General features: G+C 51.3%; 58 protein-coding genes, 1 tRNA gene and 1 other annotated feature (2 of these 60 only partly in view). Of the genes, 49 read left to right on the forward strand and 10 right to left on the reverse strand.

Annotation, left to right across the window (positions count from 1 at the left end; translation table 11 throughout):
- Positions 1-167: the beginning of a phosphatidylglycerophosphatase A family protein gene (locus BMY11_RS02140; protein ID WP_090572818.1), read on the reverse strand. 373 nt of this gene lie to the left of the window's left edge; only the first 167 of its 540 coding nucleotides appear in the window; it begins with the start codon at positions 165-167; its stop codon lies beyond the left edge, outside the window.
- A gap of 137 nt (positions 168-304) precedes the next feature.
- Between BMY11_RS02140 and BMY11_RS02145 the strand changes: the two genes are divergently transcribed.
- The 3 genes from BMY11_RS02145 (at position 305) to rdgB (ending at position 2,925) form a co-directional block, all read left to right on the forward strand.
- Positions 305-1,369: a GerMN domain-containing protein gene (locus tag BMY11_RS02145; RefSeq protein ID WP_090572819.1), complete on the forward strand. Its 1,065-nt coding sequence runs from the start codon at positions 305-307 to the stop codon at positions 1,367-1,369.
- 165 nt (positions 1,370-1,534) lie between these two features.
- On the forward strand, positions 1,535-2,281 hold the full coding sequence (rph, locus tag BMY11_RS02150; RefSeq protein ID WP_090572820.1) for a ribonuclease PH: 747 nt from the start codon (positions 1,535-1,537) through the stop codon (positions 2,279-2,281).
- Positions 2,278-2,925, forward strand: a complete 648-nt coding sequence (gene rdgB, locus BMY11_RS02155) for an RdgB/HAM1 family non-canonical purine NTP pyrophosphatase (protein WP_090572821.1) — start codon at positions 2,278-2,280, stop codon at positions 2,923-2,925. The genes rph and rdgB overlap by 4 nt, the downstream gene beginning before the upstream one ends.
- 319 nt (positions 2,926-3,244) lie before the next feature.
- On the opposite strand, the gene asnB is transcribed toward rdgB, so the two are convergent.
- Positions 3,245-5,089: an asparagine synthase (glutamine-hydrolyzing) gene (gene asnB / locus BMY11_RS02160; protein WP_090572822.1), complete on the reverse strand. Its 1,845-nt coding sequence runs from the start codon at positions 5,087-5,089 to the stop codon at positions 3,245-3,247.
- Between the two features lie 124 nt (positions 5,090-5,213).
- On the opposite strand from asnB, the gene BMY11_RS02165 reads away from it, so the two are divergent.
- The 3 genes from BMY11_RS02165 to BMY11_RS02175 all read left to right on the forward strand — a co-directional run bounded on the left by BMY11_RS02165 (position 5,214) and on the right by BMY11_RS02175 (position 7,344).
- Complete coding sequence (locus tag BMY11_RS02165; protein WP_090572823.1) at positions 5,214-5,567, forward strand: hypothetical protein; 354 nt, start codon at positions 5,214-5,216, stop codon at positions 5,565-5,567.
- Positions 5,564-5,911 carry a hypothetical protein gene (locus BMY11_RS02170; protein WP_090572824.1) on the forward strand — a complete coding sequence of 116 codons (348 nt, stop codon included), beginning with the start codon at positions 5,564-5,566 and terminating at the stop codon, positions 5,909-5,911. Before BMY11_RS02165 ends, BMY11_RS02170 begins: the two co-directional genes overlap by 4 nt.
- Before the next feature lie 101 nt (positions 5,912-6,012).
- Entirely contained in the window at positions 6,013-7,344 is a 1,332-nt protein-coding gene (locus BMY11_RS02175; protein ID WP_090572825.1) for a 5'-deoxyadenosine deaminase, read from the forward strand.
- Positions 7,345-7,435: 91 nt separating this feature from the next.
- Here the strand turns inward: BMY11_RS02175 and BMY11_RS02180 are convergent, their stop codons facing one another.
- Positions 7,436-8,314, reverse strand: coding sequence for an SDR family oxidoreductase (locus BMY11_RS02180; RefSeq protein WP_090572826.1), 879 nt, complete (start codon positions 8,312-8,314; stop codon positions 7,436-7,438).
- 382 nt (positions 8,315-8,696) lie between these two features.
- Here BMY11_RS02180 and BMY11_RS02185 point away from each other — a divergent pair, with 382 nt between their 5' ends.
- Genes BMY11_RS02185 through BMY11_RS29640 form a run of 4 tightly spaced genes read left to right on the forward strand, consistent with a single transcriptional unit; the run spans position 8,697 to position 10,403 of the window.
- Positions 8,697-9,323, forward strand: coding sequence for a hypothetical protein (locus BMY11_RS02185; protein WP_090572827.1), 627 nt, complete (start codon positions 8,697-8,699; stop codon positions 9,321-9,323).
- On the forward strand, positions 9,323-9,844 hold the full coding sequence (locus BMY11_RS29635) for an accessory gene regulator B family protein (protein WP_090572828.1): 522 nt from the start codon (positions 9,323-9,325) through the stop codon (positions 9,842-9,844). The genes BMY11_RS02185 and BMY11_RS29635 overlap by 1 nt, the downstream gene beginning before the upstream one ends.
- Positions 9,845-9,851: 7 nt before the next feature.
- Positions 9,852-10,013: an AgrD family cyclic lactone autoinducer peptide gene (locus tag BMY11_RS28410; protein WP_143069199.1), complete on the forward strand. Its 162-nt coding sequence runs from the start codon at positions 9,852-9,854 to the stop codon at positions 10,011-10,013.
- Between the two features lie 12 nt (positions 10,014-10,025).
- On the forward strand, positions 10,026-10,403 hold the full coding sequence (locus tag BMY11_RS29640; protein WP_177182461.1) for a LytTR family transcriptional regulator DNA-binding domain-containing protein: 378 nt from the start codon (positions 10,026-10,028) through the stop codon (positions 10,401-10,403).
- A gap of 121 nt (positions 10,404-10,524) precedes the next feature.
- On the opposite strand, the gene BMY11_RS02200 is transcribed toward BMY11_RS29640, so the two are convergent.
- Positions 10,525-10,601, reverse strand: a tRNA-Arg gene (locus tag BMY11_RS02200).
- Between the two features lie 156 nt (positions 10,602-10,757).
- On the opposite strand from BMY11_RS02200, the gene BMY11_RS02205 reads away from it, so the two are divergent.
- From BMY11_RS02205 to hemB, 19 genes are all read left to right on the forward strand, one after another.
- Positions 10,758-10,958, forward strand: a complete 201-nt coding sequence (locus BMY11_RS02205; RefSeq protein WP_090572830.1) for a hypothetical protein — start codon at positions 10,758-10,760, stop codon at positions 10,956-10,958.
- Positions 10,948-12,213, forward strand: coding sequence for a DNA polymerase IV (locus tag BMY11_RS02210; RefSeq protein ID WP_090572831.1), 1,266 nt, complete (start codon positions 10,948-10,950; stop codon positions 12,211-12,213). The genes BMY11_RS02205 and BMY11_RS02210 overlap by 11 nt, the downstream gene beginning before the upstream one ends.
- A 20-nt stretch (positions 12,214-12,233) precedes the next feature.
- Positions 12,234-12,584 carry a YolD-like family protein gene (locus tag BMY11_RS02215; RefSeq protein ID WP_090572832.1) on the forward strand — a complete coding sequence of 117 codons (351 nt, stop codon included), beginning with the start codon at positions 12,234-12,236 and terminating at the stop codon, positions 12,582-12,584.
- An 89-nt stretch (positions 12,585-12,673) separates the two neighbouring features.
- Entirely contained in the window at positions 12,674-13,687 is a 1,014-nt protein-coding gene (locus tag BMY11_RS02220) for a hypothetical protein (RefSeq protein ID WP_256217264.1), read from the forward strand.
- Positions 13,688-13,783: 96 nt separating this feature from the next.
- The gene (gene tig / locus BMY11_RS02225; RefSeq protein WP_090572833.1) at positions 13,784-15,082 is read left to right on the forward strand and encodes a trigger factor; all 1,299 of its coding nucleotides are present in this window, start codon (positions 13,784-13,786) and stop codon (positions 15,080-15,082) included.
- Positions 15,083-15,278: 196 nt separating this feature from the next.
- Positions 15,279-15,860, forward strand: coding sequence for an ATP-dependent Clp endopeptidase proteolytic subunit ClpP (clpP, locus tag BMY11_RS02230; protein WP_090572834.1), 582 nt, complete (start codon positions 15,279-15,281; stop codon positions 15,858-15,860).
- A 34-nt stretch (positions 15,861-15,894) separates the two neighbouring features.
- Positions 15,895-17,151 (forward strand): ATP-dependent protease ATP-binding subunit ClpX, encoded by a 1,257-nt coding sequence (gene clpX, locus BMY11_RS02235; RefSeq protein ID WP_090572835.1) that lies wholly within the window; start codon positions 15,895-15,897, stop codon positions 17,149-17,151.
- Between the two features lie 101 nt (positions 17,152-17,252).
- A complete protein-coding gene (gene ispG / locus BMY11_RS02240; RefSeq protein ID WP_090572836.1) occupies positions 17,253-18,374 on the forward strand; it encodes a flavodoxin-dependent (E)-4-hydroxy-3-methylbut-2-enyl-diphosphate synthase in 1,122 nt (373 codons plus the stop codon).
- 141 nt (positions 18,375-18,515) lie between these two features.
- Positions 18,516-20,225: an ATP-dependent protease LonB gene (gene lonB, locus BMY11_RS02245; RefSeq protein ID WP_090572837.1), complete on the forward strand. Its 1,710-nt coding sequence runs from the start codon at positions 18,516-18,518 to the stop codon at positions 20,223-20,225.
- An 88-nt stretch (positions 20,226-20,313) separates the two neighbouring features.
- Entirely contained in the window at positions 20,314-22,668 is a 2,355-nt protein-coding gene (lon, locus tag BMY11_RS02250; RefSeq protein ID WP_090572838.1) for an endopeptidase La, read from the forward strand.
- 121 nt (positions 22,669-22,789) lie between these two features.
- Positions 22,790-23,437, forward strand: a complete 648-nt coding sequence (yihA, locus tag BMY11_RS02255; RefSeq protein WP_090572839.1) for a ribosome biogenesis GTP-binding protein YihA/YsxC — start codon at positions 22,790-22,792, stop codon at positions 23,435-23,437.
- 160 nt (positions 23,438-23,597) lie between these two features.
- The gene (locus BMY11_RS02260; RefSeq protein ID WP_090572840.1) at positions 23,598-24,188 is read left to right on the forward strand and encodes a non-ribosomal peptide synthetase module; all 591 of its coding nucleotides are present in this window, start codon (positions 23,598-23,600) and stop codon (positions 24,186-24,188) included.
- Positions 24,189-24,521: 333 nt separating this feature from the next.
- Positions 24,522-24,920, forward strand: coding sequence for an adenosylmethionine decarboxylase (speD, locus tag BMY11_RS02265; RefSeq protein ID WP_090572841.1), 399 nt, complete (start codon positions 24,522-24,524; stop codon positions 24,918-24,920).
- A 236-nt stretch (positions 24,921-25,156) separates the two neighbouring features.
- Positions 25,157-26,551 carry a glutamyl-tRNA reductase gene (hemA, locus tag BMY11_RS02270; RefSeq protein ID WP_090572842.1) on the forward strand — a complete coding sequence of 465 codons (1,395 nt, stop codon included), beginning with the start codon at positions 25,157-25,159 and terminating at the stop codon, positions 26,549-26,551.
- A gap of 26 nt (positions 26,552-26,577) precedes the next feature.
- Entirely contained in the window at positions 26,578-27,396 is an 819-nt protein-coding gene (locus BMY11_RS02275) for a cytochrome C assembly family protein (protein WP_090572843.1), read from the forward strand.
- A gap of 57 nt (positions 27,397-27,453) precedes the next feature.
- A complete protein-coding gene (locus BMY11_RS02280) occupies positions 27,454-28,104 on the forward strand; it encodes a precorrin-2 dehydrogenase/sirohydrochlorin ferrochelatase family protein (protein ID WP_090572844.1) in 651 nt (216 codons plus the stop codon).
- Between the two features lies 1 nt (position 28,105).
- A complete protein-coding gene (hemC, locus tag BMY11_RS02285; protein ID WP_090572845.1) occupies positions 28,106-29,071 on the forward strand; it encodes a hydroxymethylbilane synthase in 966 nt (321 codons plus the stop codon).
- Positions 29,072-29,077: 6 nt separating this feature from the next.
- Complete coding sequence (gene cobA / locus BMY11_RS02290; protein ID WP_090572846.1) at positions 29,078-30,640, forward strand: uroporphyrinogen-III C-methyltransferase; 1,563 nt, start codon at positions 29,078-29,080, stop codon at positions 30,638-30,640.
- A 1-nt stretch (position 30,641) separates the two neighbouring features.
- A complete protein-coding gene (hemB, locus tag BMY11_RS02295; protein ID WP_090572847.1) occupies positions 30,642-31,637 on the forward strand; it encodes a porphobilinogen synthase in 996 nt (331 codons plus the stop codon).
- Between the two features lie 47 nt (positions 31,638-31,684).
- Here hemB and BMY11_RS02300 read toward each other — a convergent pair whose 3' ends face one another.
- The gene (locus BMY11_RS02300) at positions 31,685-32,347 is read right to left on the reverse strand and encodes a Crp/Fnr family transcriptional regulator (RefSeq protein WP_177182462.1); all 663 of its coding nucleotides are present in this window, start codon (positions 32,345-32,347) and stop codon (positions 31,685-31,687) included.
- A 106-nt stretch (positions 32,348-32,453) separates the two neighbouring features.
- Between BMY11_RS02300 and hemL the strand changes: the two genes are divergently transcribed.
- The 6 genes from hemL (at position 32,454) to murC (ending at position 42,085) form a co-directional block, all read left to right on the forward strand.
- Complete coding sequence (hemL, locus tag BMY11_RS02305; RefSeq protein WP_090572849.1) at positions 32,454-33,755, forward strand: glutamate-1-semialdehyde 2,1-aminomutase; 1,302 nt, start codon at positions 32,454-32,456, stop codon at positions 33,753-33,755.
- A 15-nt stretch (positions 33,756-33,770) separates the two neighbouring features.
- Complete coding sequence (locus BMY11_RS02310; RefSeq protein ID WP_256217265.1) at positions 33,771-34,766, forward strand: RluA family pseudouridine synthase; 996 nt, start codon at positions 33,771-33,773, stop codon at positions 34,764-34,766.
- 96 nt (positions 34,767-34,862) lie between these two features.
- A complete protein-coding gene (locus tag BMY11_RS02315) occupies positions 34,863-36,107 on the forward strand; it encodes a LysM peptidoglycan-binding domain-containing protein (protein WP_090572850.1) in 1,245 nt (414 codons plus the stop codon).
- A gap of 166 nt (positions 36,108-36,273) precedes the next feature.
- Positions 36,274-36,518 (forward strand) — a binding site (T-box leader).
- 77 nt (positions 36,519-36,595) lie between these two features.
- Positions 36,596-39,253, forward strand: a complete 2,658-nt coding sequence (locus tag BMY11_RS02320; protein WP_090572851.1) for a valine--tRNA ligase — start codon at positions 36,596-36,598, stop codon at positions 39,251-39,253.
- Positions 39,254-39,315: 62 nt separating this feature from the next.
- The gene (locus BMY11_RS02325) at positions 39,316-40,683 is read left to right on the forward strand and encodes a bifunctional folylpolyglutamate synthase/dihydrofolate synthase (RefSeq protein ID WP_090572852.1); all 1,368 of its coding nucleotides are present in this window, start codon (positions 39,316-39,318) and stop codon (positions 40,681-40,683) included.
- A 7-nt stretch (positions 40,684-40,690) separates the two neighbouring features.
- Complete coding sequence (murC, locus tag BMY11_RS02330) at positions 40,691-42,085, forward strand: UDP-N-acetylmuramate--L-alanine ligase (protein WP_090572853.1); 1,395 nt, start codon at positions 40,691-40,693, stop codon at positions 42,083-42,085.
- Positions 42,086-42,340: 255 nt separating this feature from the next.
- Here murC and BMY11_RS02335 read toward each other — a convergent pair whose 3' ends face one another.
- From BMY11_RS02335 to BMY11_RS02345, 3 genes are all read right to left on the reverse strand, one after another.
- Complete coding sequence (locus BMY11_RS02335) at positions 42,341-42,775, reverse strand: VOC family protein (RefSeq protein WP_090572854.1); 435 nt, start codon at positions 42,773-42,775, stop codon at positions 42,341-42,343.
- Positions 42,776-42,929: 154 nt separating this feature from the next.
- Positions 42,930-43,454: an SRPBCC family protein gene (locus tag BMY11_RS02340; protein WP_090572855.1), complete on the reverse strand. Its 525-nt coding sequence runs from the start codon at positions 43,452-43,454 to the stop codon at positions 42,930-42,932.
- Positions 43,455-43,532: 78 nt separating this feature from the next.
- A complete protein-coding gene (locus BMY11_RS02345; RefSeq protein WP_090572856.1) occupies positions 43,533-43,862 on the reverse strand; it encodes an ArsR/SmtB family transcription factor in 330 nt (109 codons plus the stop codon).
- A 117-nt stretch (positions 43,863-43,979) separates the two neighbouring features.
- Here BMY11_RS02345 and BMY11_RS02350 point away from each other — a divergent pair, with 117 nt between their 5' ends.
- The 13 genes from BMY11_RS02350 to BMY11_RS02410 all read left to right on the forward strand — a co-directional run bounded on the left by BMY11_RS02350 (position 43,980) and on the right by BMY11_RS02410 (position 55,708).
- Positions 43,980-45,416 carry an SPOR domain-containing protein gene (locus BMY11_RS02350; protein ID WP_090572857.1) on the forward strand — a complete coding sequence of 479 codons (1,437 nt, stop codon included), beginning with the start codon at positions 43,980-43,982 and terminating at the stop codon, positions 45,414-45,416.
- 62 nt (positions 45,417-45,478) lie between these two features.
- Positions 45,479-45,721 (forward strand): DUF4321 domain-containing protein, encoded by a 243-nt coding sequence (locus tag BMY11_RS02355; protein WP_090573494.1) that lies wholly within the window; start codon positions 45,479-45,481, stop codon positions 45,719-45,721.
- A gap of 33 nt (positions 45,722-45,754) precedes the next feature.
- On the forward strand, positions 45,755-46,387 hold the full coding sequence (locus BMY11_RS02360; RefSeq protein ID WP_090572858.1) for a Maf family protein: 633 nt from the start codon (positions 45,755-45,757) through the stop codon (positions 46,385-46,387).
- Positions 46,388-46,426: 39 nt separating this feature from the next.
- Positions 46,427-47,116, forward strand: coding sequence for a RadC family protein (radC, locus tag BMY11_RS02365; protein ID WP_090572859.1), 690 nt, complete (start codon positions 46,427-46,429; stop codon positions 47,114-47,116).
- A 45-nt stretch (positions 47,117-47,161) separates the two neighbouring features.
- Positions 47,162-48,190, forward strand: coding sequence for a rod shape-determining protein (locus tag BMY11_RS02370; RefSeq protein WP_090572860.1), 1,029 nt, complete (start codon positions 47,162-47,164; stop codon positions 48,188-48,190).
- 120 nt (positions 48,191-48,310) lie between these two features.
- Positions 48,311-49,174, forward strand: a complete 864-nt coding sequence (mreC, locus tag BMY11_RS02375) for a rod shape-determining protein MreC (protein ID WP_090572861.1) — start codon at positions 48,311-48,313, stop codon at positions 49,172-49,174.
- Complete coding sequence (gene mreD / locus BMY11_RS02380) at positions 49,171-49,695, forward strand: rod shape-determining protein MreD (RefSeq protein WP_090572862.1); 525 nt, start codon at positions 49,171-49,173, stop codon at positions 49,693-49,695. Before mreC ends, mreD begins: the two co-directional genes overlap by 4 nt.
- Positions 49,696-49,769: 74 nt before the next feature.
- Entirely contained in the window at positions 49,770-50,429 is a 660-nt protein-coding gene (locus BMY11_RS02385; protein ID WP_256217268.1) for a septum site-determining protein MinC, read from the forward strand.
- 24 nt (positions 50,430-50,453) lie between these two features.
- Positions 50,454-51,245 carry a septum site-determining protein MinD gene (gene minD / locus BMY11_RS02390; protein WP_090572863.1) on the forward strand — a complete coding sequence of 264 codons (792 nt, stop codon included), beginning with the start codon at positions 50,454-50,456 and terminating at the stop codon, positions 51,243-51,245.
- A 7-nt stretch (positions 51,246-51,252) separates the two neighbouring features.
- Positions 51,253-52,401 carry an FtsW/RodA/SpoVE family cell cycle protein gene (locus BMY11_RS02395; protein ID WP_090572864.1) on the forward strand — a complete coding sequence of 383 codons (1,149 nt, stop codon included), beginning with the start codon at positions 51,253-51,255 and terminating at the stop codon, positions 52,399-52,401.
- 149 nt (positions 52,402-52,550) lie between these two features.
- Positions 52,551-53,579, forward strand: coding sequence for a M23 family metallopeptidase (locus BMY11_RS02400; protein WP_090572865.1), 1,029 nt, complete (start codon positions 52,551-52,553; stop codon positions 53,577-53,579).
- Positions 53,572-54,459, forward strand: coding sequence for a site-2 protease family protein (locus BMY11_RS02405; protein WP_090572866.1), 888 nt, complete (start codon positions 53,572-53,574; stop codon positions 54,457-54,459). Before BMY11_RS02400 ends, BMY11_RS02405 begins: the two co-directional genes overlap by 8 nt.
- A 43-nt stretch (positions 54,460-54,502) precedes the next feature.
- Positions 54,503-55,708 (forward strand): Rne/Rng family ribonuclease, encoded by a 1,206-nt coding sequence (locus tag BMY11_RS02410; RefSeq protein ID WP_090572867.1) that lies wholly within the window; start codon positions 54,503-54,505, stop codon positions 55,706-55,708.
- Positions 55,709-55,733: 25 nt separating this feature from the next.
- Here the strand turns inward: BMY11_RS02410 and BMY11_RS02415 are convergent, their stop codons facing one another.
- Positions 55,734-57,110, reverse strand: coding sequence for an arsenic transporter (locus BMY11_RS02415; RefSeq protein ID WP_090572868.1), 1,377 nt, complete (start codon positions 57,108-57,110; stop codon positions 55,734-55,736).
- Between the two features lie 45 nt (positions 57,111-57,155).
- Positions 57,156-57,314 carry a hypothetical protein gene (locus tag BMY11_RS28685; RefSeq protein ID WP_177182463.1) on the reverse strand — a complete coding sequence of 53 codons (159 nt, stop codon included), beginning with the start codon at positions 57,312-57,314 and terminating at the stop codon, positions 57,156-57,158.
- A 297-nt stretch (positions 57,315-57,611) separates the two neighbouring features.
- Here BMY11_RS28685 and rplU point away from each other — a divergent pair, with 297 nt between their 5' ends.
- Positions 57,612-57,671, forward strand: partial view of a 50S ribosomal protein L21 gene (rplU, locus tag BMY11_RS02420; protein WP_090572869.1) — the 5' portion only. It continues 252 nt past the right edge of the window; the window shows 60 of its 312 coding nt (coding positions 1-60); its start codon is at positions 57,612-57,614; the stop codon falls past the right edge of the window.

Raw genomic sequence — 57,671 nt, forward strand, 5'->3', positions numbered from 1 at the left:
ACGTACATCTCGCATTCCTCCATGGTGAGGTCGGGAAAGTAATCTTTTTGCAGGAAAATAACGAGTTCGGCGATTTGAGACGTTTTCACGCCGCGTTTGGTGAGCCATTCCTTCGTCGCTTCGGCGATTTTGGCGCTGTTGAGGCTGTACGAACTGGACTTTGTCATTCCTAACACCCCTTGTCTCAAAATGGTGGACAAAACTGGTCTAATTGATTTGGAGGGCTCGTATATATAGTACTACAAAAGCAGGTCTTGTACCAAAACCAAAGATTCAACAATATGATTAGGGAGGAAAAATAACCATGACTCACAAACGGCTCATTCGCCGGGCCGCGCTCGCGGGAGTGCTGGCTCTGCCCATCTTGACAACCGGCTGTGGACTGTTCTCTCAGCCAGCAAGCAAATCGATAGACCCTCCGCAAAACAGTGCGCAGAACGTGAATGCTGGCGCTGACAACAATGGACAAACTGTCGCACAGGGCGAACAAAGCGATTCGTCGCAGATGACGCTCTACTTGAAGGACCGGGGCGGTCTGCTTGCACCAATTACGGTAATAGCGGGCCTTGGCGCGGATGAGAAGCCGGGACAGAAGGCGCTGGAAATGATGGTAGACGGCGGAACGTATGCAAGCGAGATTCCTGACGGCTTCCAAGCGGTGCTGCCTGAAGGCACTGTCATCAAAGGGCTTAAACTTGTTCCTGATCAAAAGCTTGCTATCGTCGATTTCTCGAAGGAATTCAGCACCTATAAAGCAGAGGACGAACGGCAAATTGTTGAGGCGCTCACTTGGACGCTGACAAGCTTGCCGGATGTCAATAAAGTCGAGATTACACTCGAAGGAAATCGCCTCACGGAGATGCCTGTTGACGGCCTGCCTATGGACGATGACCTCACTCGCGCAATCGGTATTAACCTTGAAGCTGCCGACAACGTGGACTACAGCCTGTCGACGCCGGTTACGATTTATTTCTCCGCAGTTACGCCTGACGACGTGCCTTATTTTGTACCGGTGACTCGTCTTGTGAATCGTTCCGACAATAAAGCGAAGACGGCGATCGAGCAGCTCATCAGCGGTCCGATCAACAACCTTCCGCTTAAAGCGGTTATGACTTCGGATGTGCTTGTGAAGAGTGTAACGAAGAAGAAGGACATCGTAACCGTTGAGCTGCAGGATGACAGCTATCAAGCGGGTCAGCCTGAGCCGGCTGAAATGATGGATGCGCTCGTGCTGTCAATCACCGAGGTTACTGGACTTAGCAAGGTTCAGGTGAAGCTGAACGGCAAGACGGACTTCGTAGATACGAACAACCGCTCTTACAGCGAACCGGTTACTCGCCAAGAGCATCTGAATGCATTCAAATCATAGCTGTCTGAAGCAAGCGGATGCATGATCGAAGACCTGGCTAATCGCACTGCGCAAGCGTGTGGTTAGGGCAGGTCTTCTTACGTTTTTGGCGGAAAGATGATTTTGGGGTATTCTTTTGGTAAAATGAGTGAGGTTGACGTAAAAACAGATGGAGGCTTACATACGATGAGAATTGATGGACGACAGGCAGCTGAGCTCCGGCCGGTCACAATTACGCTACATCCTAATAAACACGCAGAAGGCTCTGTCCTTATTGCGTTTGGTGATACACAGGTGCTGTGCACGGCTTCGGTTGAGGAGCGCGTCCCGCATTTTATGAAGGGGCAAGGCAAAGGGTGGATAAACGCGGAGTATTCGATGCTACCGCGGGCAACGCAGGTGCGCAACCAGCGTGAATCGGCCAAAGGTAAGCTGACGGGCCGTACGATGGAAATTCAGCGGCTGATCGGCCGCGCGTTGCGCTCGGTCGTTGATTTGCAGGCGCTCGGCGAGCGTACGCTTACGCTCGACTGCGATGTGCTACAGGCAGATGGCGGCACGCGTACGACTTCGATTACTGGCGCGTTCGTGGCACTTGCGCTGGCGATTCATAAGATAGATCGCGCGAATGCGTTCGCGAAATACCCGATTACGGATTACCTCGCTTCGGTGAGCGTCGGTGTTATTGGCGAGCGTACCTTGCTCGACCTGAACTATGACGAGGATTCGAAGGCGAAGGTCGATATGAACGTTGTGATGACGGGTGCCCGCAAGTTCGTTGAAGTGCAGGGCACGGGGGAAGAAGCGCCATTCTCGCGCGACGAGCTCAATGAGCTGCTGGCGAGTGCGGAAGCGGGAATTGTGAGCTTGATTGAAAAGCAGCGCGAGGTGCTTGGTGAAATCGGCAGCCGGATCGGGACGGCTCGAGTATGAAGCCGGGCGATACGGTCGTCGTCGCGACGAAGAATGCCGGTAAGGTAAAGGAATTTGCGCATGCGTTCGAGAAGCTGGGCATGCGTGTCGTGAGCATGTTCGACTACCCGGGCTTGCCGGATGTCGTTGAGGATGGCGTCACCTTCGCGGAGAATGCCCGCAAGAAGGCGAAGGAAGTAGCGGAAGCGCTCGGCCTGCCGGTGCTGGCCGACGATTCCGGGCTTGAGGTTGCGCGGCTCGGCGGCGAGCCGGGCGTCTATTCGGCCCGGTACTCGGGCGAAGGCGCGACCGATGCACGCAACAATGAGAAGCTGCTGCGCGAGCTGGCTGCGCTGGGCGAAGCTGGCGCAGGCGCGGGCTTGACGTCTCTCGCTGACGGCACGAAGCTGCTCAGCGAAGCGCGGTTCGTTTGCGCTCTCGCGCTGTACGATCCGGCGGAGCACGCGTTCGTGGAGAGCGAAGGCTACGCCGCGGGCTTTATTACAGAGCAGCCGCGCGGTGAAGGCGGCTTCGGGTATGACCCGCTGTTCTGGCTCAGCGGGCTCGGCAAGTCGATGGCGGAGCTATCGACCGAGGAGAAGCAAGCGATCAGCCACCGCGGTGCCGCACTTGCCGCGCTGTTGGAGAAGCTTGCGCGGCGCTAGTCGCTCGCGTAATTGCAAAGAGCAGGGAGGCCGCTGAGCGGCTTCTCTGCTCTTTTTTTGTTTGTCGCGGCGGGGCGCTGCTCTCCACCGAACTCACCTTCGCTCTACCGGAATTACAGCGCGAGAGGCCAAATACGATCTCTCGGCATGGATTCCACGCCGAAACTGACGCTGAGAGATCAAATGGGATCTCTCAGCGCCAAACATTGTGGGCTTGTGCTAACCTCCAATCACTGAGAGTCGGAAAATCCTACGCTCAGCGGATAAACGTCATCATTAAAATGCTGAGAGTGGAATTTCCCCACTCTCAGCACCACCACTACCGTATAACCACCTTATACTCCCGCAGCCACATGTCGACCTGGAGCAGCCATGCAAACAGCTGAGGGCCGCTCATGAGCTGGCCGAACCATGGGAGGTTCGAGCTGGCTGCTTCCGACTCGGCGAGCTCTCGAATCTTCTTCACATTGATGAGCGGCAGCAGTGGGGAGGTGCCCTCACTGATCAATTCAAGCACCTGCTTGCGCACCGCGTTCAAATAGTTCGGATTATGCGTCTTCGGATACGGACTTTTCTTACGATACAGCACATCGTTTGGCAGGACGCCTTCGAGCGCCTTGCGAAGGATACCCTTTTCCCGGTCGCCTGCGATCTTGATCTCCCACGGAATATTGTACACGTACTCGACGAGTCGGTGATCGCAATAAGGGACGCGTACCTCAAGCCCAACGGCCATACTCATCCGGTCTTTGCGGTCGAGCAGCGTTGGCATGAAGCGCGTAATGTTGAGATACGACATCTGTCTCATTTTGCGAGCGGCTTCGTCCTCACCGTCCAGATGCGGCACTTCTGCAATCGCATCGCTATACCGATCGCGAAGGTACTCGAGCGGGCGAATCCACGCCGCTACGTCCTGCGAGAGCAGGTCAGCGCGCATGCCAGCCGCCAGCGACCAGGGGAAAGTCCCGGCGTTCAGCGCCTCCTCACGATGGAACCACGGATAACCACCGAAAATTTCATCCGCCGCTTCTCCGGATATCGCGACTGTTGCTTCTTTCTTGATCTCCCGGCAGAAGAGCAACAGCGACGCATCGACATCCGCCATACCTGGCATATCCCGCGCTAACATCGCCTCGCGCAGCGTGGTGACGAGCTCGGGCGTATCGAATACCATCGAGTGATGGTTGGTACCGAGATGGGTGGACATCCGTTCGATCCACGGTGCATCGGCATTCGGCTGGAACGCATGCGCCTTGAAATGCTTGTCGTTATCGACGTAATCGACGGAGAACGTGTGGACATTGCCTTGCCCAGTCTCGTTGTAATAGTTCACGGCAAGTGTCGTGAGCGCGCTCGAATCTAGGCCGCCCGAGAGCAGTGTACAGAGCGGAACGTCAGAGATCAGCTGCCGCTCGACCGTATCTTTCAGCAAATCTCCGACCGTCTTCGCCGTCTCGTCGACCGACTCCGTATGGGGCTTGCTTTGCAATTCCCAATAAGCGCTCACCTTCACGCCGGAGCGGTTTACGATCGCGCATTGTCCTGGCTTCAGCTCGGATAAATCCCGATATACGCCAACCCCTGGCGTTCGCGCAGGTCCGACGATGAAGATTTCCGCCAAGCCTTCGGGTCCGACCTCTGGCTTCACCGCAGGGTGTGCCAGCAGCGCTTTAGGCTCCGAGCCGAATATAAACCGTCCCAGCTGCTTCGCGAAGAAGAACGGCTTCACGCCTAGTCGGTCCCGCGCAATGAACAACTGCTGCTCCCGTGAATCCCAAAGCGCAAAAGCGAAGATGCCGTTGAATTTCTCCACACAAGCCGGTCCCCACTCCATGTAAGCGACGAGCAGCACTTCCGTGTCGCATGTCGTAGTGAAGTGTCTGCCCCGGCCCTCGAGTTCCCTTTTCAGCTCAGGCGCATTGTACAATTCTCCGTTATACACAAGGACGTAAGTATCGTCTTCAGAAGTGCGGACCATCGGCTGCGCTCCGTTTGCAGGGTCAATGACAGAGAGGCGGCGGTGGCCAAGCGCGCAATGCGGCGAGATCCAGGTACCGGAGGCGTCCGGGCCGCGGTTAGCGAGCGTTCTGGTCATTTTCTCCAGAGTAATGGATTGTTTCGTCAGGTCCTCGGTCCAATCGATCCAGCCCGTGAATCCACACATGGTTCTCATTCCTTTCGTATGCAGGGGCTAAAAACAGCGTACTAAGATGGTTATGCGAAAAATATGGATAAAATGTCTGTCCGAAGGGGGATGCTAGAGCGATAGAAGGAGGGTGTTTTCCATAATGGCAAATGACTACGATGAGTCATATTACGCACGTAAACCGTATTATGTGTCCGTACAGGCGGGCTCGATATTGGAGGATCCAGGCGCTACCGCATATGAATTGGCAATTACAGCAAATGAAGAGGAATTGAACCGTTTGCAAGAGTTGATGGAGGAATATGCGACGAATGATGAGCGGCAGGTGTTTCATTTTGCGAGCACACCGTTCAGTTCGGCGTCGGACCGTCAAATCAATGCTGGCATAGACGGCCTGCTTGTCGATATTTACCGGCTTCTGAGCGAGCTCGGCACATCGGAGACGAAAGAACATATCGCGACGATGGGCTTGTTTCCAGAGGGGAGACTCGAATGATTGTGACGGATGCTCATGTTAGGCGCGCCGTAGACCGTGACGGGCTCCGCACCTGCGAGGTGGAAGTACATACGAATGATGCAAGTACGCCGGAGCTGCTTGTTTATTTCGGCGCGTCGCGGGATAACGATTACGATATGGTCACCATCGTCCAGAACGATGCGAAGACTGAGATTGACTGGTACGACAACAGCATGCACAGTGCGTTCGCCGATGTGAGCGACGAGCTGTTCGATACGCTGACAATGAAGACGGATTGGGGAGAACGGGAGACGTTCAAGGAGCAGGTGCTCTCGTTTCCTGGCATTCGTGCAGATATTGGCAGACTGATGGATTGGTCCTGATTTTGTAAAATATTCCTGATCCTCTAGTGTACGTGTTACAATGTTAGCATATCTGACATATTCATGCATGAATGCGGTATGAAGGAGGCAGGCGATTGCGAATGGCAGCGACTTTACTGCGAAATGCAACCATTGTCACCATGAACGAGCAGGATGACCTTATTGTTGGCGATGTTCTCATTCGGGATGATGTCATCGTTGCGGTCGGCGGCCAAGTGACCGACTATGATGCGGAATCGACGACCATTATCGAAGCGAAAGGCAAGCTGCTGCTGCCCGGATTCGTGCAGACGCATATCCATCTTTGCCAGACACTGTTTCGCGGACAGGCCGACGACATGGCGCTGATGGACTGGCTCCGCACACGTGTGTGGCCACTGGAAGCGGCTCATGACGAGGAGTCGGTATACTATTCGGCGATGCTCGGCATTGGCGAGCTGTTGCGCAGCGGGACGACAACGATTCTCGATATGGAGACGGTGAGTCATACCGATTCCGCTTTTCAGGCTATGGCGGCGAGCGGTATTCGCGCGATCTCCGGCAAAGTGATGATGGATGCGGGTGGCGATGTGCCGATCGGGCTGCAGGAAGACACGGACCGCTCGATCGCAGAGAGTACCGAGTTGCTTGAACGGTGGCACGGTCATGACGGCGGGCGAATTAGCTATGCGTATTGTCCGCGTTTTGTGGTGTCCTGCTCAGAGCGGCTGCTTATGGAGGTTCGTGATCTTTCGGCGAAGTATAACGTTCTTGTCCATACACATGCTGCCGAGAACCGCGAGGAGATTGAGCTTGTCATGAGTCAGCGGGGGATGCGCAACATCGTTTATCTCGACCATATTGGCCTGACTTCGCCGCGGCTCGTGCTTGCCCATTGCATATGGCTAGATGAGGAAGAACGAGAGATTCTGAAACGCACCGGTACGAAAATGACCCATTGTCCCGGCTCCAACCTGAAGCTCGCCTCCGGCATTGCTTTAGTGCCTGAGCTGCTGGAGCAAGGAATCGGCATCGGCATTGGCGCGGACGGCGCTCCGTGCAACAATACTCTCGATATGTTCCAAGAGATGAAGCTGACCGCGCTGCTGCACAAGGTGCGCTGCGGACCGGAGTCGATGAACGCGCGGACGGTGCTCCGCATGGCGACAATTGGCGGGGCGCGGACACTTGGGCTCGATCATCTGATCGGGAGCGTGGAGGTAGGGAAGAAGGCGGACCTCGTGCTGCTGGACTTGAATGATTTTCACACATTCCCTTCGTATGATGCCGATCCGTATTCCCGAGTGGTGTACGCCGCATCCAGAGGCAATGTGTCTCATGTTTGGGTGGACGGCAAGCTCGTCGTTGACCGAGGTAAAGTGAAAACGATAGACAAGCGGCTCGTGCTTAGGGAAGCAGACCGCTCGATTGCCCGTTTGTTGAAACGGATCTAATGCTATGTTAGGAAAAAAGAAAGCCAGCCCAAGTCCTCGAACGGTTTCGACGGACTGCGAGCTGGCTTTTGATTGTCTAAGCTAACCTAACCTAACCGTTCACGATTTCCCCGCCGTTCACATGCAGCACCTGTCCACTCATGTAGGACGAGTCCTCGCACGCCAGGTAAACATAGGCGGGAGCAAGCTCCTCCGGCTGCCCAGCCCGTTTCATCGGGGTGTCTGCCCCGAACTTGGCGACCTTCTGCTCATCGAATGTCGAAGGGATGAGCGGCGTCCAGATCGGCCCAGGCGCCACGGCGTTCACGCGAATGCCCTGACTCGCCAAATTCATCGCGAGGGAGCGGGTGAAAGCAACCTGCGCGCCTTTCGTCGACGAGTAGTCGAGCAGGTCCTTGCTGCCTTTGTATGCCGTAATGGAGGAAGTGTTGATGATGACCGAACCTGATTTCAGATGCGGCATCGCCGCTTGGGTCATATAGAACATGCCGAACACGTTCGTCTTGAACGTACGCTCGAGCTGCTGTGGCGTTATGAGCTCGAGGCTCTCCTGAGGATGCTGCTCTGCCGCATTGTTAACGACGATGTCGAGTCCTCCGAGCTGCGATGTCGTGTCATAGACGGCTTTCTTGCAAAACTCGGGGTCGCCTATATCTCCGGCAATCGTAATACAACGCCTGCCCAGCGCTTCGATCCGTCCTTTTATCTCATTCGCGTCGCCATCCTCGCTCAAATAAACAATCGCTACGTCTGCGCCTTCCTTCGCATAAATAAGCGAGACAGCCCGGCCGATGCCGCTGTCTCCGCCTGTTATAATAGCAACTTTGCCGGTAAGCTTTCCTGCTGGTTTATAGTTCGGACAATCAAACATCGGCCTTGGCGTCATTTCGCTCTCGATGCCAGGCTGCTGATTCTGGTGCTGCGGCGGGAACGAGCTTGGCTTCGTTTGCCCGTTGTGCTGTGATGTCATTGTTGCAAACCACTCCTTTCACGGAGATAGGTTGCCTAGAAAGGGGGTATTTTACACCTCGTGAAAAAAGACCTCCCGCCGTTCGGAGCATTCCGCTGCGCAGCAGGCGGTCTTTATTGTCTTATGCGTATTAAGCTTTAAACTTAGCCCGAATTGCCGTCCGTGACAAAGATAATCATTTCGCAAAAGTAGTCCTAAGCAGTCTGCCATGAAAAGTAATATTTTGGGTATATGTGGAAAGTGAAGCTGGGTTAGTTGACGGTGTTTTCTTATGCTATTCAAACGCTGTCATAAAAAGGAGAAATATGGAGAAATCCGTTTACAAGGGTATGATTACCAGAGATAATATATTTATAGGAACATCATACTGGGTGGTGAAAGAGTGAAAGAATTTTTACTATTCATGGTTTTCTCGACAATCGAGGGAGTTTCTGCATTCGCGCTCACTCTATATATCTACCGTTTGGACTTGAAGAGGTACATACTACCGGTACTAATCGTGGTGACTCTTGCAAACCTACAGAGCTATGCGATTCGCGAGGATACATCACTATCGTTCATAGCCCCTGCCACTAATATTATTTTTATCATTTTATTTATGGCTACAATTGTTAGGGTACCGATTATTTGGGCGATGATAACTGGCGTGTCTGGATTTTTTGCGTTCGGACTGCTTCAAGTTTCAATCGTACTCGCATCCAACGGCTACCTTTCAATCGATGCGGTTCAACATGTGCCGTTAAGAGGATATATGTTGCAGACCTTAACCGGCATATCCGGGACTTACATCGGGTGGATGCTCTATCAATTCGGTTACGGCTTTTCATTTGAGTTTGACCGGTTGCGATTAAGATTTGAAAAAACGTTAGTCATCGGTTTTATAGGCGTTATGTTATCGTTACTGACTTTGTTAATTTACTATAAGGACGCATTTATGATTATGCTCAGTTTCCTGGTGTCCATGTTACTGTTTCTCTATTACGCAATAAATAAGGAGGCAGCGTCCTAGTGGTTTCATACGTATCAGGCAGAATAGCCTCAAAGATAAAATCGAGAGTGCCGGATCATCCGACCAGCGAAAATGTGCTGAAGTACTCCATTTCGTTCTTAATCAACACGATATTATCTATAGGTCTCGCTCTCGTAATATCCATATTTACAGGAAAGGTTTATGAAACGGTAGTTGTCTTATGTGCATTCGCGCTACTGAGGCGGATGTCTGGCGGAATACACCTCAAATCAAGTTTTTCTTGTATTTCAGTTACCTCGATCGGTGCGAACCTGTTGTCATTTGTTTCACTGAGCAGCAGCGGTACCTTTGTTGTTAATTGTATATCTCTTGTGCTGATTGGGGTATTTGCTCCAGCCTATTACCACAAGCGTAAGAAACAAACGCCGACATCCAATAGGGTGTTAAAAGTCGGATCCGTTATCTTGGTCGCTTTAAATTTTTTCATAGGAGATTCTATAATCGCAGCTACTTTCTTAACTCAATCTCTTACATTGCTGATTATTAAAATAAGGAGGTGATGAGGACATGTTGAAGAATATTCTTAAGAAAATCTCTGCCAAAGAAATGGTATTGGTAACAGCAGCTACATATGCAGTGGCCACAGTACTTCATGCAATAGCGGATGAGGTAGCTCCGGCAAGCTGGTTATTTGTTCACCAAGAAGAGACGCCTGACGAGCTTCTATAGGGGGTGGACGATGTGTACCTATCTGTTACCGAGGATTTAAAAGGGAAGTCTGGCATCATTAATTTGGATGTTAATGATGTGTGGTTTATCCATTTTTTTAGCCGAAAGAGAATCATTGAGGTTCATACGGAGACGCAAATCTTGTATATGACAGGGACTCTTGCTTATTGGCAAAATGCCCTGAATACGACGTATGGATTCCCGTTTGAAACGGTAGACCGCAATATTATCGTAAATGTATCCCAAATTACATGCGTTGACTCCGTTCGAAGTGTTGCTTATTTTTCATCTGAAATCACGGAAAAATCAAAATTTTGCACGTTTTCTCAGGGGAATCGCAAAAAAATTGAACGTCTAAAGAAGCTTAATCCCAGTATCGCTACGTTATAGTCGCCTTGTGCGGCTATTTTTTTTGTGAAACTGCGCGACAACAAAAAAGCCTCGAATCCCAGTACTATCAGGGGTTTCGAGGCTTTTATATTTCATATAACTTAACGTGTCGTTAATTAAATGGCGTCCCAGGAGGGATTCGAACCCCCGACAACACGCTTAGAAGGCGTGTGCTCTATCCAACTGAGCTACTGGGACAACGAGAACTATAATAGCATGTAGTTTATGGATTTGGCAAGTGTTAAGCGAAAAAAAGTTTTCCTCTCCATTATCTGGAAATAAAAGTTTGTATACGAACGTGCATTCCCGTCATATAATAAGAATATACGTTCGTATATAGGAGGCGATGGCAACATGCGAATTGCAAAATATGTCGGGTGTGTCGTTGATATTATTTATGAGGACCGTGCGGGTAAGCTCAGCAAGCGGAGAATTAAGGTGCAGGCGATCAGCGGGTCGTTCATCCGGGCACATTGTATGGCGGCAAATGCTCCGCGCGTCTTTCGCATGGAAGGGATATTGGCAGTGGATCCGGTGAAGCACCGTGTCGGCTAAATCGCGAACGATCTTCTTGGTGGACTGCCAGAGCTTCTACGCCAGCGTGGAGAAGGCACTTAACCCAGAGCTGGAAGGGAAGCCGGTCGCTGTGGCGGGCGATCCCGAGCGGCGCTCTGGCATTATTCTGGCGGCCTGTCCGCTCGCCAAGAGCTATGGTGTCACTACAGCAGAGCGTCTCGGCGAAGCGCTCGGCAAATGCCGGGATCTGGTCATTATTAAGCCTTCCATGCAGCGCTATATCGAATACAGCATGCGCATTTCCGAGATTTATGAGAGCTACAGCGACCTCGTTGAGGCTTATTCCATCGATGAGCAGTTCATTGATGTGACGGGTTCCTTGCACAAGTACGGCGGAGATGCTGTGACGCTGGCGCGGACGATCCAACGCCATGTGCAGGAATCGGTCGGCGTCTATACGCGATTCGGCATTTCCGACTCGAAGGTGCTTGCGAAGCAGGCGTGCGACAATTTTGCGAAGGGGAACGACTCCGGCATCTATGTGCTCCAGCGGGAGCGGCTAGCGGATTCGCTGTGGCGGCTGCCTGTCAGCAAGATGTTCATGGTCGGCAGCCGCATGACGACGCATTTCGAGCGAATGGGGATCCACACAATCGGCGAGCTGGCGCAAACGTCGCTCTCGCAGCTCAAGCTGCGGATGCGGCAGCGCTTCGGGAAGAAGAGTGATGTGCAAGCAGAGGTGTGCTGGCGGATTGCCAACGGCATCGACGACTCGCCGGTGAAGCCGGGGACGCACATGGGCGAGAAGTCGGTCGGCCACATGATGACGCTGCCGCGGGATTACGGGACCCGTGATGAGCTCAAGGTCATCGTGCTTGAGCTGTGCGAGCTCGTGGCGCGCCGCTGCCGCTCGATCGGCAAGATGGGGCGGACGCTGTCGGTGGGCTGCCAGGGGGCGGACTTCGACCGGCCGACAGGCTTCAGCCGGCAGATGACAATGCCGTATCCGTCGCATGTGACGAATGATCTTTATTACAATGCGATGTCTCTTTTCGACAAGAACTGGGATGGGCTTCCGGTGCGGCGGGTTGGCGTATCGGTAACGGGCTTTCAGTCCGACGAGCAGTACCAGCTCGTAATGGATGACAATCGAGAGCGGCTAGGCGCATTAGAAGCGGCAATGGACCGGCTGAAGGATAAGTACGGCGATGCCATTATTATGCGCGCCGTTTCCAAGACGGCTGCGGGGCAAGCGCAGGACCGGGCCATGAAGATTGGCGGACACTACAAGTAGGCTAGGAGGCGTATTGATGTATGGGTGATTCCAAGAAGCTGGCGGCAGGCGGCAACTGGCTGTGGGAGGACAGTCGGATGATGCTGCCGGAGCATAAATTGGCGCAGAATGAGCATCAGAGGGAGCTAAGACGCCGGGCCCGCAAACATATCGACGAGGCGGAGTGGTCAGAGATTGCGATGGCGTTCAGCACATCGCTGCAGCTTCACAGGCTTATTATGATCCGCATGTTCGATCCGTTCGAGGAAACACGCATCGAGGGCGTTGTGGAGCGGATGGATCAGCTTAGCGGTCGGTTTATGGTGGACGGAGAATGGTTCCCCTTCCGCGACATTGAAGGGGCGGTGCTTGCTGAAGCTGAAGGCGACTGAGAGGGCATAGGGAGTATAGCTAAACAAGCCGCTGTACAGGCGTAAAGCACCATGCGCCAAGGCGGCTTGTTTAGCTGTAAGCAGACTGGTTGCGTATCAAATGGAAATATACAGAAAGGGGTGATATAATCAGTTTCGAACAAGGCGGTGATTTTATTACAACTCCCACTAATACGCAAGGTGACAACAAAGAGAACGTATATCTGTTTCCCAATATGCTCGATCAATATCAGAATCAGCTGACTCGTATGCTCGAATCCGAGCGCTATGGCGAAGCGAAGGAGCTTCTTCGTTTCCTACTGAATTGCCAGGGAGAAGAGAAGCGTCATTACGAGGAGTGGAACAATTTATTAACGTGGCTGGATGTCGCATTTCCGGCCATCGAGACGACTGGTAACGACATACATACGCTTGCAGATGGAAACGAGGATGGCAAGGATGAAGATGCGCTGCGGCGAGATGTCCTGAGCTCAGGCAACTACGATGAAGCCTTCGTGCAGCAGGTGCTCTACATTATGCAGCATCATCCGGTGGCAGATCAGCAAATCCTCGCGCTCGAACGTGCCGCTTACTTGCAGCATCCGCTTGTGGAACAGACGATTGTTTCATGGCTGACAAGCACTGAGGTCCATCCGGCGTTGCAGTTCAAGGCGTTGCAATCGCTGAAGAAGCTTGGTACAACAGGGTCGATCCAGCTTGAACGGCTCGGCGAAATGGTAGAGATTGACATCGAAGCGACGCCGCTTTCGATGGATGATTTTCCGCCAGTGGTTATAAGAGTCGTAGAACGGGTAGAATCGGTAACAGAAGTGGTGGACGCATCGCTGCCTCATTTTGCCCGTGAGCTGTGGAAAGAGTGTCTGCAATGCCTGTATGGCACGGCGGCCTATACCCGCCTGCTGAATGATGATGATGATACGGTGGACTGCTATTCAGCAGCGCTCCATCAAGTGCTTGAACTGTCATTATATGGCAGGGCGGATGACGACGACGTCAGGGAGGCTTACGGCATTACAGATGCGCTGCGCTTCAGGTATGAGCAGGCTTGCCGATCGTTGCGCCAAATAGTACAATTTAAAAACGAGCATGGCAGCCAGTCTTGATCTTACTCCGATTGTTGAGTATAATAGAATGGTTTATTACAGTGAAACATCTGACACAGATTGATGTGTTATTTAATTTGGAGGGGAAAGCATAACATGACAGCAACTTGGGAAAAAATAGACAAGAATCTTGTCTCCATCAACGTAGAGGTTGAAGTTGGACAAGTTACCGAAGCGATCGACAAAGCATTCAAGAAAGTCGTTCAGAAAGTAAACGTGCCAGGCTTCCGTAAAGGTAAAGTGCCTCGTGCAATCTTCGAATCCCGTTTCGGCGTAGAAAGCCTGTATCAAGATGCGATTGACATCCTGCTTCCTGACACATACGCAGCAGCAGTGAAAGATACTGGCGTATTCCCAGTAGACCGTCCTGACATCGACGTTCAACAATTCGGCAAAGGCCAAACATTCAAGTACACAGCTAAAGTAACTGTGAAGCCTGAAGTTGAGCTTGGCGAGTACAAAGGTCTTGAAGTGCCGGCTGCAAACGCAGAAGTTACTGAAGAGGAAATCGCAGCTGAACTGAACCGTCTGCAACAGCGTCACGCTGAGCTGACTGTTATCGAAGAAGGCGCTGCAGAGCACGGCGACACCGCAGTAATCGATTTCGACGGCTATGTAGACGGCGAAGCATTCGAAGGCGGCCAAGCTGAGCGTCACTCCCTGGAGCTTGGTTCCGGCCAATTCATCCCAGGCTTTGAAGAGCAAGTAATCGGAATGGCTACTGGCGACTTCAAGGATGTTGAAGTATCGTTCCCAGAGAGCTACCATGCAGAGCACCTTGCTGGCAAGCCAGCGGTATTCAAAGTGAAAGTACACGAAATCAAGCGCAAGAACCTTCCGGCTCTTGATGATGAGTTCGCGAAAGACGTTAGCGAATTCGATACGCTTGAAGAGTACAAGCAAGACCTGCAAACGAAGCTTGCTGAACGCAAAGTGAAAGAAAACGAAGCGGCTCGTGAAACAGCGGTAGTTGACAAAGCGGCTGAAGCTGCAGTAATCGACATCCCTGATGCAATGATCGAATCCGAAACAACTTACATGCTGCGTGATTTCGAGAACCGTCTTCGCATGCAAGGCATGAACCTGGAACTGTACTACCAGTTCTCCGGTCAAGACGAAGCAGCGCTTCGCAGTCAAATGAACGCTGACGCTGTAAAACGCGTTCGCAACAACCTCGTTCTGGAGCAAATCGCGAAGAACGAAGGCATCACGTCCGGCGAAGAAGATTTGAACGAAGAGCTTGAGAAGCTGTCCGTACAATACGGTCGCCCAGCTGAAGAGCTTCGCTCGATCTTTGAAAACAACGGCAACCTCGACAACATCAAAGAAGATCTCGTACTTCGCAAAACAATCAAGTTCTTGCTTGAGAACAGCAAGACAGCTGTTGTAGCTTAATAAATCAATGAACCGATAAGGCACGTACATACGTGCCTTATTTTATCCTAACGCAGCTTTTTGGCATGCGATGGGAGCCTAAGACGTACATATGTAGTTACCCGGTGTTAGCCGTACTTAGAAAAATGACATTGCTTCCGTAACATGTTAAAATGGATGAGGTAAGACGAATCGATAACGAAAGAAGGTTGGTCGCATGAATCTGGTGCCTATGGTCGTTGAGCAAACGAATCGGGGAGAGCGTTCTTACGATATATACTCCCGCTTATTGAAGGATCGGATTATTTTTCTAGGAAGTGCGATCGACGACGATGTTGCCAATGCCGTCATCGCGCAGCTGCTGTTCCTTGCAGCCGATGATCCGGAGAAGGACATTCATCTGTACATTAACTCACCGGGCGGTTCTGTCACCTCGGGTATGGGTATTTATGATACGATGCAGTTTATTAAGCCGGATGTATCGACCATTTGCGTCGGTCTAGCTGCAAGCATGGGCTCGCTGCTGCTTACTGCAGGAGCGAAGGGTAAGCGCTTTGCGCTTCCTAACGCTGAAGTTATGATACACCAGCCTCTTGGAGGCGTACGCGGCCAAGCGTCCGATATTAAGATTCATGCAGATTGGATCTTGAAGACGAAGCAGAAGCTGAACCAAATTTATGTGGAACGCACAGGCCAGACTTATGAACGTATCGATCGCGACACGGATCGCGATAACTTCATGAGCGCGGAAGAGGCGTTGAACTACGGCTTGATCGATAAAGTCGTCACGTCTCTGTAATTAACGGCGAACCAACAAGAAGGGGTGAAAACTCATGTTCAAATTCAACGACGAGAAAGGCCAGCTGAAGTGTTCGTTCTGCGGCAAGTCGCAGGATCAAGTACGTAAGCTTGTTGCCGGACCTGGCGTCTATATATGTGATGAATGTATCGAGCTTTGTACGGAAATCGTTGAGGAGGAGCTCGGTCACGAAGAAGAGCTTGACCTGAAGGACATTCCGAAGCCGCGTGATATTCGCGCGATTCTCGATCAATATGTCATCGGCCAAGAGCAAGCGAAGAAGTCGCTGTCTGTAGCGGTGTATAACCACTACAAGCGCGTGAATTCGCAGAACAAGCTTGAGGACGTTGAGTTGCAGAAGTCGAACATCTTGCTCGTAGGTCCTACGGGTTCAGGTAAGACGCTTCTTGCACAGACAATGGCGAAGATTCTGAACGTACCGTTTGCGATTGCAGATGCAACTTCGCTTACAGAAGCCGGCTATGTCGGTGAAGACGTTGAGAATATTTTGCTGAAGCTGATCCAAGCAGCAGACTACGATGTGGAGAAAGCCGAGCGTGGCATCATCTACATCGATGAAATCGATAAAGTAGCGCGTAAATCCGAGAATCCGTCGATTACACGCGACGTATCCGGTGAAGGCGTACAGCAAGCGCTTCTGAAGATTCTTGAAGGCACGGTCGCTTCCGTTCCACCGCAAGGCGGACGTAAACACCCGCATCAAGAATTCATTCAAATTGACACGACGAACATTCTGTTCATCTGCGGTGGCGCATTTGACGGACTGGAGCAGCTCATTAAGCGCCGGATCGGTAAGAAAGTAATCGGCTTTAATGCAGTGGGCGACGCTCAGAAGGATCTGAAAGCGGGCGAATATTTGTCGATGGTATTGCCGGAAGACTTGCTCAAATTCGGTTTGATCCCTGAATTTGTCGGTCGTTTGCCGGTTATCTCGACGCTCGAGCCGCTTGATGAGAGTGCGCTTGTACGTATCCTCTCCGAGCCGAAGAATGCGCTTGTGAAGCAGTATCAGAAGCTGCTTGAGATGGATAACGTGAAGCTTGAGTTTGAAGCTGGAGCGCTTGATGCGATCGCCAAAGAAGCGATTAAGCGTAACACTGGCGCCCGCGGCTTGCGTGCGATCATTGAAGGACTCATGCTCGATGTGATGTATGAAGTGCCTTCGCGTGACGATGTAAGCAGCTGCACCATTACCGAGAAGGTCGTTCAAGACCGGATCATGCCGGAGCTTGTTTCCAAGAAAGGCAAGAAGAAGGAAGAAAGCGCCTGATCCAATAAATAACACCTCAAATGTTTCCACCTCTGTAGCCGCCTACCATTCGAGGGCGACCCGCAGAGGTGGACTTTGACGTTCATGGGAGAGGTTACCTGATGTATTTGCGTAAGGATACGGTGCCGGTTAAAGTCGGACCGCTAACAATTGGCGGCAGCGATGAAGTCATTATTCAAAGTATGTGTACGACCAAGACAGCTGACGTTGAAGCGACGGTTGCTGAGATTCTTCGATTGGAAGAGGCAGGCTGCCAAGTTGTCCGGGTAACGGTCAATAACAAGGAAGCTGCTGAGGCGATCAAGGAAATTAAAAAACGCATTCATATTCCGCTCGTTGCGGATATTCATTTCGATTACCGTCTGGCGCTCGCTGCAATTGAGAATGGCGTAGATAAAGTACGGATCAATCCGGGTAATATCGGCCGCAGAGAGAAAGTCGAAGCGGTCGTCAAAGCTTGTAAAGAGAAGAACATTCCAATCCGGATCGGTGTAAACGCCGGCTCACTGGAGAACCACCTGCTCGAGAAGTACGGCTACCCAACGCCAGAAGCGATGGTAGAGAGCGCATTGTTCCATATCGGCATTCTTGAGGAGCTCGACTTCCACGACATTATCGTGTCGCTGAAGGCGTCCGATGTGCCGATGGCGATCGAAGCGTACCGAATGGCGGCAGAAGTGATTCGATATCCACTTCATCTCGGCATTACGGAAGCGGGCACGCTGCATACAGGCACGATCAAGAGCTCCGCTGGTATCGGTGCGTTGCTAGCAATGGGCATCGGCAACACGGTGCGGATCAGCCTGAGCGCTGACCCTGTTGAAGAAGTGAAGGTCGCGCGTGAGCTGCTGAAGACGTTCGGTCTTATTACGAATGCAGCAACGCTCGTCTCTTGTCCGACATGTGGACGCCTTGATATCGATCTGTTCTCGATTGCTAACGAGGTTGAAGAGTATATTAGCAAGATCAAAGTACCGATTAAAGTATCCGTGCTTGGCTGTGCCGTGAACGGCCCAGGAGAAGCGCGTGAAGCGGATATTGGTATCGCGGGAGCTCGTGGCGAAGGGATGCTGTTCCGATACGGAGAGATGATCCGTAAAGTGCCTGAAGCTGAGCTTCTCTCCGAACTGAAGAAGGAAATTGACGAAATCGTCCGTGTGTTCGAAGCGACGGGAGAAATTCCAGGGCGCAAGCACCTGCCTGGGCCACATGTGACGGCATAAGCAGTAAACTTTACGTGAATAGCGCGATTATTCCATCCGGCGGGGGGCAATACTGAACAGTATGAGCCCCATACAGCCGGATTTTTTTTGGGGGAAGCGGCGAGAGCGCCGTTTCTTTCTTTTTAGAGAGGAGTAATCGTTATGAGTAACTTAAGTATGATTCTGATGTTTATTCAAGTGTTTTTTGCTATTGTCATCGGTTTGTATTTCTGGAACCTGTTACGCAACCAGAAGACAAACCGGACGGCCGTAGACCGTGAGTCGCGTAAAGAGATGGATAAGCTGCGCAAGCTGCGTTCTGTATCACTCACTAAGCCGCTGTCGGAGAAGACGAGGCCTCAGACGATTAACGATATCGTCGGACAAAGGGATGGATTGCGCGCACTGAAGGCTGCGATGTGCAGTGCGAATCCGCAGCACGTTATTATTTATGGGCCGCCGGGTGTCGGTAAGACCGCGGCTGCGCGTGTCGTACTGGAAGAAGCGAAGAAGAATCCGACGTCACCTTTTCTGCAAGAGGCGAAGTTCACGGAGATTGATGCGACTACCGCTCGCTTTGACGAGCGAGGTATCGCGGATCCACTCATCGGATCGGTGCATGACCCTATCTATCAAGGGGCAGGCGCAATGGGAGTTGCGGGCATTCCACAACCTAAGCCGGGCGCTGTGACGAAAGCGCATGGCGGCATGTTGTTTATTGATGAAATTGGTGAATTGCATCCGATACAGATGAATAAATTGTTAAAAGTACTTGAAGACCGCAAAGTCTACCTCGAGAGCGCCTATTACAATTCTGAGGATAACAGTATTCCGATGTACATCCATGATATTTTTCAGAATGGGCTTCCAGCTGACTTCCGACTCGTAGGCGCGACGACGCGTTCGCCGCAGGAGCTTCCGCCCGCGCTGCGGTCCAGATGTATGGAAATTTACTTCCGACCGCTGCTGCCGGATGAAATCTCGCAGATAGCCGTGAATGCACTGAAGAAGATTGGGCTGCCTCCTTCACAGGAAGCGATTGACGTGATTACTCGCTACGCGACGAACGGGCGCGAAGCCGTCAATATTATTCAACTGGCTGCAGGGCTTGCATTGTCTGAGAAGCGCGAGGCGATCTCGGCATCGGACATCGAATGGGTGGTCAACAGCAGCCAAATTCCTCCTCGTCCAGATCGCAAAGTGCCAGCTGCGCCTCAAATCGGCTTTGTAAACGGACTGGCAGTATATGGCCCGAACATGGGCACGCTGCTTGAGATCGAAGTAAGTGCGATCGGAGCAAGAGCAGGCAAAGGGGTATATACAATCACTGGTGTCGTCGATGAGGAAGAGCTTGGCGGAGGAAGCAGCAGAACGCTTCGCCGTAAGAGCATGGCGAAAGGCTCGATCGAGAACGTATTGACCGTGCTGCGCCGGATGGGCATGAAGCCGGAGAATTACGATTTGCATATTAATTTTCCGGGAGGTACGCCGATTGATGGTCCTTCTGCAGGCATTGCGATGGCGACTGCAATCGCTTCGGCAATTAAAGGCTTTCCGATTAGCCATAAGCTCGCGATGACAGGCGAGATGGGGATTCACGGCAATGTGAAGCCGGTAGGCGGCGTGCTTGCCAAAGTTGAAGCGGCATTCCAAGCCGGAGCGGATACGGTCATTATTCCGCGCGAGAACTGGCAGGCCATCTTCGCAGACCTGCAAGGGGTGCAAGTGATTCCGGTTGACCATGTTGAAGAAGTGTTTAAGCACGTATTTGGGGTGGAAGAGTCGCATGTTCCTGCTACAATTCCATCGCCGGCTGCAGATGTTTTTATCGCGGGCAGCCTTCCCTATTTGCAGGCGGATTCCGCTCAGTGATAAAATGGATAAAAGCTCTAAAACTTTAGGCCGATTGACACCCGGCCTTCTAAGTTAGAGACGTAAGCTTCAAGACGGAGGTGCTGGAATGGGACCTGCTAAATGGAAAGGTCGTCGCTTGCCCCTGCTGCCGCTACGGGGGCTGCTTGTATACCCCAGCATGGTGCTGCATTTAGATGTGGGCAGGGAGAAATCAGTACGGGCGCTTGATCGCGCAATGCTGGACGATCATATGATTTTGTTATGTTCGCAGTCCGAAGTGAATATTGAGGAGCCGACACAGGAAGATATTTTCCGTGTGGGCACGGTAGCGCGGGTGCGACAGATGCTCAAGCTGCCAAACGGTACGATTCGTGTGCTCGTGGAAGGCGTCGTTCGAGCAGAGATCGTCGATTATTTGCCGAATGAGGATTTCTATGAAGTGTCGATTAAGGAGCTGCCGGAGTCGGAATCGACCGATCCGGAGATTGATGCGCTCATGCGTACGGTTCTGAACCAGTTCGAGCATTACATCAACTTGTCCAAGAAGGTGACGCCGGAGACTCTCGCGGCTGTATCTGACATTGATGAGCCAGGGCGGCTTGCCGATGTCATCTCCAGTCACCTGTCGCTCAAAATTAAGGATAAGCAAGATATCCTTGAGACGATTGATGTGCGCGAACGGCTGGAGCGTCTGCTCGACATTCTGAATAATGAGCGCGAAGTGCTGGAGCTCGAACGAAAGATTAGCCAGCGCGTCAAGAAGCAGATGGAGAAGACGCAGAAGGAATATTATTTGCGCGAGCAGATGAAGGCGATTCAGAAAGAGCTTGGCGAGAAAGAAGGCCGTGCAGGCGAAGCGGAAGAGCTTCGGACGCAGATGGCCGAATCCGGCATTCCCGAGAAAGTAAAGGAGAAGGTCGAGAAAGAAATCGACCGGCTCGAGAAGATGCCATCGACTTCAGCAGAAGGCGGTGTCATCCGCAATTATATTGATTGGCTACTCTCTTTGCCTTGGAACAAGAGGACCGAGGATGACCTCGATGTGAACCGGGCGGAAGGCATTTTGAACGAAGATCATTATGGGCTGGAGAAACCGAAGGAGCGCGTTCTTGAGTATTTGGCGGTCCAGCAGCTTGTGAAGAAGCTGAAAGGTCCAATTCTCTGCCTTGTCGGTCCTCCTGGTGTCGGTAAAACATCGATTGCACGCTCCATTGCGAAGTCGCTGAATCGCGAATTCGTTCGCATCTCGCTCGGCGGCGTAAGGGATGAAGCGGAAATTCGCGGTCATCGCCGTACATATGTCGGCGCAATGCCGGGACGTATCATTCAAGGGATGAAGACAGCAGGCTCGCTCAATCCGGTATTTCTGCTGGATGAGATTGACAAGATGGCGATGGACTTCCGTGGCGATCCGGCTTCCGCATTGCTCGAAGTGCTTGATCCGGAGCAGAACAGCACGTTCAGCGATCACTTCATCGAAGTGCCATTTGACCTGTCGAATGTTATGTTCGTGACGACGGCCAATGCGATTCATAATATTCCAAGACCGCTGCTTGACCGGATGGAAGTGCTCTATATTCCGGGCTATACCGAGCTTGAGAAGCTCCAAATCGCTAAGCGATACTTACTGCCGAAGCAGAAGCGCGAGCACGGCTTGCAGGATGAACAGCTGTTGCTTGGCGATGACAGCCTACAGCAAGTAATTCGTGAATATACGCGTGAGTCTGGCGTCCGCAACTTGGAGCAGCAAATCGCCGCGCTTTGCCGTAAAGCAGCGAAGACGATCGTAACGGAAGCGGGCACGGAGTCGATTGACGTCGATGCTGCGAAAGTGAAGGAATGGCTTGGACCAGCGAAGTTCCGATATGGCATGGCGGAATCAGAGGATCAGATCGGGGCGGTTACCGGCCTCGCCTGGACCGAGGTTGGCGGCGATACGCTAGTCATAGAGGTGACGGTGCTGCCGGGCAGCGGCAAGCTGACACTAACCGGCAAACTCGGCGATGTCATGAAGGAATCGGCGCAGGCGGCGTTCAGTTATACGCGTTCACGCGCAGAAGAGCTCGGCATCGATCCGAAATTCCATGAGAAGAACGATATTCATATTCATATTCCCGAAGGCGCGATTCCGAAGGATGGTCCATCCGCAGGCATTACGATGGCGACAGCACTTATCTCTGCGCTGACGAACCGTTATGTGAATAAGGAAGTAGCGATGACGGGTGAGATTACGCTCCGTGGACGCGTGCTTCCGATTGGCGGGCTGAAGGAGAAATCGCTCGCCGCGCACCGCGCCGGCATCCGGAAAGTGCTTATTCCGAAGGAGAATGAGCGTGATCTGCGCGATATCCCGGACAGCGTGAAGGAAGAGCTGGAGTTTGTCCCAGTCAGCTCCATGGACGAGGTGCTGAAGCACGCGCTTCATGAAGCGCAGGCAGAGGCGCCGGTGGAAACGCATTAAGTGTAAACGGCTGATACCGCCCTCCGGTGGTAAAAGCTTAAGTTTCGCGGTGAAATATATGCTAGGCGTGTAGGGTGAAACCTACACGTTGTTATGTTTTAAAGAAAGCAGGTTACGACAAGTGAAAATTACTAACGTTGAATTCATCATCAGTGCCGTAAGACCAGATCAATATCCTGTGGATGCCATGCCAGAGTTCGCTCTGGCAGGGCGTTCCAACGTCGGCAAATCATCGCTCATTAACAAGATGATTAATCGCAAAGGGCTAGCGAGAACGAGCGCGCAGCCAGGTAAGACGCAGCAGCTCAACTACTACCGTGTGAACGAGCGTTTATATCTCGTCGATTTTCCCGGTTATGGTTATGCCAAAGTATCGAAGGTACAGCGTCAACAATTCGGAACAATGATTGAGACTTTCTTGAACGACCGCGAGCCGCTTCGCATGGTGCTGCTCATCATTGATATCCGTCATGAGCCGTCCAAGGACGACATTCTCATGTACGATTGGCTGAAGCATTATGAAATTCCCGTTTGCATAGTAACGACGAAGGCAGATAAGATCCCGAAGAGCAAGTGGGACAAGCATGTGAAGATGATTAAGACATCCCTCAGCTTCCATCCGGCTGACCGCCATGTACTCTTCTCCTCAGAGACAGGGCTTGGTCGTGACGAGCTATGGGCTTTAATTAATGAAACGATTGAGGAAACGGCTGCAGAAGCTGAAGAAGCGGAAGAAACAGCAGAAGTTTCACTCGAAAAGCGAGGATAACGCATAAAAGCGGTGACTCTTCGTAAAATCTCCTTGATTATTCAGAAATATGCGAGAATATCGCGGCTGGCTGACAGGAATAAACCTTTTCGATCGGGTATAATATAGGTAAGCAAGAAGATTTACAAATGCGTTACTTTAAAGAATTGAGGAGATTTTTATGGCTCAGCGGATAGCCACAGAATATGTCAATGCTTCTCTGCAATTAACGGCTGAAGAGATGGCGGGATTTGTCCGGTTTTTTGAAGACCAGCACATTAAACAACAGGTGAGGGTACTCGAAAACGGCAATCACGAGGTGGTTCTCGAAGACGACGCAGGACAAGAAGAAGTCCGCCTTACATTCGAGCGTGAGCAAGATCAATTCGTTTGTGCGCTCACATGCCGCATCATGCATCCGAAGTTAACGAACGCCATGCGCAAAGCGGTATCCGTATTCCGCGGCGATGCAGTCGTCAACCGCATTTATCCGAACTATATGATGACCTATCATTATACCGAAGGAACTGTTCGCAAAATTGTCGAAATTCGCGGTGGTGAATCAAGAGTCGTCTTTGAATTCAAAGACACGATTGGCCAGCTCGAAGCAGCTTTTCGCATTATGGATGTTGAGAAAGAGATCGAAGTCGTACGCGGCGGGATCAATCAGTTGCTTGATTTGCGTAATCAGTGCAAAGATAGAGAGCAAATTGCTATTATTGATGAGCGTTTAGCCCAGTATTCCCGTAACTTGTTTAAGCTAGAAGCTTAATAATTTTACAATATGTATTTGTGAAAGGCCGCAGAAATGCGGCTTTTTTTATTGCTTATGGACGAGTAAGGGCGCACACCAACCATTCATTTCGAACATACGTTGAAAAGTGGAATTTTCGCGGGCATGGTCCAAACAATTATGCCAAAAAAAACAGTTGCATTTCTGGGCGATAGATGTTATTTTTATTTTCGTTGCAATGACAATTAGGAACCAGGATTCACTCAGGACATGGTAATGTTGCGAGCGGAAAGTCCCTCGGGCAGTGAATGACGTAGGTCCTAGCGGATGAAATTACAAAACATTTTATTCCTAGGAAGGGGGAACCGAGAGATGGAATATTCAACTTTCGGAAGACACGTTGCTGTTGATACTTGGGGTGTAGATTTTGACAAGCTCAACAACGCGGAATTTTTACAAGCCCAAATGGTAGAAGCTGCTGAAGCTTGCGGTGCCACCGTACTTTCGGTACAGGCACAACAATTCGAACCACAAGGAGCAACTGTGCTCGTACTGCTATCAGAAAGTCATCTTTCCATTCACACGTATCCTGAGAGAGGGTTCGCTGCTCTTGATTGTTATACATGTGGAGAAACAGTTGATCCGCAACTCGCGATCGACTACATGATGTCTGTATTGAAACCAAAAGTAATGCACGCTAAGAAGCTTGTTCGCGGTATGGGTGAGCTGCAAGTGGTTGAAGCTGACATGAAGCAAGTAGAGCTTGTGTAGCATTATTATTAAATAAGCAGTCGTACAACAAATACTTTCTTCGATTCGCGTAATGCGAATAGGGGGAAGTATTTTTTTGTCGATTTCGAAATATGGATACAGCATTGTGGGAGATGAGATTGTTGTGTGAAAACAAGTGAGATTTTCAAATAATTTTCATAATTGCAGGGGTATAGCTCGCCTTACTGTGCTATACTAAATGATGAAAAATGATGTCGAAGGGCAGGTGAACGCGCATGCACATTATCGTTGTCGGGCTGAATTATCGGACAGCTCCTGTTGAAGTCAGGGAACGCTTTACATTCTCCGAGCGAGATTTGCCAGATGCTTTGAAGCAGCTGAAACAAACGAAGAGCATTATGGAATGTGTCATCGTAGCGACCTGTAACCGGACAGAGCTCTATGCTGTTGTTGATCGACCAACGCTTTGTGGCCATTATATTCGCAGCTTTATGGAGAAATGGTTTAATACGCCGAGACAGCAGTTTACCTCGGATTTATATATGTATGAAGATGAGAAAGCGATCGATCATCTGTTCCGTGTTACTTGCGGTCTTGATTCCATGGTCATTGGCGAGACGCAAATTTTAGGTCAAATTAAGAGCGCATTTGCACTTGCGCAGGAATACAAAACAACGGGCACGCTGTTCAACTCGATCTTCAAGCAAGCTGTTACGCTTGCGAAGAAGGCGCACTCCGATACAGCTATCGGTGAAACAGCAGTTTCAGTCAGCTACGCGGCTGTAGAGCTTGGCAAACGGATTTTCGGCCAATTTGGTGGGAAGACGATTATGATTGTTGGAGCCGGAAAAATGAGCGAGCTAACTGCGAAGCATCTATATGCGAACGGTGCAAGCCGCGTCTTTGTTGTAAACCGGACCTACGATCGTGCGGTACAGCTTGCTGATAAGTTTAACGGAACGCCACTCTCAATGGCAGACGCGATAGCGCGTTTACATGAGACGGATATTGTAATTAGCTCAACGGGTTCTGAAGGTTACGTCATTATGCGTGAGCAAGTGGCTGCAGCAATGCATAAGCGTAAGTCGCGCCCGCTGTTCATGATTGATATTGCAGTTCCGCGTGACCTTGATCCAGCGATTGCGTCGGTCGATAACGTATTCTTGTATGATATCGACGATCTTGAAGGGATCGTAGAGAGCAATATGGAGCAGCGCCGCGTAGAGGCTGCCAAGATTGATGTTCTTATTGAAGCTGAGCTTGACGCTTACCGCACTTGGTATAAGACGCTTGGTGTCGCACCTCTCATCCGGGCGCTGCAGACGAAAGCCGCGGATATCCACTCAGAGACGATGGACAGCTTGGCGAACAAGCTGCCAGACCTTGGTGAGCGGGAGCTTAAGATCATTCATAAGCTAACCAAAAGCATCGTGAACCAAATGATGCATGACCCGATCCTTCGCATTAAAGAAATGGCCGGCGAGAAGAAGGCTGATGAAGCGATGGACCTGTTCGTGAAGTTATTCGCGCTTGAAGATACGCTAGATCAAACCGAGAACGAGAACAAAGCTATGCAGCAGAAGGCTGCAGTGCAAAGCGAAATCAAATCTGCTGCCAAAGATATGTTGCCTTCGCTTGGCAAAGGCTCGATTGCGGCGATTACAAGATAAGTTGTTCAAAGTTTGCGGAGGCGCCTATGGTTACCCAAAACTGGTTTTATGATGGAATCCTGTACGTCTATGCCCTGAGCCTTCTGTTTTACTTCTCCGATTTCGTTGATCGAAATCGGCAAGCGAAACAATTGGGAACAGGGCTGCTTATTTTCGTCTGGGTGCTGCAGACTGGCTTCATTGTTCATCGAATCATATCGCACCTGGACATGACCTTTATGTCATTGTTTGAATATTTGCTCCTCTTCTCTTGGCTGCTTATCACGGTTTCTTTGGTGATGAGCCGTTTTTTTCGAATGGAGCTTATCGTCTTCTTCGTCAATGTAATCGGATTTGCGGTCTTGACGATCAATTTGTTCGGTATCGGCTCAGGCGCCTCCATGGAGAGGTGGGAGCTTGCGCATGACATGCTTATTCTTCATGTTATTCTGATGATTCTAGCGTATACGGCGTTTACGCTGAGCGCTATTTTCTCAGGAATGTACCTATTCTTGTTCAGAAGGCTGAAGGGGAAGCAATGGACAAAGCAGATGCAGCGCATGCCGAGCCTCGATGTAGCGGATCGTTTCATGTTCCGGGTATCACTGGTTGGTACGCCGCTGCTCATGCTATCGCTCGCGATAGCGGTAGCATCCATCTTGGTTGAAGGCCGTTACGGCTTACTTCTTGATCTGAAGGTGCTGACATCATTCGTAGCGCTTGCGCTTTATATCTGGAATGTGATGAAGCATCAATGGTTTGATGGCGCAGGTCGGAAGTTTGCCAGATTCAATTTAATTAGCTATGCTGTTCTGCTGCTGAATGTATTTATGAACGAGGCATCTAATTTTCACAGCTGGTCATAAGGAAAAGGTAGGCAGCTTCAAAGTCAGTGCTTGTGAAAGGAGCGTATCGCCAGGGAAATGAGAGATTATTATCCGATGATGGTGAGGCTTCATGGCCGGCGCTGCGTCGTCGTTGGCGGCGGAGCAGTTGCGGAGCGTAAGGTTCGCAGCCTATTAGATGGCGGGGCAGACGAGGTTATTGTCATCGCGCCTCATATAACTGAAGAACTGAAGATGCTCGCGAATAGCGGGTGTATCGGCCTTGTGCAACGGGAATACATAGAACAAGACCTGCACGAGGCTTTTCTTCTATTCGCAGCGACCGATTCACGGGAAGTGAATGGGAGAATTGCAGCCTACGGCGAGAGCTGCGGGGCGCTCGTCAATGTCGCCGATCTGGGCGAATCCGGTCATTTCATTACGCCATCTGCAATCAGACGGGGCGAGCTGCTGATCGCAGTGACGACTGGCGGCGCTAGTCCGGCATTAACAAGCCTATTGAAGAAGCAGCTAGCGGGGCGGTATGGCGCTGCTTATAAGGAGCTTGTGGAGCGGCTGCGGCTGCTGCGCGAGCATGTGCAAGGCGAAGTGATAGATGAAACTGCAAGGACGAACATATTACGCCAGGCTGCGGAAGAGCTTGCTGCTCCTGGGGCGGAGTATGATCGCAATGAACCAATAGATGAGTGGATGAGCAGGCTGCAGCAGGCAGCAAAGAGGAGACAATAACATGCCTTATATCGTAGATGGACGTCGTGTAATCGTTGTAGGAACACGTCAGAGCGCGCTTGCATTAACACAAACAGGCCAAGTCATTGATCAGTTGAAAGCGATTTGTGGAGAGCACGGGCTTCCGTATGATTTTGAAATTCGCAAAATTGTGACGAAGGGTGACCGTATTCTTGATGTGACGTTGTCCAAAGTCGGCGGTAAAGGTCTCTTCGTGAAAGAAATCGAGCAGGCGCTGTTTGATCAAGAGATCGATCTTGCCGTTCACAGCATGAAGGACATGCCTTACGAGCTGCCGGAAGGTCTCATGAATGGCGCAGTTCCGAAACGGGTTGATCCACGTGATTGCCTGATTTCGGCGGGCGGCTTGTCGCTCGAAGAGCTTCCGCAAGGAGCAAAGGTGGGCACAAGCAGCCTGCGCCGCTCCAGCCAATTGAAGAATGCGCGGCCTGACTTGCAAATCGAGTCGATTCGCGGCAATATTGATTCCCGCATTAAGAAGCTGGAGACAGAAGGCTTCGATGCGATCGTACTTGCAGCTGCAGGCTTGCACCGAATGAGCTGGGACGGGAAGATATCGGCATACCTCTCGGAGGAGCTGTGTGTTCCGGCGGTTGGTCAAGGTGCGCTCGGCATTGAGTGCCGCGAAGACGACGCTGGAGTGCGCGAGTTGCTCGCGCTTCTGAACGATCCGATTACCGCACTTGCCGTGTCGGCTGAGCGCAGCTTCCTTGGCGCCCTGAACGGCGGCTGCCAAATCCCGATTGGCGCTCACGCGACAATCGTTGGAGAAGCGGAGGATGGTTCCGCGCTGCTGGAACTGACCGGTATTGTCGGCTCGGCTGACGGCAGCGTTCTGCTGAAAGAAACATTGCAAGGCAATGATCCGGTTGCGCTCGGCTTGGAAGCTGCAGCGCTGCTTAAAGCTAGAGGAGCAGACCGTATATTAGCTGAAGTTAGGGGATGAGCGACTGTGCTACAGAGAAGCGGCAAGGGGAAGGTCTATCTCGTAGGAGCGGGTCCAGGCGATCCAAAGCTCATCACGATTCGGGGAAAAGAATGTATAGCTACTTGTGACGTCATCGTTTATGACCGGCTCGCAAGTCCACGATTGTTGAAATATCTAAAGCCGGGCGCCGAGAAGGTCTACGTCGGCAAGCTTCCAGATCGTCATACGATGAAGCAAGAAGATATTAACCAACTGCTTGTTGATCTTGCCTTGCAAGGGAAGGTCGTCGCTCGTCTGAAGGGCGGCGATCCAACTATATTCGGGCGCGTTGGCGAAGAGGCGGAGCTGCTGTATCAGAACGGTATTGAGTTCGATATCGTGCCGGGCATTACCTCTGCAATCGCCGTGCCTGCCTATGCGGGCATTCCGGTTACGCATCGCGATTTGGCTTCATCTGTATCTATTATTACGGGTCATGAAAGTCCGGATAAGCTTGACCATTCCATTCATTGGGACAAAGTAACGCTAGCAACGGGCACACTTGTCTTCCTGATGGGGGTAGCGAAGATCGGCTACATTGCTGAGCAGCTCATCAAGCATGGCAAACCTGCGGATACGCCTGTGGCGCTTGTTCGTTGGGGCACACGAGTGGAGCAGCGGACCGTAACGGGGACGCTCGAGACAATTGAAGCGATCGTGGAAGCGGCGGACTTCAAGCCGCCGGCGGTAATCATCGTCGGCGACGTTGTGCGTCAGCGCGAGAAGCTGATGTGGTACGAGCGCAAGCCGTTATTCGGCACGCGCGTGCTTGTGACACGCGCGAGAGCGCAGAGCAGCGACCTTGTCGAACAGATTGAAGAGCTTGGCGGCGAGGCCTGCGAATTCCCGGTTATTGAGATGAGGGAGCCTGCAGGAGATGCGGCGGTGGCGGAGCTAACGGCTGCGCTGCAAGCGGCGGAGCAGTATGAGTGGCTCATGTTCACGAGCGTCAACGGCGTCGATTATTTCTTCAGCTGGCTGAACAAGCTGCGCATTGATATTCGCCGGTTTCACCGCGCGCGTATTGCCGCGGTCGGTCCGAAGACAGCAGAAGCGCTGGAGAAGCGCGGCATGCTGGTTGATGTGCTGCCTGTCAAATTCCAAGCAGAGGATCTGCTTGATAGCTTGAATGAGCATCTCATAGAAGGCCAACGCGTGCTGTTACCACGAGGCGATCTCGCACGCGAAGTGATGCCCCGTGAGCTGAGGGCAAGAGGGCTGACGCCTGTCGAGATCGACGTGTACGAGACGGTACTTGCGGAAGAGCAAGACGAAGAGACGTTTGAGCTGTTGCTGGGAGGTAAAGTGGACGTTATCACGTTCGCAAGCTCTTCGACGGTTACGAATTTACTCGAAGTGCTGCGGCGTATGGGCGTGGAACAGCCTGTAGAGCTGCTGCAAGGCGTAGATATAGCATGTATTGGTCCTGTGACGGCGCAAACAGCTGCTGAGGCAGGACTTACGGTAACGATTCAGCCTATCGATGCTACGATTGACGGACTTATTGATGCAATAGCAATGAATCGCAAGCTGAAGGGAGCATACTAACATGGCATTTCCAATTACAAGAAACCGCAGATTGCGCGGAACTGCAGGTCTGCGCAGCTTGGTGCGCGAGACACAACTAACGGTGGATGATTTGATATATCCGCTGTTCGTTACAGTCGGTACAGGCATCAAAGAAGAAATCGCCTCGATGCCGGGTGTCTATCATCTGTCGATGGACCTCCTCAAGCAGGAGATTGATCAAGTAGTCGCAAGCGGAGTCAAAGCGATTCTGTTGTTCGGCGTTCCAGCAACGAAGGATGCAGTCGGTTCGTCCGCGTATGATCATAACGGTATCGTGCAAGAAGCGACGCGTGCGATCAAAGAATGGGCGCCACAGCTGCTCGTCGTTGCAGATACGTGCCTCTGCCAATTTACCGATCACGGCCACTGCGGCATGATCCACCACGACGAGCGGACAGGCCGCGCAGAAGTTCATAACGATTCTTCGCTCGAGCTGCTCGTGAAGACGGCTGTTTCGCAGGCGGAAGCTGGCGCAGACATTATTGCGCCATCCAACATGATGGATGGCTTCGTTGGCGCAATCCGTGAAGGACTGGATACGGCAGGCTTCGAGTCTGTGCCGATTATGTCCTACTCGGTCAAATATGCGTCTGCATTCTACGGACCGTTCCGTGATGCGGCTCACTCCGCACCACAGTTCGGCGATCGTAAGACTTATCAGATGGACCCAGCGAACGCGCGTGAAGCGCTTCGTGAAGCAGAAGCGGACATCATCGAAGGCGCGGACATGCTGATGGTGAAGCCTGCGCTTGCTTATCTCGATGTTGTACGGATGCTGAAAGAGTCTTTTGACTTGCCGGTTGTTGCTTACAATGTCAGTGCGGAGTATTCGATGGTGAAAGCTGCTGCGGCTAACGGCTGGATTGATGAGCGCGCGATTGTGCTGGAGACACTTACAGGAATGAAACGTGCGGGTGCGGATATCATTATTACGTATCATGCGCTTGATGTGGCACGCTGGCTGCGCGGCGAATAACGAAACTAAGCTAGGCTTTGCATGAGTGTAAAAAAAGCCTGAACGGTCTAGCCGTTCAGGCGGGCAAGGTCGAGCTTATATTCATTTAAGCCGAACTTGAGGATGTTGCGGTCCTCGAGATCGCGAAGCACCTGGGATAACGCTTGCTTCGTAACGCCAGCCATCTGAGCGAGCTCGTCAAAGTTAAGCGCAACTTTAATTGTGATGATGTTGCCAGAGCGCGAGCCGTGGCGGTTAGCAAGTAGGATGACGTTCTTAAGCACGCGGGTGCGGGCATCAACGAAGGTCAGGTCATAGACATGCTGGTTCGTGTCGCGCAATCTGCGACACAGCTCAGCCATAATATGGCGAGTAATCTCAAATTGATTGCGGAGCAGGTCATTGAATGCTTTACCTGCGATAACAAGCAATGTCGTCGATTCAAGCGTCTGTGCGGAAGCCGAACGCGGCCTGCCGTCAAGCAGTGACAATTCGCCAAAGCTCTCGCCAGCTTGGATGAGCGACAGGACCTTTTCCTCGCCTGCTGTACTGCGCGTATAAATTTTCACAGAACCTTTTAGCAGAATATAGAAAGCTGAACCATGATCATTTTCCTGAAATAGCACGGTTCCGGCAGAAAACGATTGTTTATTCGCGATCGACAAAATATGATGGAGCAATTCGTCGTTCAAGCTTTCAAATAGCTGTACGTTCTTCAATAGTTCGATCAATGTAATCAGCCTCTCCATCTGAAGTACCAGGCCAAGATAGTAGAAAAGCCTGTACGAACAGAAGTGTACCATATGATTGTCACTAATTAACAGGCAGGTGTCACAAATGAACGTTAAGAATCAGAAAAGGTCGGATGAACGCTCCAAAGCTGCTTTCGCTAAAGCGAAGATGGTCATTCCCGGCGGCGTTAACTCTCCGGTTCGCGCTTTCAAATCTGTTGGACTAACACCGGTATATATGGATCGCGGCGAAGGCTACCGCGTCTACGACATCGATGGCAACAGCTACATCGACTATGTCGGTTCGTGGGGACCGCTCATTATGGGTCATGCTCATCCAGAGGTTATTGAAGCGATCAAGAAGACGGCTGAGAAAGGGACAAGCTTCGGCGCTCCAACGGAGCTCGAGACGCTGATGGCTGAGCTCGTCTGCGATCGGGTGCCATCGGTCGAAGTCGTCCGTATGGTAAACTCCGGCACGGAAGCGACGATGAGCGCACTGCGTCTTGCCCGCGGCTATACGAAGCGCAGCAAGATTCTGAAGTTCGAAGGCTCGTACCACGGTCATGCGGACAGTCTGCTTATCAAGGCAGGATCAGGCGTTGCAACGCTTGGATTGCCTGACAGCCCTGGTGTACCAGAGAGTGTGGCATCCCACACGATTACCGTTCCTTATAATGATCTGAACGCCATCAAGCTGGCGTTCGAACAGTACGGCGAGCAAATCGCATGTATTATCGTTGAGCCAATTGCCGGCAACATGGGTGTCGTTCCGCCTCTACCTGGCTTCCTGCAAGGGCTGCGCGACATTACGACGCAATATGGTAGCTTGCTCATCTTTGACGAAGTGATGACAGGCTTCCGCGTTCATTACAACTGTGCGCAAGGCTTGTATGGCATAACACCGGATCTGACTTGCCTTGGCAAAGTCATCGGAGGCGGCCTGCCAGTCGGCGCATACGGCGGCAAACGCGAAATTATGGAAATGATGGCGCCTAGCGGCCCGATCTATCAAGCTGGGACGTTGTCCGGCAATCCGCTTGCGATGGCAGCGGGTTATACGACGCTTAGCCTGCTTGCACCTCAAACGTACGAGCAGCTTGAGCGGATGAGCGTTCGCTTGCAGCGCGGCTTTGAGGCGAATGCTTCGAAACACGGCGTACCTGCTACGATTAACCGTGTAGGATCCATGGTTTGCCCGTTCTTCACAGAGAAGCATGTCATCAACTATGACACGGCGAAGACAGCGGATATGGAGCGCTTCAGAGCGTATTTTGCCTCGATGTTGGATTTGGGCGTTAGCATTGCGCCGTCCCAGTTTGAAGGCATGTTCGTCTCTGGCGTGCATGACGAAGCGGCAATTGATGCAACGATTGAAGCACACGATGAGGCGCTTCGCCGTCTCTAATAGGAGCTGAGAGCCGTGGTTGAACATAGCTTGTTAAAATATGAACGAAGCGGGGAGTGGCTGAGCTTGTCGGCGAATGAGCTGGCGATCCATGCTGCCCCTGCCGGAGTTCAGCAGATAGAGGCCGGGAGTCATCCGCACCATGTGCGGCAATGGCTGCTGGCCCTTGGTTTGTTTCCGGAACGGTACTTGAATCGCCTTTTCTCAGTTGGCGGCATCCAAATGGACGTAGACACGATCCGGCTTCGCACCTTCGTTCCGGCAGATCCGGCGAAGGATGCGGTTTATCGGATGGCGATGCAGCAGCGAGAGGAATTGGAGGCCGTGAGGTCGTCCAATGAGCGCGCACAGGCAGAGGTGCTTTTTCAAGATGACTGGTGCCTCGTTATGGATAAGCCGGCGGGGATGCCGGTTCATCCAAATGCACCCGGCCAGCGCGGAACTCTTGATGAGGCGGCAGCACTCGCCGGTATCGGACATGGCGACCATCAGCCCGCGAAGCATATCCACCGGCTGGACGATGATACGGCTGGACCAGTGCTATATGCGCGAAATGAGCTGGCGCAACTGCACCTGGACGAGGCGATGCGAGAGAAGACGATAGGCAGGCAGTATGTCGCCCTAGTGCAAGGCGTGCTTCGCAAGCCAGTAGGAACTATTGATGAGCCGATCGGCAAAGACCGCCATCATAGCGCCCGCAGACGTGTGTCACCATCCGGCGATCATGCCGTCACGCATTACGAAGTAATTGCTTCGTACCGCCGCGCGACGCTTGTGCGCTTATGGCTGGAGACCGGAAGAACGCATCAAATTCGTGTCCATCTGAGTCACCTCGGTCATCCGCTCGTTGGCGATACGCTGTACGGCGGCAGTGATGCCAAGCTGCGCCACCAAGCGCTGCGAGGCGAGCAGCTGACGTTCATCCATCCGTGGAGCGCGGAAGAGATGACGGTGCAGGCGGATGAGCCTGAATGGTTCCGAGAAGTGCGCGAACGCTACGCTTCACTGTGAAAATCGTAGTCATGCCTACCCGACCCTTGCCATATAGATAAATAGGGAAGAAAGCTGTAACCAAGCTTTGGTGAGAGGGGAAAGGAGGACGACAACGTGCCTAGTCAGTCAAACGGTTTACGATTTGACATTTATGAACGGGTTCATTTGCCTGATGAAGTAGCGGCAATCGACGAGCTGGAAGAAATTGAGCTTGTCCCCCGTATCGGAATCGTTCAGCAAGACGAGCAGGTGTTGTTAAAAGGACATTTGCTCCTGACCGGCGTATACCGCGCTCAGGATGAGCCTTTAGCTGAACAATCATTGGAACACTGGATTCCTGTCGAAATTACGCTTCCTATGAATCGCATCCACCGACTGGATGACATCTCCGTAGAGATTGATAACTTCGACGTTGATCTTCTGTCAACGCGAACGCTCAATATTACGGGTGTGCTGTCGCTGAAAGGAATTGAGCTAGGACAGTCAAGCCCGCAGGAAGAGTGGCAGCGGGAAGAGCCTTTCACGGTTGTGCATAAAAGAGATCCAGTAGAGGTGCCGAATTACGAAACGTTGTTCGAGCAGCAGACCGGTTATGCAGAGCCTCAGGCCATACGTAATGAAGGTTGGGAGCCTGCGGGCAGCCCGCCTACCTACAACGAAGCGTTTATCCGTGATGCGGCGGCCCAAGCGGCGCAGGCGGCTTTCGAGCAAGAGGAGACCGCTCGCGTAGCAGCAATCGTGAGGCAGCAGCAGTTGGAAGAGGAGGCTCGAGAAGCAGAAGCGGCGCTTCAAGCGATTGAGTCCGAGGTGCCTGATGAGGTGATCGAAGCGGCAATTGCAGGACCTCCCGCGGAGAATCCGTTTATAGCTGACGCTGCAGAACGCGAAGCCAGGAGTCGTCAGTTGGCCGCGAATATCGCAGATGCGCCGGCTGCGCAGCAATTTGGTGACATTTCGGCATTCGAAGCCGAGTCGGCCCGCAAATTGAAAGTCGCGGTCGGGGGCAAGCCAGCCGAGGAAGAGGCTGAGGTTGCTCAGCCGCCTGGCGTCGGCTTCCGGTCACTGCTGCAATCGAGCCGCAGGGAGCAGGAAGCAAGGGCGGCGGCGGAGCAATCGGCCGAACAGGCTGCGAAGGAAGCGCGCAAATCGAGCGGAGATGACATCGAATGGAAGAACCTGTTCTTCAGCCGTTCGGGCGAGGATCAGTCCTTCCGCAAGTTACGCATCTGTATCGTGCAGCGAGAGGAGACGCTCGACGTCATCGCAGGCCGTTACCAGCTGCAACCCCGTGAGATTGCACTCTATAATCGGCTGCCGGATCAGAGCATCAGCGAAGGCCAAGTGTTGTATATTCCATAACGCAAGCGAGATAGATGCAGATAAGCCTCCGAAAAGGACTGCAAGCAGACCTTTTCAGAGGCTTTTTTGCTGTCTTTCCCAAATCTCTGGAAGTGTGGACGGCTGTGGGATTGACGTGGACAATTAAGAACGTGTATGATAGAAAAAATAGGGTTATACTCTTATTATAATGACGTTGATGGGGAAGAGTAGCAGGAATACCTTCAGAGAGCGGAACCAATGCGCTGAGAGGTTCTGCAGGTAATGAACTGCGACAGGTCGCCCCGGAGTTGCTGGAATGAAACGGTACTAATCGTTAGTTCAAGCCGGCTGCAGCCGTTATCTGTTATAAAGTTGTCGAATGAAGCCGTTTCATGCGGTTTATTCGGAACAAAGGTGGTACCGCGGAAGCTAGAACCTTTCGTCCTTTGCTATTAAGGGCGTGAGGTTTTTTTTGCGTTTATCCAGTTTATTACGATATTGAAATACATTGGAAGCGAGGAATAGTGATGTCACAGAAACAAGCAATGACAGAGATGCCGACGACGTACGATCCGAAGGCAGCCGAGTCCAAATGGTATCCATATTGGATGGAGGGCAAGTTTTTTGAAGCAGGCAAGCGTCCAGATGCGGAAGCCTATACGATTGTAATTCCTCCTCCGAACGTAACGGGTATGCTGCACATCGGGCATGCACTCGATTTTACACTGCAGGATATTCTGATCCGTACGAAACGGATGCAAGGCTATGATGCGCTGTGGCTGCCGGGGAGTGACCACGCAGGTATTGCGACGCAAACAAAGGTTGAGCAGAAGTTACGCGAGGAAGGCGTATCCCGCTATGACCTGGGACGTGAGAAATTCCTGGAAAAAGTGTGGGAATGGAAAGATCTGTACAATGAGACGATACGTGAGCAATGGGCGAAAATGGGCTTCTCGCTCGACTACTCGCGTGAACGTTTTACACTGGATGAAGGGCTGTCCGCAGCGGTTCGCGAAGTTTTCGTTCGCCTCTATGAGAAAGGCCTAATCTACCGCGGCAAAAAAATCATTAACTGGGATCCGGCTGCGCGCACCGCGTTGTCCGATATCGAGGTTGAGCATAAAGAAGTGAACGGACATCTGTATCACCTTCAATATCCACTGAAGAACGGCTCGGGCTTTATTACCGTTGCGACTACTCGCCCAGAGACGATGCTCGGCGATACGGCGGTTGCGGTACATCCGGAAGATGAGCGCTACATGCACCTGATCGGCGAACTGATCATTCTTCCTATCATCGGCAGAGAGATTCCGATCATTGCTGACGAGTATGTGGAGAAAGAATTCGGTTCTGGTGCGGTGAAAATCACGCCGGCGCACGACCCGAACGACTTCGAGGTTGGCCTTCGCCATAACCTGCCGCAAATCGTTGTGATGGATGAGAGCGGTACGATGAATGCAGAAGCTGGTCCGTATAACGGCATCGACCGTGCAGACTGCCGCAAGCGTATCGTTGCAGATCTGCAAGAGCTTGGCGTTTGTATCAAGATTGAAGATCATGTACACCAAGTTGGCCACAGTGAGCGCAGCGGCGCAGTTGTTGAGCCGTACTTGTCGACACAATGGTTCGTTGAGATGAAGCCGCTTGCTGCAGCTGCGATCGAAGCGCAGAATACGGGTAAGGGTGTTAATTTCGTTCCAGATCGCTTTGAGAAAATCTATTTGCAATGGATCGAGAATGTCCGCGACTGGTGTATTTCCCGCCAATTGTGGTGGGGACACCGCATCCCGGCTTGGTATTGCGATGCTTGCGGCGAAATGCATGTTGCGCACGAAGCACCAACATCCTGCACCTGTGGCAGCGAATCTCTTCGTCAAGACGAAGACGTACTCGACACTTGGTTCAGTTCTGCGCTGTGGCCGTTCTCAACACTCGGCTGGCCGGAGCAGTCTGAAGACTTAAAACGGTTCTATCCGACGAATGTTCTAGTAACAGGTTATGATATTATTTACTTCTGGGTTGCCCGGATGATCTTCACGGCGCTTGAGTTTACAGAAGAGAAGCCGTTCAAGGACGTTCTCATGCACGGTCTCGTTCGTGACGAGAACGGTAAGAAGATGTCCAAATCGCTTGGCAACGGCGTCGATCCGCTTGAAGTGATCGAGAACTACGGCGCTGATGCGATGCGTTTCATGATTTCGACAAGCAGCACGCCGGGTCAGGATCTGCGCTTCCGCTGGGAACGCGTTGAACAAGCGCGTAACTTCGCGAATAAGATCTGGAACGCTTCGCGGTTCGCTCTCATGAACCTTGAAGGCGTAACGGCAGCTGACATTGACATCAATGTGAAGCTTGGAACGGCAGATCGCTGGATTCTTCACCGTCTGAATGCTGCGGTTGCTGACGTGACGCGTCTAATTGACAGCTATGATTTTGGCGAAACCGGCCGTGTGTTGTACAACTTTATCTGGGATGACCTGTGTGACTGGTATATCGAATTCGCGAAGCTGAACCTGAACGGTCAGGATGCGGAAGCGAAGCGCGCGACGCAGTCCGTACTCGCATACGTACTGGATCGCACACAGCGTCTTATTCATCCGTTCATGCCGTTTATCAGTGAGGAAATATGGCAACACTTGCCGCATGAAGGCGAGACGATTACGCTCGCTCCGTGGCCGGTTTATGATCCAGCGCTTGAAGCGCCTGAAGCAGTTGCCGAGATGGAGCTGCTCATGGATATGATCCGTGCGGTTCGAAACATCCGTGCTGAGGTTAATGTACCGATGAGCAAAAAAGTTGAGCTGCTAGTAAAACCGTCGAGCGATAGCACTGCTGCCATTCTGACGCGTAACGAAGAGTTCATTGTCCGCTTCTGCGGCACGTCGAAGCTTGAGATCAGCGAAGCGCTCGTTGCTCCGGATAAGGCAATGACTTCAATCGTAACAGGTGCTCAAATGTACTTGCCGCTTGCTGGCCTCATTGATATCGAGCAAGAGATTGCTCGTCTGAACAAAGAGGTTGCGAATCTGACAAGCGAAGTTGAGCGTGTGGAGAAGAAGCTTGGTAATGAGGGCTTCGTTGCGAAAGCGCCTGCGAAAGTTATTGAGGAAGAACGCGCGAAAATGGCTGACTATGCGGAGAAACGCGAGAAAGTGCTTGCGCGTATTGAGGAGCTGAAGGGCTAGAACAGCCCTTCAGAGCTTTTCAATTCGCAGCATTTCGCTGCAGAAGGAAGAAGGAAATCATAATGACTGAACAACAGTTATCGTCACCGCTTGCTAGCTATGAAGAAGCAAGAGATTGGATTGTAGGGCTCGTCCCATTCGGCATTCGCCCCGGCATGGAGCGGATCGAGAAGCTGATGGAGCTGTTGGGCCACCCGGAGCGCCGGCTCAAATTTATTCATGTGGCGGGCACGAACGGCAAAGGCTCCGTTTGCGCTTATTTGACCAGTGTACTGCTGCGATGCGGCTATGATGTAGGGACGTTTACGTCCCCTTACATAACGAAGTTTACGAATCGTTTCAAGTATAATGATGCGGACATTCCCGATGCAACGCTGCTAATGCTCGGGAACAAGCTGAAGCCTCATGTCGAAGCGATTGCGCAGACCGAGCTTGGCTCGCCTACGATGTTTGAAGTATCGACGGCACTGGCGATTTTGTATTACGGCACTGTGGCATACCCTGATTTTGTCGTGTGGGAAACAGGGCTTGGAGGACGTATGGATGTGACGAATATCGTGACACCGATTGTATCGGTAATTACGAATGTTGGACATGATCATATGGATATTCTCGGTGATACGATTGAGGCAGTCGCGACGGAGAAGGCTGGCATCATTAAGGCAGGTGTTCCCGTCGTCAGTGCAGTGACACAGCCGGAGGTTGTAGCCGTTGTTACTTCGACAGCTAAGAAGAAAAGCAGCTCGCTCTATCTATTGGGTGAAAAGTTTCATGAATCAGCGCTTCAGGTGGCGGAGAATGAGCAAACGTTCCGTTTTGACGGCTTGTTCCGCACGATTGAACCGTTAACGATTACGCTAAATGGTGCACATCAACGGACGAATGCAGCTGTAGCAGTCATGACGCTTGAAGTGCTGCGGCAGTATTATGCGGCTATCATTGAGGATGAAGACCTTCGGGAAGGGCTTCGCATTGCAGCGTGGCCGGGGCGCCTTGAGATGATTCAGCAGTCACCTAGGCTGCTCATCGACGGTGCGCATAATCCGGAGGGCGCTCAGACCTTGGCAGCGGCACTTCGTGATACGTATTCGTACAAGCGTCTGCATCTCATGATGGGGATGCTCTCGAATAAGAATCATCGTGACACGCTCAAGCATATACTACCTCTAGTGGATACGCTTATCGTGAGTGAGCCGAATTTCCGCAAGGCAATGCCTGCTGCGGAACTGGCTGAGCTCGTCAGCGAGATTCGTGATTCAATTGACCGTCCTATTGAGCTCATCGTTGAACCCGATTGGAAGCAGGCTCTTAAGAGACTGCAAGGTTTGGCGAATGAAGCGGATTTGGCGGTCGTTACCGGAACGCTCTACTTAATTGCAGACGTCCGCTCCCAATTGCTCAACAATAAGGATTCTGAAAAAGGTTGGTGAACCGTCTTTGAACACAGCAGAGCACGTTCATTTCATCGGTATTGGCGGTTACGGCATGAGCGCCATCGCGCGCGTCATGCTGGAGATGGGCTATAAAGTGACAGGCTCAGACGTTGCCGGGCAAGAGCTTACGGAGAAGCTTGCAGCCAAAGGAGCGCGTATTTACATCGGTCATGAGCCGGAGCATGTCAAAGGGGCGGACTTGGTCGTATACTCGACGGCGTTATCTCGTGATAACGTTGAGCGCAAAGCGGCGGAGGAGCTGAACATTCCGATTCTTCACCGCGCTCAAATGCTTGCGAAATTGATGAATAACGGCAAAGGTGTCGCTGTCGCCGGCGCGCACGGCAAAACAACGACATCCTCGATGATCGCACTGGTGATGGAAACTTGCCTGCTCGATCCGACTTATATCATTGGCGGTGAAATCGTCAATGTCGGTACGAATGCTAAAGCCGGCAAAGGCGATTATGTCGTGGCGGAAGCGGATGAGAGCGACGGCTCGTTCCTGCAGTACCATCCTACAATTGCCATCGTGACGAATATCGAACCCGATCATCTCGAAAACTACGACGGTGATTTCAATAAATTAAAAGCAGCTTACGTGCAGTTTCTAAGTCAAGTGAGGGATAGCGGCAAAGCGATCGTCTGTGCGGACGATGATAATATGCAAGAGATGCTTCCTGAGCTTACCGCAGGTCCTCTTGGTCGTGAAGGCGTACTTACGTACGGCATTGACCATGAGGCGATTTACCGTGCGACGAATATTACACTCGGCGATCGTAAAGCATCGTTCGATATGACGCGTCACGGCCAGCTGCTTGGCCGTATTGTGCTGTCTGTTCCAGGCCGCCACAATGTGTATAATGCAATGGCAACGGTCATTACATGCCTGGAAGCGGGCGTATCGTTCGAAGCGATTGCGGAAGCCATCGTTGATTTCCGCGGCGCGAAACGCAGATTCCAGGTGCTCGGCGAAGTGAATGATATTCTCGTTATTGATGATTATGCGCATCATCCGACAGAGATTCAGGCGACGATCAGCGCTGCCAAGTCGACGGGCAAGCGGATCGTTGCGGTGTTCCAGCCGCAGCGGTATACGCGCACGTTCTTCTTGCTCGAGCAGTTCAGTCGTGCCTTCTCGGAAGCGGATGAAGTGCTCATCACGGATATTTATTCACCCGCAGGGGAGCAGCAGATCGAAGGCGTTCACTCCAAGAAGCTTGTGGAGATGATCATCAAGAACAGCAACGCAAATACGTCATACTATCCGACCAAAGAGGAAGTGTTGGCGGTGTTGACAGACCAAGTGAAGCCGGGTGATCTCATTATTACGATGGGCGCCGGTGATATTTGGAAGGTTGCGGATGCACTTGCGAAGACGCTCCGCGGGAAGGCTTGAGGGAGAGTTCCCTACAGCGATACCCTTTAATAATTAAAGTTCAAATGCTACACCTGAAATCAACTTCCACCTCCCTAAATCCCTCCAGAGGAGGGACCCCAAAGGGAATGGTCCCTCTGGACACCTGAATGGTCTAACGTTTGAATGACAGAGGCCGTATAGAGTTACTGTGGAGATGGAGATTACGTGAAACATGAAAAAGCTGAGAGTCGGTTGGTCGACTGCTCAGCTTTTTTTGGTTTGTTTATGGATTAACTAGTTGACGTCTTGCCAGGCTGCGAATTTATTGCCGTCTGGATCAAAGAAATGAAACGACCATCCACAGCCGCTATTATCCTTTAGCTCTGATACTTTCGCACCATCTTCTTTCATGAGTTGATAGAGCTCATTAATTTGCGTCACTTCGAAACATGCAGCTTCCATCACATAGTGCTCGTCTTGATCATCCCAGTCATGGGTTACAAAATTAGCCGTTTGTTTCACGGTTGTCTCTAGGAAGAATATCCCCTGTCCGGAGGCAAGCTTAACATTGCCTTGAGTCGATAAAGTGATAAGACCATATTTCATAAAGAAATGTTTTGCTAGTTCTGCGTTTGTCACTGGAATGTAAATACATTCAATTCGCTTTAATCGGGCTTCCGTATGGGGATAATTGATCTCAAGATTTTGCTTCAGCTCCAATTTATTCATAGAAATTCCCCCTAACTGTCTTCAGTTATGTTCATTCTACAAGTATTAAGGAAATTCCTTCCATACTCTAGGTATCTACATTGGCAGAAAACTGGCCCAAACACAAAGAAGCTGAGAACCGACCATACGGTTCTCAGCTTCTTTTCTACTTTCTCTAAACGAGCGCTGCGAGGTACGCATCGAGCTGTGCCAATGTGCCTGCGAAGCCGCCTTGAACAAGGTGATGCGATTCGTTGAAAGTTTTGATCTCATCGTCGGAAGCGTTGAATGGCTTGCCACGCATAATTAGCAGCGTTTTGCCGCCTTCTTGCTCTTCGAATACAAGCTCGTTCCACACTTCAATCGGCCAAGTTGGCGCCATCGGATGGCGGTGGCTGTTACCCTCTTTATCCGAGAAAGAAGTGATATAAACGAGACGATTCGGCTCGTCGATTTCACGATACTCGAATTTGCCCCACATTTCCTGGCCGTCCGGCGTCTTCATGCTGTAATGGAAGAGGCCGCCTTGTTCAAGGTCAACTTTGCACTCGCCCATTTCAAGTCCTGCTGGACCCCACCAGTGCTTCAAGTGCTCGGCTTGTGTGAATACCTTAAATACAAGCTCACGAGGAGCGTCTAGTACGCGTGTAATGAGCAATTCATTTATGTTCTCGCCAGTAGTTGTTTGATGATCTGCCATGTTGATTCCTCCAAAGTTATCATTTTGTACGAGATTGTTTATTATCTTACGAGCTTACGAATGTGCCAAGAGGTCCTCCTACTCTTCTTGATTCGGGTCCTTCGCCTGCAGCTTGCGCAAATAAATCTCCAAATCATCGAACTTTCCCTCCCAGAAGCGGCGGAAAGAACTGACCCAGTCATCGAGCTCCTTGAGTGGCGCAGTTCCCAGCTTGTAAATTCGCCGATTGGCAACTGGATGCACCTCGACAAGTCCTACCTCAAGAAGCACGCGCAGATGTTTGGATACTTGCGGCTGATTCAGTTCAAGCCGTTCGGCGATTTCACCCACTGTGAGAGGGCCGTCTCGCAGAAGCTCGACAATTCGTAATCGGTTAGGCTCAGCAAGAGCGCTCATAGTCGAATTCATGTTTTGAATATACCTCATAAGGAATATTCCTGTCAAGGAATGTGTATTGGCGGAGTCATACTTCTCTCAACTTTTTCATAGACTCGTACTAGAGTATGTGGACAAGGAGAGAGTGCGATGAATAATAAAGGACGCATTACCTATCGTTTCGATCAGCGGAGCGGAGCACGGATGGAGCCGAAGCAGGAAGAGAAGCGGCGCGAGAACTCCGCGAATGTCGTACCTTTTTTTCAAGAGGAACTTAAATTCACATCCGATATAGGTCCATGGAACAGCTCCTTCCAAAATGATGCCCAAGCGCTGGAGCAGCTTATTCGTGAGGCAGACGGCCAAATTCCTAAGCAGAAGCCGCGGCGTGCAGAGCAGGCCCGAGAATCAGTTGAACAAGATCAGCAGCCCATACAACCCATCTCTGATCGGCAGCGGTACCATACTGAGATTCAGCCATACCCAGAGACAGATGTGCTCGAACCGATTCTGCTAGGTGATGAATACGAAGAAACGCCAATCAAACGACCAGCGAAGCCTCCTCAGGTTATTGATATGTACCCGATCATAGATGTGGAGGAGGAAGAACGGTATCGCCGCGCAAGCAGCGATGAACGCAATGCTAGAGCTTCCTTTGGTTCTTATTTAACGGGATCATCACAACGCCCGAGTAGAGGGCCGTCATGGTATAAAGTATTTGCTTCGGTCACCGGGGCGATCGCAACTGGCGCGCTATTTGGTTATTTTGTACTTACACTTTTTACTGGCGGCGGTGGTACGTCTGGCAATGAAGCAGCGACGGTAACAAGCAAGCCGTCTTCCGAGGCGAGCACTGATTCAGCTGCAGGAGGTACAGACAAGAATACAAACAACAATTCGAATACAACGCCTGACGCTTCTGGCGCTGTAAACAATAGCAACCAAGCTAGTTCGCAAGCTGCACTGGTACAAGTAAAAGTGCCTGCCTCCACGTATTATATGCTTCAGTACGGCGTATTCAGTAACAAGGAGGGCCTTGATGCAGCAGTGAGCGAGCTGAATGAGAAGGGGCTTGCAGCGGCTTCCTTAACGTCTAGCGAGGATTACCGTGTCTACGTGGGCATGTCGACGGACAAAGACAATGCGCAGCTGCTCGGCCAGCTTCTGACGGGCATGGACGTTTATGTGAAGCAGCTCGAACTGCCTGCTGTTTCCTCGATTCCTTTTAAAGGGGACAGCTCCGTCGTCGAATCGTTCTTCTCGCAAACGACCGACCTGCTAACGAAGCTGGATTCGTTAACTTTGGAGCAATTAAGCGGCAGCAGCACAGGAGGTTTGGCAGCAGGAGATTGGAAGGGGCTGCATGAGACCTGGACACACTCCGCTGCGCTCATGGAAGCAGGCATGACGGACAAAGTGAATAAGAACGCACTGCTTAAGCTTGTCCAATCTATGAATACGGCGGCGCTGGCTGCTGACGCATATGTGAAGAAACCGTCGGAAGCCTACTTGTGGTCCATGCAGAAGGCATTGATGGAAGCCGTATTCACCCAGAAAGGTTGGTTTGCATCTATGGATGCATTGTAATGCGTTACTTCCCCGCGTATAATAAAGTGTACGTGTCAAATTATGACGAGGGACGTAACAACATGAAGAAAAATTTCTGGGTATTTTTATTATTTCTGCTCATTGGATTATTGACAGGCGCACTTCTTTCTAGGTGGCTGTCGGAAGTACCAGGACTTTCGTTCCTCACGAAAACAACGACGATTAAGTGGGCGCCGGCAGCGGATTTGCTCGTGCTCAGCTACAATTTCTCACTTCGAATTGAGATCAGCCTACTAAGCATCGCTGGACTAATTGCAGCGATTTGGGTTTACCGGAAGCTATAACGGGGTATCTATGTATGCGTAAGGAGCGTCACCATGAACGTGAGATCTTCTTCGAATTCTTCTTCAACTATACGCCAGCTCGTGCTGGCTTCATCTTCTCCCCGCCGGCAGGAATTGGTCGCGTCACTCGGCCTTTCCTTGCCGGTTCTCATTTTGTCCAGCGATGCTGATGAAAGTACGCCACAGAACTGGTCTCCGGCAATGATCGTGGAGCAGCTAGGTCTGCGCAAGGCCAGAGCCAGCGCCGAACTGCTAAGCAGTGAAGCTAATAAGAGTTCTCTTATCATCGGCGCAGACACGATTGTCGTGTTAGACGGCAAAGTGCTCGGCAAGCCATCGGACAAGAACGACGCTATTCGGATGTTGACAGCACTCGAAGGTCGGCAGCACGAGGTCTATACCGGCGTTGCCCTCATTGAACCTGCTACTAGCTGCGAGCTTGTCTATCACCGGATGACTCGCGTGACTATGAAGCAGCTTGGCGAAGAACGGATTCGGCGCTACGTCGATTCCGGGGAACCGCTCGATAAGGCGGGCAGCTACGGCATTCAGGGACTTGGCGCAACAATGGTGGAGCGGATCGACGGCTGTTATTTTAACGTAGTCGGTCTTCCGTTATCGCTACTGTCGGACATGCTAGATGAATTCGGCATCAACGTGATTTAACAGCACAGAGACGAATCTCGCATAAAGGCAGGGATGTCTATGGAAGCAAAGTCATTTGTTTTGAAGGATATACCGCACAGCGAAAGACCTCGGGAACGAATGATGTCGGCGGGGGCTGAGGCGTTAAGTCATGCTGAGCTGCTAGCGATCTTATTGCGAACCGGAACGAAGCGGGAATCCGCAGTTCTGCTCGCTTCGCGTATCTTGAATCAATGCGGCGATTTGCGGGGTTTAGTGGATATGAGCATAACGGAGATGACGAAGATCCGCGGCATTGGGACGGCGAAGGCGGTCCAACTTCGAGCAGGCATTGAGCTCGGACGCCGGCTTGCTAGAAGTGAGCAAGGCGAGCTTCCTACCATACGAAAACCAGCCGATGCTGCGAACTTGTTAATGGAGGAACTTCGCTACTTGAAACAAGAGCATTTTGTCTGCTTGTTTTTAAATACGAAGAATCAGGTTATTTTAAAAGAAACATTATCCGTCGGCACCCTCAATGCGACCTTAGTGCATCCTCGCGAAGTATTTCGGGCAGCTATTAAATGCAGCAGCGCTTCGTTGATTTGCGTACATAACCATCCAAGCGGCGATCCAACGCCGAGTCCTGACGATATAGCGCTTACGAGACGCCTGATCGATGCAGGTGAGCTTGTAGGTATTGATGTTCTCGATCACTTGGTAATAGGTGACAATCGCTTTATCAGTTTGAAGGAGCGAGGTCACATGTAATATAATAAGAGGGATTGTCTGAAAGCAGAAAGGAAGTATACAAACATGTTTGGAACGAAAGATCTAGGAATTGACCTTGGCACAGCTAACACACTCGTCTATGTAAAAGGTAAAGGCATTGTCGTAAGAGAACCGTCCGTGGTAGCTCTGCGTACAGATACAAAAACGATTGAGGCCGTCGGCGAGCAAGCAAAGAAGATGATTGGTCGTACACCTGGCAACATTCGTGCGATTCGTCCGATGAAGGACGGCGTTATCGCGGATTTCGAGACAACGTCGACAATGATCAAATACTTTATCCGCCAGGCGCAAAAGCAGCGTGGATTGTTCCCGCGCCATCCGAATGTGATGGTGTGTGTGCCGTCAGGCATTACTGCTGTTGAGCAGCGCGCCGTGAAGGACGCGACGGAACAAGCAGGCGCTCGCGAAGCGTTCACGATCGAAGAGCCGTTCGCGGCGGCAATCGGTGCGGACTTGCCAGTATGGGAGCCGACAGGCAGCATGGTTGTTGACATCGGCGGCGGTACGACAGAAGTGGCCGTTATTTCGCTCGGCGGTATCGTAACGAGCCGTTCGATCCGCATTGCCGGAGATGAAATGGACGAAGCGATTATGCAATACATCAAACGGATGTACAATCTCATGATTGGCGAGCGGACTGCGGAGCAGTTGAAGATGGAGATCGGCTCTGCGCTGATAGGAGATCGGGCGGAAACGATCGAAATTCGCGGTCGTGATCTCGTAACAGGCTTGCCGAAGACGCTGCCGGTTTCGTCGGAAGAAATTTGCGATGCGCTGTCGGATACAGTGAATGCAATTGTCGAAGCAGTGAAGGTTACACTTGAGAAATGTCCACCAGAACTGTCAGCGGACATTATGGACCGCGGTATCGTTCTTACAGGCGGCGGTGCGCTGCTGAAGAATCTGGACAGGCTGTTGTCGCGTGAAACGGGTATGCCCGTTATCGTAGCAGAGAATCCGCTCGACTGCGTTGCAATCGGCACTGGCCGCGCACTTGACAATATTGATTTGTTTAAAACACGCGGAGGCCCGGTTTCTCGTTCCAAAAGATAAATCCGGCGTGTGGATCGATAGGGGAAAACGGATGAGCAACGTTGATTGTATTGAACGAACCAACGGGTTCGTTCCGCATTCAGCGCGGAATGGGCAGGTGTAGGGAAGTTGTTTAATTGGATGCGAAACAGACGGATGTTCGTCTTAATGATTGTGTTTATATTATTCGTTACGGTAATGGGCTTCTCCATCGGAGATCGAAAGAAGCTGACGTGGCCGGAGAACTTTGCGCTCGATTCCACCTCATTTGTGCAACAATGGTTGTACAGGCCCGCTGGTTATGTAGCGGGCTTGTTTCAAGATTTGTCGAACTTGCACAATATTTACAAGGAGAACGAAGAGCTTCGCATTGCAGCTGCGGCTTATGCCAGAGACAGCATTAAATTTAACCGAATCGATGCCGAGAATAAACGGCTTCAAGAAAAGCTGAATTTCACGGAGCGGCAGAAAAAACTGTATGACTACAACTATTTGATTGCACAGGTAGTGGCAGTCAGCCAGGATCCGTATGATGATACGATTCGAATTAATCTGGGTTCCAAGGATGGAATTAAACCGAACATGGTGGTCGTTACGGATAAAGGCCTTGTCGGTCTTGTCAGCCGAGTGGATCCGTTCTTCTCGTCGGTTATGCCGATCACGAAGCTCAGTGATACGTCACCTGATACGAAAGCCATCGCAGCGACAGTATTTGGCAAGGAGACCGATTCGTTTGGTATCGTCGATTCCTATGATCCGGAAACCGGCAAGCTGTTCATGTCGAAGATTTCCGAGCATGATCCACTCACCAAGGGCGATACGATCATTACATCGGGTCTAGGCAATGTCTTCCCGCGCGGAATGGTTATCGGTACCGTGGATTCCAGTCAGGTCGGCGACTTCGGCCTCACGTATACGGCAACGATTACGCCGGCAGCGGATTTCGACCATTTGACAGAGGTGTTTGTCGTGCAGCCTGCTGAGACAGGAGAGAGCGATAAATGAGCATGCAGCGCATCGTTGGCGTCATGCTGCTGCTCTTCCTCATACAAGGCACCTTGTTCTATTGGTTCGTGCCAAGCAGCATGGTAGGGCGGATCGTCCCGCATTTTACGCTCGCTTTTGTCTTGTTTGCCGGGCTCTATCGCGGCAGACACTCCGCCTTGATCCTCGGCATGGCGTTCGGCTTATTGCAGGATCTGGCTTTCTACGGACGCATTATTGGCATCCATTCGTTCACAATGGGACTTGTCGGTTATATGACAGGTCTTCTCTTGGAGCGTAGGAAGAGTACACTTCTGATGGCACTGACGATGATTGGCATGTCCACGCTTGTATATGACACGATCGTTTACTTTATCTATCGTGTATTTCGATTAACGAGCGAGACGTATGAGTGGGCATTGTCTGAGCATATGGTTCCGAGCTTGTTCCTGCAGCTGCTCTTCTCACTAGCGATCTACGTGCCTGCGCGAAGATGGTTTGAGGGCAGCTTTGTTGCGAAGAGCGAAGAAGAAGAAACTTGACGAAAGTTGGCGCACCTGCCAGGCAGGAATCTGCACAGTTTCAAAGAATCGTATAGAGAAGGGGTGGGACGAGCGTGACCGAGAAGCAGCATATTACGATCAAAGGCGTCAAGGAAGGTCTCATCTTCCTTCTTGACGATAATTGCGAATTTTCCGCGCTTATGGATGAGCTGCAGTTCAAATTGGAAAAATCGCACCAACAGCTGCTGTCAGGTCCTATCGTTCACGTTCAGGTGAAGCTCGGCACCCGCCAGGTAAGTGAAGAGGAGAGGGAACGGATCCGGTTAGCAATCCGGCAGCAGGGCAATCTGCTCGTGCAGTCGATTGAGAGTGAGCCACCGATCATTCCTCAGCTAGAGGATGGAAACAATTTGAAAGTGCTGACAGGTATCGTTCGCTCAGGCCAGACGCTTGAGCATGACGGTAATTTGCTGCTAATGGGCGATCTGAATCCAGGCGGCACACTGCTCTGCACGGGAGACATCTATGTGCTGGGTGCGCTACGAGGCTTAGCGCATGCAGGTTTCAAAGGCAAAGAAGAGGCCATTATTGCAGCTTCGCTGCTGAAACCAACGCAGCTTCGTATCAGCGGCGTTATCAGCCGGCCGCCAGATGAATGGATGACGGGTGATGCGGCAATGGAGTTCGCATACTTAAACGAAGGCGTTATGAAAATTGATAAAATGACACAGCTGCAGCGCTTGCGTAAGCTGCCGGTATTGTTTAGAGCTTAAGTAGTAAGGCGGGGAGTGTTGATCATGGGAGAAGCGATTGTAGTAACTTCAGGCAAAGGCGGCGTCGGCAAGACGACGACGTCTGCCAATATCGGAACTGCGCTTGCTTTGCTGGGGAAGAAAGTGTGCATGGTAGACACGGATATCGGCCTCCGCAATTTGGATGTAGTAATGGGGCTGGAGAACCGGATTATTTATGACTTGATTGATGTAGCGGAAGGCCGCTGTAGATTGAATCAAGCGCTTGTGAAGGACAAACGCTTCGATGAGCTTTATATGCTGCCTGCTGCCCAGACAAAAGATAAAACGGATGTGTCTCCAGAGCAAGTGAAAGAGATGGTGCTTGAGCTGAAGAAGGAATTCGATTATGTCATTATCGATTGTCCTGCAGGCATTGAGCAAGGCTTCCGGAACGCGGTTGCTGGAGCAGACAAGGCGATTGTCGTGACAACACCGGAGAATGCGGCTGTTCGTGACGCGGATCGTGTAATCGGCTTGTTGGAGCAGACGCATATTCCAGCGAGACTCGTCATTAATCGCATACGCGCTAACATGGTTCGCAGTGGAGAAATGCTGGATATTGATGAAATTTGCCAAGTATTAGCCATTGATTTGCTCGGCATCGTGCCGGATGATGAGAAAGTAATCCGCTCGGCTAATGCTGGCGAGCCGACGGTTATGGATCCGTCATCACGCGCGGCGATTGCATATCGCAACATTGCGCGGCGGATGCTTGGCGATATGGTGCCACTTATGCCGCTCGAGGAGAAATCCGGGGTTATTAAGCGGTTTCGCAAGTTCCTTGGAATAGGATGATTACGCAGTGCTAAATAAACTTAAAAAAGTGGACCTCGGCATGATTATCATCCTGCTTGCCTTCATGGTCGTCAGTACGCTTCTGGTCCACAGTGCCACCTACGGCAATCCCGATTACGCGAACTATGATCTGAAAACGCTGATTTTCTACGGATTAGGATTCTCGGTCGCACTCGGCTCTACTTTTTTTGACTATCGTCTATTTCTGAAAGCTTGGTGGGTGCTTTACGCGATCGGTGTTATACTGCTCGTGATCGTTTATTTCACCGCACCGGAGATTAACGGTGCGAAGAGCTGGTTCATGCTGCCAGGCGGCCTCCAATTCCAGCCTGCTGAGATGGTAAAGATCATTCTGATCATCACGGTAGCTTTCCTGATGGGAAGAAGGCAAGGAGATCCGCTGCGAGTTAGACAGGATTTACTGGTTGTTGCCGCATTCTCGTTCTTACCTTTCATGCTCGTTATGATTCAGCCTGACCTCGGCAACGCGATCATCTATCTGGTTATCGTCCTTGGCATGCTCTGGATCGGCAATGTGCGCTATACGCATGTATTGCTAGGTATAACGATTATTGCAGGCGGACTCGTCCTGTTTATCTTCTTGTTCAACACCTACAATAAGCAGATTCACGATTACTTGCTAGATGCCCATAAGGTACACTGGTATGAACGGATTAACGGCTTCATTAACCCGGAAACGGCGTCGGAGAAGGAGATCTACCAAGCGAGCAAAGCGAAAATTGCTATCGGCTCGGGCGGACTCACCGGCGATGGCTACATGAAGGGTGAATCGAAGAACCGGAAGTTCATTCCGTATCCATACTCGGATGCGATCTTCGTCGTCATTGGCGAGGAGTTCGGCTTCCAAGGTGCCGCCGTCGTACTGATGCTCTACTTCTTACTGATCTACAGGATGATCATAATCGCGTTCCAATGTTATGACTTGAAGGGCTCTTTTATCATCATCGGAATTGTTTCGATGTACGTCTTTCAAGTCTTCCAGAACATTGGTATGATGATTGGTCTCATGCCGATTACGGGCATTACGCTTCCATTCATTAGTTATGGTGGTACATCGCTGCTGCTCAATATGCTTTGCATTGGACTCGTTTTCAGTGTTAAAGCACATCAAGAGAAATACCAAATGGCCACTTAAACGGCCGCCAAGCCTAAACCGTCTTGCGTTCGCGCAAGGCGGTTTTTGTGCTTTTATCCGATTGTAGCTTGGCCTCACGCTCCAACATAACTGTACATGCCCCCACATATACATAAGCGAACAAGCTGCAAAATGTTGGAGGGATAGCTATGGATACGAAAAGCAGTATTCGCGAGCGTAGAGCAGAGCGGATCAGGCGGATTATGGAAGAGAACCGTCATGCCAAGCCACAGCAGCCGCTGCCGCAGCTGAAGGCGCTGCCCGGGTCGCAACGACCGCAGCAGTATCAGCTGGATTATCAGCAGCAGGATCAGCAGCAGCAACAGAAGTCGCATCCGCTTCAGAATAATAAGCTGCAGGCATTACCGGCGAAGACAGCAGAAGCGTCTTACGAGCAGACGCCGCAGAATGAATATGATGATCCGGAGCAGCTGTGGAAAGCGAATCCGAACCCATGGGAAAGTGCAGGATGGCGCATTGCACCGTTGCCGAGCAAATACGACCGAGATGGCAAGTCTGGAGGTCCGAAAGCTCCGCAACCACCACAACAGCGGTTTGCTTTTGTCATTCGCGGGTTATTTATTCAATCTGCTATTTCCGTTGCGCTGTTTATTATCGTCTTCGGCATGTTTAAGCTGGACGTGCCTATCGCGAAGAAAGGGCAGGAGGTCGTAACCGCTGCCTTAACGGAGCAGATGGACTTCGATGCCGCAGCACGGTTGTACAAGGACATGTTTGCCGGTGCTCCGTCATTCATTCCGTTATTCGGCAGCCATGACGACCCAAAGACCCAGGTCACTGAAGGAGCAGTGGAGCTGCCCATTGTCGCACCGCTCATCAATGGTAGTGTGGTCCGATCATTTGCTGAAACGTTAAGCGGTGTAGAGATCGTCGGTCAACCCTCGCAGGAGGTGCTGACGGCGGAAACTGGCAGAGTCATTAATGTGACCAATGACGGTGAGACCGGTGTGACCGTCGTCATCCAGCACGCGAATAATCGTGTGACCGTATATGGTCATCTCGGCGAAGTGAAAGTTGCCGTCAATGACTGGCTTGAAGCGGGAACGAAGCTTGGTCAACTCCCGGCAGCTCAAGAGGGGCAGCAAAGCTTGTTATTTTTTGCGGTGAAGGAGAAAGGCAAGTACGTCAATCCCGCTGACGTCGTTCCGCTTGATTAAGTTTGGCGGCATTCGGTGGTCCGTTCATCCGCTGTTCGTGCTCGTCATGCTAGCGTCGGTAATTACGGGGTATTTTGTCGAGCTATTAACTTTGTTTGTCATCGTTCTGGTGCATGAGCTCGGACATGTCATAACGGCTAGAGGCTTTGACTGGAATGTTCGCGAGATCAAGCTGCTGCCGTTCGGCGGCGTCGCTGAGGTTGAGGATGGAAGCGGGCTTCCGGCGAAGGAAGAAGCGATTGTGGCGATTGCTGGACCTTTGCAGAACGTCTGGATGGCGGGCATCGCATATCTATTTGGTCGATTCGGTCTGTGGAGTCACGAATGGGCCGATTATGTTTGCCAAGCGAACATCATGATAGGGCTGTTTAATTTGCTGCCGATACTGCCGCTTGATGGCGGAAAGCTCATGCAGGCGGCGTTCAGCCGAACGCTTACATTCCACAGCACATTAGTGTGGGGCGCGCGCATTAGCTTGCTCTTCAGTGCTCTCATGCTCATCTACGCGGTCGTTCCAGCGATTCTTAGCGGAAATGCTATCCATCTGCATATGAACCTGATCGCTGTTGGCATATTCCTCCTGCTTACGAATTGGACGGCATATCGGAACATTCCCTTTCTATTCATTCGATTCCTCACGAATCGGGCTGTCTCGTCATCAAGGTCAATCGCACGCGGCGTCTGGGCGCTGCCGATCGTCATTCCGAAAGGCTATACCATTCTTGCTGCGCTTCGATTGTTCAAGAGGGACAGCTATCATCTCATCGTCGTCATGGAGGAGAAAGGGGACATCATCGGCGTGCTGCCGGAGCAGCGGCTTGTGAATGGATTTCTGTCTGATGGACGGGCTGACCGTGCAGTGCTCGAGCTTTTCATGTAGAATAAAGTATCAGTAAAGATCGACTGAGTAGGAGGTCGTTCATATGAAACGAATGCTGGTACAGAAACAGAAGGAGTCGCTGAAGATCGCAGTGGTGGATCAAGAGCGTCTGTTTGAATTTTATATGGAAAAAAGCGAGAGCGCGGGGCAACTGGTTGGCAGCATATATAAAGCAAAAGTCGTCAATGTGCTGCCAGGCATGCAGGCGGCTTTCGTCGATATAGGGCTAACGAAGAATGCGTTCCTCTACATTGATGATGTGCTTCATCCTCACCTCGAGAAGCAGAGCAAAGAGAAGCCGCAGATTAGTCAGCTGCTCCGAGTTGGACAAGAACTTACCGTTCAAGTGATTAAGGAGCCGCTTGGCGGAAAAGGTGCGCGGGTCACGACACATTTCTCGCTGCCAGGCCGATTCCTCGTATACATGCCGATTGCTGATTATGTAGGTGTATCAAAGAAGGTGTCAACTGACGCAGAGCGTCATCGACTTCGCGTCATTGGCGAACAGATTAGGCAAGCGGAGGAAGGCGTCATTATGAGAACCGCAGCTGATGGCGAGAGCAGCGATTCTCTGGCGAATGACGTTCAGTTTCTGCGTGAATTGTGGTTGCGAATCGAAGGGACTGCCCAAACGGCTTCTGCTCCTGCATTGCTGCATCGTGAGGCAGATCTCGTGCACCGGCTCGTGCGTGATTTACTTACATCAGAGATGGACGAGGTATGGATAGACGATAGAACTGCATATGAGCAGACTGAAACCATAATGAAACAGATGGCCCAAGCGATGCTGCCAAGACTGCGGCTATTCGAGAAACAAGGAAGTACAGCTTCGCTCTTCCATCAGTATCGGATTCATGAGCAGCTGCACGATGCGTTCGAACGGCGTTATCGGTTGAAGTGCGGCGGCGATCTAGTCTGGGATCAGACCGAGGCGTTGACTGTTATTGATGTGAACACAGGCAAGTTCGTAGGGACGAGCGACCTGGAGGATACCGTCTTCCGTACCAATCTGGAGGCGGCTGAGCAAATTGCCAGATTGCTGCGTATTCGCGATGTCGGCGGCATTATTATTGTTGATTTTATCGATATGGAGAAAGAAGAGCATCGCGAGCAAGTGATGCAACTACTTGAGCGTCATGTTAGAGCGGATCGGACCAAGTGCCAAGTTGTAGGCTGGACAAGGCTCGGCCTTCTGGAGATGACGAGGAAGAAAGTGCGGGAGCAGAGCGGTTACCCAGGCGACAAATGAGGACTTGCATAGACCTATAATGGCGTTAAAATAACCAACTGACCCAGTAATACAGCACAACCAAGGTGAACAGCACCGTTGGCGGGATCACGATAATCGTCACCTTCGTGTAGTCCTTCCATTGGATTTTCACCTTATGTTTGCGCAGAATATGCAGCCAAATGAGCGATGCTAGTGTACCAATCGGCAGTAGGAGCGATCCGATATCGCTGCCGATGACGTTCGCAAGATACGCAATCTTGAGCGTCAGCGGGTCAAGGTGCATCTCACTCAAGGTAAGCGTTCCGATCATCAGCGCGGGATGGTTGTTGAAGAGTGTTGACATGGCACTTTGGATCGCGCCCATCACGAGGCTGGCATTGAGCAAATTGCCGCTGACAATCGGCTCAAAGAAGATAACGAGCTTGTTCGTAAAGCCAATGTTATGAATGCCGAAAATAATGACATACATGCCGAAAGCGAAAACGAGGATGTGCCAAGGTGTCTTGCGCACCATGTCGGCTGGGGAGATGTGCAAGTAGTACCATCGCCAGGCGAGCAGAATTGCGGACCCAATCACGGAGACGATTGCGATCGGAATGCCATAGTAGGAAGCGATGAACAAGCTGACGCGTACGACAAACACAAACAGCAGCACCTTCTGCATAAAGCGGGTACGTTCACTTGCTGTCATTTCACCGAGCACAGGAATTGGCAGTTGCTGTTTCAGTGGATGCTGGCCTGGCAGATGGAGCTTGCCTCGACCATGGATATGGGGCATCGCTGGCAGACGCTTCGGCAGCGTACGGTAGCTGACAAGGAATAGCAACATGACCATGAAGAGCAGGCCAAGCGTGGCAGGCACAAACATCATCAGCGTATGCATGTATAAGCTCATATGAACGATTTTCAGTGCAATGAGGTTAACGATGTTGCTGACGCCGATTGGAGCGCTGGACGCTGTTGCGACAAGTGCGCCTGAGAGCAGATAAGGAATTTTCTGATGCGGTTTAAGTCCCAAGTTTTGCAGCAATATAAGCAGTATCGGTGTTGTGATTAGAATACTGCCGTCATTGTTGAAGAACAAGGTCATCAAGAAACAGAGCAGGTTCACATACCAGAACAGGCGAATTCCGGAGCCCTTCGCCCGAGCGGCTAGTCCTTCTGCGGCCCAAATAAAAAAGCCGAAGCTTTCCAGGACGACGGCCATGACGATGGTCGCCATAATGGTAATCGCTGCACCGGTAACCGTTTGGCTGATTTGTGCAAAGTCCGATAAGGAAACCGTTCCGCTAAGCAGGACGAGCACAGCTCCAATAGTTGAGGGAATCGCTTCATTGATTTCTTTCGGCCGCCACAGAATGAGGATAACGGTCATGATGAAAGCGAAGATCGTCACGGTGTTCGCTAATGTGCCGTACATGCGTTTGTTTTCACCCCTGACTGGTCGTGGTCATAAGCAGCTTGATTACATCTGCGATTTGGTGAAGGCTGCGCCTTCATGCAGCTTCTGTACGTGCTCCTTCTCGGTACTGCCGTGAATGACCACTTCCTGCTTTGCAGCAGACGGTGTCAGCACATAGAAAACACCAGCTCCTGCGAGCGCAATGATGAACAGAACGAGCATCTCATTCGCCTCCCTTGGCATTTATAGGTATCTAGCAGCTGTCATTGATAGATACGTATACGCCAACATATGAGAGAATTACAGAGATGGTATAGTCGATGAACTACCGTTATGTAAATAATTACGAAAAAGATTGCTACAGCCCAGCTATATGTGCTATTATATTTTGGTGCCTGTGAAAGCTCGGCTTTTACACGCATGTACCGCACAGAACAGGTACATAAGCTCAGTTTGAGCTCATGGCTCGAGCCGACACCTGCATCAGGCGAGTCTTCGATATAAGGAGGTGCAACACATATGTTCGCAATTTTTGAAACTGGTGGTAAACAGTACAAAGTACAAGAGGGCGACGTTCTT

Origin of the sequence: Paenibacillus sp. OV219 (assembly GCF_900110075.1) — a bacterium.
GTDB lineage: Bacteria > Bacillota > Bacilli > Paenibacillales > Paenibacillaceae > Paenibacillus_Z.

Excerpts from the sequence above, each read along its gene's own strand:
- BMY11_RS02260 (WP_090572840.1), top strand. The coding sequence starts at position 23,598 with ATGGCTCAGCGGATAGCCACAGAATATGTCAATGCTTCTCTGCAATTA.
- rph (WP_090572820.1), top strand. The coding sequence starts at position 1,535 with ATGAGAATTGATGGACGACAGGCAGCTGAGCTCCGGCCGGTCACAATT.
- BMY11_RS02180 (WP_090572826.1), bottom strand. The coding sequence starts at position 8,314 with ATGACATCACAGCACAACGGGCAAACGAAGCCAAGCTCGTTCCCGCCG.
- lon (WP_090572838.1), top strand. The coding sequence starts at position 20,314 with ATGGGACCTGCTAAATGGAAAGGTCGTCGCTTGCCCCTGCTGCCGCTA.
- lonB (WP_090572837.1), top strand. The coding sequence starts at position 18,516 with ATGAGTAACTTAAGTATGATTCTGATGTTTATTCAAGTGTTTTTTGCT.
- BMY11_RS28685 (WP_177182463.1), bottom strand. The coding sequence starts at position 57,314 with ATGCTCGTTCTGTTCATCATTGCGCTCGCAGGAGCTGGTGTTTTCTAT.
- hemL (WP_090572849.1), top strand. The coding sequence starts at position 32,454 with ATGAACGTTAAGAATCAGAAAAGGTCGGATGAACGCTCCAAAGCTGCT.
- BMY11_RS02320 (WP_090572851.1), top strand. The coding sequence starts at position 36,596 with ATGTCACAGAAACAAGCAATGACAGAGATGCCGACGACGTACGATCCG.
- BMY11_RS02350 (WP_090572857.1), top strand. The coding sequence starts at position 43,980 with ATGAATAATAAAGGACGCATTACCTATCGTTTCGATCAGCGGAGCGGA.
- tig (WP_090572833.1), top strand. The coding sequence starts at position 13,784 with ATGACAGCAACTTGGGAAAAAATAGACAAGAATCTTGTCTCCATCAAC.
- hemC (WP_090572845.1), top strand. The coding sequence starts at position 28,106 with ATGCCTTATATCGTAGATGGACGTCGTGTAATCGTTGTAGGAACACGT.
- BMY11_RS02280 (WP_090572844.1), top strand. The coding sequence starts at position 27,454 with ATGAGAGATTATTATCCGATGATGGTGAGGCTTCATGGCCGGCGCTGC.
- clpX (WP_090572835.1), top strand. The coding sequence starts at position 15,895 with ATGTTCAAATTCAACGACGAGAAAGGCCAGCTGAAGTGTTCGTTCTGC.
- BMY11_RS02415 (WP_090572868.1), bottom strand. The coding sequence starts at position 57,110 with ATGTACGGCACATTAGCGAACACCGTGACGATCTTCGCTTTCATCATG.
- mreD (WP_090572862.1), top strand. The coding sequence starts at position 49,171 with ATGAGCATGCAGCGCATCGTTGGCGTCATGCTGCTGCTCTTCCTCATA.
- BMY11_RS02175 (WP_090572825.1), top strand. The coding sequence starts at position 6,013 with ATGGCAGCGACTTTACTGCGAAATGCAACCATTGTCACCATGAACGAG.
- BMY11_RS02215 (WP_090572832.1), top strand. The coding sequence starts at position 12,234 with ATGGGTGATTCCAAGAAGCTGGCGGCAGGCGGCAACTGGCTGTGGGAG.
- radC (WP_090572859.1), top strand. The coding sequence starts at position 46,427 with ATGGAAGCAAAGTCATTTGTTTTGAAGGATATACCGCACAGCGAAAGA.
- BMY11_RS02325 (WP_090572852.1), top strand. The coding sequence starts at position 39,316 with ATGACTGAACAACAGTTATCGTCACCGCTTGCTAGCTATGAAGAAGCA.
- BMY11_RS02170 (WP_090572824.1), top strand. The coding sequence starts at position 5,564 with ATGATTGTGACGGATGCTCATGTTAGGCGCGCCGTAGACCGTGACGGG.
- BMY11_RS02355 (WP_090573494.1), top strand. The coding sequence starts at position 45,479 with ATGAAGAAAAATTTCTGGGTATTTTTATTATTTCTGCTCATTGGATTA.
- clpP (WP_090572834.1), top strand. The coding sequence starts at position 15,279 with ATGAATCTGGTGCCTATGGTCGTTGAGCAAACGAATCGGGGAGAGCGT.
- BMY11_RS02165 (WP_090572823.1), top strand. The coding sequence starts at position 5,214 with ATGGCAAATGACTACGATGAGTCATATTACGCACGTAAACCGTATTAT.
- speD (WP_090572841.1), top strand. The coding sequence starts at position 24,522 with ATGGAATATTCAACTTTCGGAAGACACGTTGCTGTTGATACTTGGGGT.
- BMY11_RS02360 (WP_090572858.1), top strand. The coding sequence starts at position 45,755 with ATGAACGTGAGATCTTCTTCGAATTCTTCTTCAACTATACGCCAGCTC.
- hemB (WP_090572847.1), top strand. The coding sequence starts at position 30,642 with ATGGCATTTCCAATTACAAGAAACCGCAGATTGCGCGGAACTGCAGGT.
- ispG (WP_090572836.1), top strand. The coding sequence starts at position 17,253 with ATGTATTTGCGTAAGGATACGGTGCCGGTTAAAGTCGGACCGCTAACA.
- BMY11_RS02145 (WP_090572819.1), top strand. The coding sequence starts at position 305 with ATGACTCACAAACGGCTCATTCGCCGGGCCGCGCTCGCGGGAGTGCTG.
- hemA (WP_090572842.1), top strand. The coding sequence starts at position 25,157 with ATGCACATTATCGTTGTCGGGCTGAATTATCGGACAGCTCCTGTTGAA.
- BMY11_RS02345 (WP_090572856.1), bottom strand. The coding sequence starts at position 43,862 with ATGAATTCGACTATGAGCGCTCTTGCTGAGCCTAACCGATTACGAATT.
- BMY11_RS02275 (WP_090572843.1), top strand. The coding sequence starts at position 26,578 with ATGGTTACCCAAAACTGGTTTTATGATGGAATCCTGTACGTCTATGCC.
- BMY11_RS02370 (WP_090572860.1), top strand. The coding sequence starts at position 47,162 with ATGTTTGGAACGAAAGATCTAGGAATTGACCTTGGCACAGCTAACACA.
- BMY11_RS02335 (WP_090572854.1), bottom strand. The coding sequence starts at position 42,775 with ATGAATAAATTGGAGCTGAAGCAAAATCTTGAGATCAATTATCCCCAT.
- asnB (WP_090572822.1), bottom strand. The coding sequence starts at position 5,089 with ATGTGTGGATTCACGGGCTGGATCGATTGGACCGAGGACCTGACGAAA.
- mreC (WP_090572861.1), top strand. The coding sequence starts at position 48,311 with ATGCGAAACAGACGGATGTTCGTCTTAATGATTGTGTTTATATTATTC.
- minD (WP_090572863.1), top strand. The coding sequence starts at position 50,454 with ATGGGAGAAGCGATTGTAGTAACTTCAGGCAAAGGCGGCGTCGGCAAG.
- rdgB (WP_090572821.1), top strand. The coding sequence starts at position 2,278 with ATGAAGCCGGGCGATACGGTCGTCGTCGCGACGAAGAATGCCGGTAAG.
- BMY11_RS02340 (WP_090572855.1), bottom strand. The coding sequence starts at position 43,454 with ATGGCAGATCATCAAACAACTACTGGCGAGAACATAAATGAATTGCTC.
- BMY11_RS28410 (WP_143069199.1), top strand. The coding sequence starts at position 9,852 with ATGTTGAAGAATATTCTTAAGAAAATCTCTGCCAAAGAAATGGTATTG.
- BMY11_RS02410 (WP_090572867.1), top strand. The coding sequence starts at position 54,503 with ATGAAACGAATGCTGGTACAGAAACAGAAGGAGTCGCTGAAGATCGCA.
- BMY11_RS02400 (WP_090572865.1), top strand. The coding sequence starts at position 52,551 with ATGGATACGAAAAGCAGTATTCGCGAGCGTAGAGCAGAGCGGATCAGG.
- BMY11_RS02205 (WP_090572830.1), top strand. The coding sequence starts at position 10,758 with ATGCGAATTGCAAAATATGTCGGGTGTGTCGTTGATATTATTTATGAG.